This window comes from Anaerotignum lactatifermentans DSM 14214, from assembly GCF_900142265.1.
GTDB classification, from domain to species: Bacteria; Bacillota; Clostridia; order Lachnospirales; family Anaerotignaceae; genus Anaerotignum; species Anaerotignum lactatifermentans.
In genome coordinates, this window is sequence record NZ_FRAH01000003.1 from 115344 (window position 1) to 170959 (window position 55616).

The 55616-nt window shown below is 47.4% G+C and carries 61 protein-coding genes and 3 tRNA genes (2 of these 64 cut by a window edge); 12 read left to right on the forward strand and 52 right to left on the reverse strand.

From position 1 onward, the window contains the following. The 10 genes from BUB35_RS00595 to BUB35_RS00640 all read right to left on the reverse strand — a co-directional run. Positions 1 to 245: the 5' portion of a DnaD domain protein gene (locus BUB35_RS00595; protein WP_072847998.1), read on the reverse strand. Its footprint begins 694 nt before the window's first position; the window shows 245 of its 939 coding nt (coding positions 1-245); its start codon is at positions 243 to 245; the stop codon falls past the left edge of the window. A 250-nt stretch (positions 246 to 495) separates the two neighbouring features. Continuing rightward, complete coding sequence (locus BUB35_RS00600; RefSeq protein WP_084730489.1) at positions 496 to 1536, reverse strand: MraY family glycosyltransferase; 1041 nt, start codon at positions 1534 to 1536, stop codon at positions 496 to 498. Between the two features lie 50 nt (positions 1537 to 1586). Further along, positions 1587 to 2213, reverse strand: coding sequence for a uracil phosphoribosyltransferase (gene upp, locus BUB35_RS00605; RefSeq protein ID WP_072847999.1), 627 nt, complete (start codon positions 2211 to 2213; stop codon positions 1587 to 1589). A 14-nt stretch (positions 2214 to 2227) separates the two neighbouring features. After that, a complete protein-coding gene (gene rpiB / locus BUB35_RS00610) occupies positions 2228 to 2656 on the reverse strand; it encodes a ribose 5-phosphate isomerase B (protein WP_022254205.1) in 429 nt (142 codons plus the stop codon). Further along, complete coding sequence (locus tag BUB35_RS00615) at positions 2653 to 3714, reverse strand: L-threonylcarbamoyladenylate synthase (RefSeq protein ID WP_072848000.1); 1062 nt, start codon at positions 3712 to 3714, stop codon at positions 2653 to 2655. The genes rpiB and BUB35_RS00615 overlap by 4 nt, the downstream gene beginning before the upstream one ends. Before the next feature lie 4 nt (positions 3715 to 3718). Next, positions 3719 to 4219 carry an SEC-C metal-binding domain-containing protein gene (locus BUB35_RS00620; RefSeq protein ID WP_072848001.1) on the reverse strand — a complete coding sequence of 167 codons (501 nt, stop codon included), beginning with the start codon at positions 4217 to 4219 and terminating at the stop codon, positions 3719 to 3721. Between the two features lie 286 nt (positions 4220 to 4505). Continuing rightward, positions 4506 to 4916 (reverse strand): adenine nucleotide alpha hydrolase family protein, encoded by a 411-nt coding sequence (locus BUB35_RS00625; protein ID WP_072848002.1) that lies wholly within the window; start codon positions 4914 to 4916, stop codon positions 4506 to 4508. Positions 4917 to 5406: 490 nt separating this feature from the next. Next, positions 5407 to 5898, reverse strand: coding sequence for a cellulose binding domain-containing protein (locus BUB35_RS00630; protein WP_072848003.1), 492 nt, complete (start codon positions 5896 to 5898; stop codon positions 5407 to 5409). A 27-nt stretch (positions 5899 to 5925) separates the two neighbouring features. Next, positions 5926 to 6708, reverse strand: a complete 783-nt coding sequence (locus BUB35_RS00635; protein ID WP_084730490.1) for a peptidylprolyl isomerase — start codon at positions 6706 to 6708, stop codon at positions 5926 to 5928. A gap of 94 nt (positions 6709 to 6802) precedes the next feature. Further along, a complete protein-coding gene (locus BUB35_RS00640) occupies positions 6803 to 7861 on the reverse strand; it encodes an undecaprenyldiphospho-muramoylpentapeptide beta-N-acetylglucosaminyltransferase (protein ID WP_072848004.1) in 1059 nt (352 codons plus the stop codon). Positions 7862 to 8030: 169 nt separating this feature from the next. On the opposite strand from BUB35_RS00640, the gene BUB35_RS00645 reads away from it, so the two are divergent. The 3 genes from BUB35_RS00645 (at position 8031) to BUB35_RS00655 (ending at position 9783) form a co-directional block, all read left to right on the forward strand. Further along, positions 8031 to 8540: a ferritin-like domain-containing protein gene (locus BUB35_RS00645; protein WP_072848005.1), complete on the forward strand. Its 510-nt coding sequence runs from the start codon at positions 8031 to 8033 to the stop codon at positions 8538 to 8540. A gap of 72 nt (positions 8541 to 8612) precedes the next feature. Further along, complete coding sequence (locus BUB35_RS00650; RefSeq protein WP_072848006.1) at positions 8613 to 9023, forward strand: HIT family protein; 411 nt, start codon at positions 8613 to 8615, stop codon at positions 9021 to 9023. 244 nt (positions 9024 to 9267) lie between these two features. After that, positions 9268 to 9783 carry a CarD family transcriptional regulator gene (locus BUB35_RS00655; RefSeq protein ID WP_072848007.1) on the forward strand — a complete coding sequence of 172 codons (516 nt, stop codon included), beginning with the start codon at positions 9268 to 9270 and terminating at the stop codon, positions 9781 to 9783. Between the two features lie 38 nt (positions 9784 to 9821). Here the strand turns inward: BUB35_RS00655 and BUB35_RS00660 are convergent. The 14 genes from BUB35_RS00660 to BUB35_RS00725 all read right to left on the reverse strand — a co-directional run bounded on the left by BUB35_RS00660 (position 9822) and on the right by BUB35_RS00725 (position 18886). After that, positions 9822 to 9906 (reverse strand) — tRNA-Leu (locus tag BUB35_RS00660). 63 nt (positions 9907 to 9969) lie between these two features. Further along, complete coding sequence (locus BUB35_RS00665) at positions 9970 to 10623, reverse strand: DUF3267 domain-containing protein (RefSeq protein WP_072848008.1); 654 nt, start codon at positions 10621 to 10623, stop codon at positions 9970 to 9972. Then, positions 10584 to 11018 carry a hypothetical protein gene (locus tag BUB35_RS00670; protein ID WP_072848009.1) on the reverse strand — a complete coding sequence of 145 codons (435 nt, stop codon included), beginning with the start codon at positions 11016 to 11018 and terminating at the stop codon, positions 10584 to 10586. The genes BUB35_RS00665 and BUB35_RS00670 overlap by 40 nt, the downstream gene beginning before the upstream one ends. Next, positions 10993 to 11292 carry a hypothetical protein gene (locus BUB35_RS00675; protein WP_072848010.1) on the reverse strand — a complete coding sequence of 100 codons (300 nt, stop codon included), beginning with the start codon at positions 11290 to 11292 and terminating at the stop codon, positions 10993 to 10995. The genes BUB35_RS00670 and BUB35_RS00675 overlap by 26 nt, the downstream gene beginning before the upstream one ends. 103 nt (positions 11293 to 11395) lie before the next feature. Beyond that, a complete protein-coding gene (locus tag BUB35_RS00680; protein WP_072848011.1) occupies positions 11396 to 11674 on the reverse strand; it encodes a hypothetical protein in 279 nt (92 codons plus the stop codon). 77 nt (positions 11675 to 11751) lie between these two features. Further along, positions 11752 to 11836: transfer RNA gene (locus BUB35_RS00685), tRNA-Leu, on the reverse strand. Positions 11837 to 12039: 203 nt separating this feature from the next. Further along, positions 12040 to 12124, reverse strand: a tRNA-Leu gene (locus tag BUB35_RS00690). Positions 12125 to 12211: 87 nt separating this feature from the next. Then, entirely contained in the window at positions 12212 to 12796 is a 585-nt protein-coding gene (locus BUB35_RS00695; RefSeq protein ID WP_072848012.1) for a LysO family transporter, read from the reverse strand. After that, a complete protein-coding gene (locus BUB35_RS00700; protein ID WP_072848013.1) occupies positions 12793 to 13074 on the reverse strand; it encodes a LysO family transporter in 282 nt (93 codons plus the stop codon). The genes BUB35_RS00695 and BUB35_RS00700 overlap by 4 nt, the downstream gene beginning before the upstream one ends. A gap of 5 nt (positions 13075 to 13079) precedes the next feature. Continuing rightward, complete coding sequence (gene ltaE / locus BUB35_RS00705; RefSeq protein WP_072848014.1) at positions 13080 to 14111, reverse strand: low-specificity L-threonine aldolase; 1032 nt, start codon at positions 14109 to 14111, stop codon at positions 13080 to 13082. A 5-nt stretch (positions 14112 to 14116) separates the two neighbouring features. Next, positions 14117 to 15745, reverse strand: a complete 1629-nt coding sequence (locus tag BUB35_RS00710) for an ABC-F family ATP-binding cassette domain-containing protein (RefSeq protein WP_072848015.1) — start codon at positions 15743 to 15745, stop codon at positions 14117 to 14119. A gap of 175 nt (positions 15746 to 15920) precedes the next feature. After that, positions 15921 to 16802: a BAR domain-containing protein gene (locus tag BUB35_RS00715; RefSeq protein ID WP_072848016.1), complete on the reverse strand. Its 882-nt coding sequence runs from the start codon at positions 16800 to 16802 to the stop codon at positions 15921 to 15923. A 259-nt stretch (positions 16803 to 17061) separates the two neighbouring features. Continuing rightward, the gene (locus tag BUB35_RS00720) at positions 17062 to 17922 is read right to left on the reverse strand and encodes a DUF58 domain-containing protein (RefSeq protein ID WP_072848017.1); all 861 of its coding nucleotides are present in this window, start codon (positions 17920 to 17922) and stop codon (positions 17062 to 17064) included. Between the two features lies 1 nt (position 17923). Further along, the gene (locus tag BUB35_RS00725; RefSeq protein ID WP_072848018.1) at positions 17924 to 18886 is read right to left on the reverse strand and encodes an AAA family ATPase; all 963 of its coding nucleotides are present in this window, start codon (positions 18884 to 18886) and stop codon (positions 17924 to 17926) included. 318 nt (positions 18887 to 19204) lie between these two features. Between BUB35_RS00725 and BUB35_RS00730 the strand changes: the two genes are divergently transcribed. Both BUB35_RS00730 and BUB35_RS00735 read left to right on the forward strand, forming a co-directional pair. Next, positions 19205 to 20467: an AI-2E family transporter gene (locus tag BUB35_RS00730; RefSeq protein ID WP_072848019.1), complete on the forward strand. Its 1263-nt coding sequence runs from the start codon at positions 19205 to 19207 to the stop codon at positions 20465 to 20467. Positions 20468 to 20563: 96 nt separating this feature from the next. Further along, positions 20564 to 21448 carry a CPBP family intramembrane glutamic endopeptidase gene (locus BUB35_RS00735; RefSeq protein WP_072848020.1) on the forward strand — a complete coding sequence of 295 codons (885 nt, stop codon included), beginning with the start codon at positions 20564 to 20566 and terminating at the stop codon, positions 21446 to 21448. A 211-nt stretch (positions 21449 to 21659) separates the two neighbouring features. Here the strand turns inward: BUB35_RS00735 and BUB35_RS00740 are convergent, their stop codons facing one another. Both BUB35_RS00740 and BUB35_RS00745 read right to left on the reverse strand, forming a co-directional pair. Beyond that, on the reverse strand, positions 21660 to 23243 hold the full coding sequence (locus BUB35_RS00740) for a permease prefix domain 1-containing protein (RefSeq protein WP_072848021.1): 1584 nt from the start codon (positions 23241 to 23243) through the stop codon (positions 21660 to 21662). After that, positions 23230 to 23568, reverse strand: coding sequence for a PadR family transcriptional regulator (locus BUB35_RS00745; protein WP_072848022.1), 339 nt, complete (start codon positions 23566 to 23568; stop codon positions 23230 to 23232). Before BUB35_RS00745 ends, BUB35_RS00740 begins: the two co-directional genes overlap by 14 nt. A gap of 135 nt (positions 23569 to 23703) precedes the next feature. Here BUB35_RS00745 and BUB35_RS00750 point away from each other — a divergent pair, with 135 nt between their 5' ends. Together BUB35_RS00750 and BUB35_RS00755 are read left to right on the forward strand one after the other, a co-directional pair. Further along, positions 23704 to 24057 (forward strand): TIGR04076 family protein, encoded by a 354-nt coding sequence (locus tag BUB35_RS00750; RefSeq protein ID WP_072848023.1) that lies wholly within the window; start codon positions 23704 to 23706, stop codon positions 24055 to 24057. 18 nt (positions 24058 to 24075) lie between these two features. Beyond that, positions 24076 to 24312 (forward strand): putative signal transducing protein, encoded by a 237-nt coding sequence (locus BUB35_RS00755; protein WP_072848024.1) that lies wholly within the window; start codon positions 24076 to 24078, stop codon positions 24310 to 24312. Between the two features lie 220 nt (positions 24313 to 24532). On the opposite strand, the gene trmB is transcribed toward BUB35_RS00755, so the two are convergent. The 3 genes from trmB to BUB35_RS00770 form a co-directional block, all read right to left on the reverse strand. Continuing rightward, positions 24533 to 25189, reverse strand: coding sequence for a tRNA (guanosine(46)-N7)-methyltransferase TrmB (gene trmB / locus BUB35_RS00760; protein WP_072848025.1), 657 nt, complete (start codon positions 25187 to 25189; stop codon positions 24533 to 24535). Positions 25190 to 25271: 82 nt separating this feature from the next. Next, positions 25272 to 26510, reverse strand: a complete 1239-nt coding sequence (locus BUB35_RS00765; protein ID WP_072848026.1) for a hypothetical protein — start codon at positions 26508 to 26510, stop codon at positions 25272 to 25274. A gap of 150 nt (positions 26511 to 26660) precedes the next feature. Then, positions 26661 to 27125, reverse strand: coding sequence for a CYTH domain-containing protein (locus BUB35_RS00770; protein WP_072848027.1), 465 nt, complete (start codon positions 27123 to 27125; stop codon positions 26661 to 26663). Positions 27126 to 27298: 173 nt separating this feature from the next. Between BUB35_RS00770 and BUB35_RS00775 the strand changes: the two genes are divergently transcribed. Beyond that, on the forward strand, positions 27299 to 27847 hold the full coding sequence (locus BUB35_RS00775; protein ID WP_072848028.1) for a DJ-1 family glyoxalase III: 549 nt from the start codon (positions 27299 to 27301) through the stop codon (positions 27845 to 27847). On the opposite strand, the gene BUB35_RS00780 is transcribed toward BUB35_RS00775, so the two are convergent. Continuing rightward, positions 27822 to 28241, reverse strand: coding sequence for a hypothetical protein (locus BUB35_RS00780; RefSeq protein WP_072848029.1), 420 nt, complete (start codon positions 28239 to 28241; stop codon positions 27822 to 27824). The genes BUB35_RS00775 and BUB35_RS00780 overlap by 26 nt on opposite strands. A gap of 81 nt (positions 28242 to 28322) precedes the next feature. Here BUB35_RS00780 and BUB35_RS00785 point away from each other — a divergent pair, with 81 nt between their 5' ends. Then, on the forward strand, positions 28323 to 28844 hold the full coding sequence (locus BUB35_RS00785; protein WP_084730494.1) for a DUF6648 family protein: 522 nt from the start codon (positions 28323 to 28325) through the stop codon (positions 28842 to 28844). A 410-nt stretch (positions 28845 to 29254) separates the two neighbouring features. Here BUB35_RS00785 and spo0A read toward each other — a convergent pair whose 3' ends face one another. After that, positions 29255 to 30043, reverse strand: coding sequence for a sporulation transcription factor Spo0A (spo0A, locus tag BUB35_RS00790; RefSeq protein ID WP_330391024.1), 789 nt, complete (start codon positions 30041 to 30043; stop codon positions 29255 to 29257). A gap of 94 nt (positions 30044 to 30137) precedes the next feature. On the opposite strand from spo0A, the gene BUB35_RS19355 reads away from it, so the two are divergent. Continuing rightward, positions 30138 to 30527 (forward strand): hypothetical protein, encoded by a 390-nt coding sequence (locus tag BUB35_RS19355; RefSeq protein WP_143158913.1) that lies wholly within the window; start codon positions 30138 to 30140, stop codon positions 30525 to 30527. Positions 30528 to 30676: 149 nt separating this feature from the next. Here the strand turns inward: BUB35_RS19355 and BUB35_RS00795 are convergent, their stop codons facing one another. The 4 genes from BUB35_RS00795 to BUB35_RS00810 all read right to left on the reverse strand — a co-directional run bounded on the left by BUB35_RS00795 (position 30677) and on the right by BUB35_RS00810 (position 33449). Then, positions 30677 to 31558: a DMT family transporter gene (locus BUB35_RS00795; protein WP_072848031.1), complete on the reverse strand. Its 882-nt coding sequence runs from the start codon at positions 31556 to 31558 to the stop codon at positions 30677 to 30679. 10 nt (positions 31559 to 31568) lie between these two features. Continuing rightward, complete coding sequence (locus BUB35_RS00800) at positions 31569 to 31835, reverse strand: metal-sensing transcriptional repressor (RefSeq protein WP_054328990.1); 267 nt, start codon at positions 31833 to 31835, stop codon at positions 31569 to 31571. 219 nt (positions 31836 to 32054) lie between these two features. Next, entirely contained in the window at positions 32055 to 32933 is an 879-nt protein-coding gene (rsmA, locus tag BUB35_RS00805) for a 16S rRNA (adenine(1518)-N(6)/adenine(1519)-N(6))-dimethyltransferase RsmA (RefSeq protein WP_072848032.1), read from the reverse strand. Between the two features lie 15 nt (positions 32934 to 32948). Continuing rightward, positions 32949 to 33449, reverse strand: a complete 501-nt coding sequence (locus tag BUB35_RS00810) for a COG2426 family protein (RefSeq protein WP_072848033.1) — start codon at positions 33447 to 33449, stop codon at positions 32949 to 32951. A gap of 204 nt (positions 33450 to 33653) precedes the next feature. Between BUB35_RS00810 and BUB35_RS00815 the strand changes: the two genes are divergently transcribed. Further along, positions 33654 to 34517 (forward strand): MurR/RpiR family transcriptional regulator, encoded by an 864-nt coding sequence (locus tag BUB35_RS00815; RefSeq protein ID WP_072848034.1) that lies wholly within the window; start codon positions 33654 to 33656, stop codon positions 34515 to 34517. Between the two features lie 110 nt (positions 34518 to 34627). Here the strand turns inward: BUB35_RS00815 and BUB35_RS00820 are convergent, their stop codons facing one another. The 8 genes from BUB35_RS00820 to yycF all read right to left on the reverse strand — a co-directional run bounded on the left by BUB35_RS00820 (position 34628) and on the right by yycF (position 42825). After that, the gene (locus tag BUB35_RS00820; RefSeq protein ID WP_022254184.1) at positions 34628 to 34912 is read right to left on the reverse strand and encodes a Nif11-like leader peptide family natural product precursor; all 285 of its coding nucleotides are present in this window, start codon (positions 34910 to 34912) and stop codon (positions 34628 to 34630) included. 63 nt (positions 34913 to 34975) lie between these two features. Continuing rightward, positions 34976 to 37003 carry a ferrous iron transport protein B gene (feoB, locus tag BUB35_RS00825; RefSeq protein ID WP_242949168.1) on the reverse strand — a complete coding sequence of 676 codons (2028 nt, stop codon included), beginning with the start codon at positions 37001 to 37003 and terminating at the stop codon, positions 34976 to 34978. A gap of 2 nt (positions 37004 to 37005) precedes the next feature. Continuing rightward, positions 37006 to 37230, reverse strand: a complete 225-nt coding sequence (locus BUB35_RS00830) for a FeoA family protein (protein WP_022254186.1) — start codon at positions 37228 to 37230, stop codon at positions 37006 to 37008. Positions 37231 to 37342: 112 nt separating this feature from the next. Beyond that, complete coding sequence (gene yycI / locus BUB35_RS00835; protein WP_072848037.1) at positions 37343 to 38203, reverse strand: two-component system regulatory protein YycI; 861 nt, start codon at positions 38201 to 38203, stop codon at positions 37343 to 37345. Positions 38204 to 38229: 26 nt separating this feature from the next. After that, positions 38230 to 39684, reverse strand: coding sequence for a hypothetical protein (locus tag BUB35_RS00840; protein WP_072848038.1), 1455 nt, complete (start codon positions 39682 to 39684; stop codon positions 38230 to 38232). A gap of 42 nt (positions 39685 to 39726) precedes the next feature. Continuing rightward, positions 39727 to 40158, reverse strand: coding sequence for a hypothetical protein (locus BUB35_RS00845; protein WP_072848039.1), 432 nt, complete (start codon positions 40156 to 40158; stop codon positions 39727 to 39729). A gap of 144 nt (positions 40159 to 40302) precedes the next feature. Next, positions 40303 to 42105: an ATP-binding protein gene (locus BUB35_RS00850; RefSeq protein ID WP_143158914.1), complete on the reverse strand. Its 1803-nt coding sequence runs from the start codon at positions 42103 to 42105 to the stop codon at positions 40303 to 40305. A 15-nt stretch (positions 42106 to 42120) separates the two neighbouring features. Then, positions 42121 to 42825 carry a response regulator YycF gene (yycF, locus tag BUB35_RS00855; protein WP_022365475.1) on the reverse strand — a complete coding sequence of 235 codons (705 nt, stop codon included), beginning with the start codon at positions 42823 to 42825 and terminating at the stop codon, positions 42121 to 42123. A 206-nt stretch (positions 42826 to 43031) separates the two neighbouring features. Here yycF and BUB35_RS00860 point away from each other — a divergent pair, with 206 nt between their 5' ends. Continuing rightward, entirely contained in the window at positions 43032 to 44018 is a 987-nt protein-coding gene (locus BUB35_RS00860) for a membrane lipoprotein lipid attachment site-containing protein (RefSeq protein ID WP_072848041.1), read from the forward strand. Between the two features lie 88 nt (positions 44019 to 44106). On the opposite strand, the gene BUB35_RS00865 is transcribed toward BUB35_RS00860, so the two are convergent. From BUB35_RS00865 to BUB35_RS00915, 9 genes are all read right to left on the reverse strand, one after another. Beyond that, on the reverse strand, positions 44107 to 45444 hold the full coding sequence (locus BUB35_RS00865; RefSeq protein ID WP_072848042.1) for a glucose-6-phosphate isomerase: 1338 nt from the start codon (positions 45442 to 45444) through the stop codon (positions 44107 to 44109). 48 nt (positions 45445 to 45492) lie between these two features. Beyond that, on the reverse strand, positions 45493 to 46602 hold the full coding sequence (locus tag BUB35_RS00870) for a G5 domain-containing protein (protein WP_072848043.1): 1110 nt from the start codon (positions 46600 to 46602) through the stop codon (positions 45493 to 45495). A 187-nt stretch (positions 46603 to 46789) separates the two neighbouring features. Then, a complete protein-coding gene (locus BUB35_RS00875) occupies positions 46790 to 51067 on the reverse strand; it encodes an acyl-CoA dehydratase activase-related protein (protein ID WP_072848085.1) in 4278 nt (1425 codons plus the stop codon). 16 nt (positions 51068 to 51083) lie between these two features. Further along, on the reverse strand, positions 51084 to 51746 hold the full coding sequence (locus BUB35_RS00880) for a TetR/AcrR family transcriptional regulator (RefSeq protein WP_072848044.1): 663 nt from the start codon (positions 51744 to 51746) through the stop codon (positions 51084 to 51086). Positions 51747 to 52020: 274 nt separating this feature from the next. Then, positions 52021 to 52776 (reverse strand): TraX family protein, encoded by a 756-nt coding sequence (locus BUB35_RS00890; protein WP_072848046.1) that lies wholly within the window; start codon positions 52774 to 52776, stop codon positions 52021 to 52023. A gap of 233 nt (positions 52777 to 53009) precedes the next feature. Then, a complete protein-coding gene (locus tag BUB35_RS00900) occupies positions 53010 to 53381 on the reverse strand; it encodes a hypothetical protein (protein ID WP_072848048.1) in 372 nt (123 codons plus the stop codon). A gap of 21 nt (positions 53382 to 53402) precedes the next feature. Beyond that, complete coding sequence (gene rsmI, locus BUB35_RS00905; RefSeq protein ID WP_072848049.1) at positions 53403 to 54248, reverse strand: 16S rRNA (cytidine(1402)-2'-O)-methyltransferase; 846 nt, start codon at positions 54246 to 54248, stop codon at positions 53403 to 53405. A 2-nt stretch (positions 54249 to 54250) separates the two neighbouring features. Then, positions 54251 to 55006: a tRNA1(Val) (adenine(37)-N6)-methyltransferase gene (locus tag BUB35_RS00910; protein WP_072848050.1), complete on the reverse strand. Its 756-nt coding sequence runs from the start codon at positions 55004 to 55006 to the stop codon at positions 54251 to 54253. Beyond that, positions 54996 to 55616, reverse strand: the 3' portion of a protein-coding gene (locus tag BUB35_RS00915) for a PSP1 domain-containing protein (protein ID WP_072848051.1). The gene runs 252 nt beyond the window's last position; 621 of the gene's 873 nt are visible here — the last part of the coding sequence; the start codon falls outside the window, past its right edge — the gene reads right to left on this strand; the stop codon is at positions 54996 to 54998. The genes BUB35_RS00910 and BUB35_RS00915 overlap by 11 nt, the downstream gene beginning before the upstream one ends.

The following is a 55616-nucleotide window of genomic DNA, read 5'->3' on the forward strand; positions in this document are numbered from 1 at the left end:
TCCGAGGGGATGGCTTTTGGCTGGGACATCTGCGCCGCTTCTTTTGCGAAACAGTCCCGTTCTTCCCAATACCGCCATGCTTTCAGCACATCGCTTTCCAGTATTTCCAGTTTTTCCGCGATTTCTGCTGCCGAAGTCTTGCCTTCTGCCGCTTTTGTCATCAAAAAGACGGACACATACAGCGGGGGCGCTTTTGGCACTTCTTTTTCGATAAAATCTTTCAAAATACGGATTTCCTCCGCCATATCTCTCCCTCCTTTTCTCTGTGCATACAGGGTTATTATACTACAAAACACGCCCCTTCACAATAAAAGAGGAACCTGCTCAGCAAGTTCCCACAGAAAACATTATCTTTCTTTTTCCGATTTCTGAATGGGAACTGCGATGGCTTTCTTCAGAAGAAAACATATCCCATCAAATCTCATCACAACAAGAAAGCTGAAATCCTCTGATTTCAGCTTTCTTTGTTTTCTTATGAAGAAGCCCCAAAGGGCATCACTGATTTTTATTTTTGATGTGGGCATTGAAATAGTAAATGATGAAACTCAGTACCACCACTGTCAGCAAAGCCACCACGAAGATACGGGAGTCTTTGACGGCAATGAAGATGGCAAGCAGTCCCAGAAAAATACTGATGGCGTACATGATGAGTACCGCCTTTTTCTGACTGAAACCATGGTCGATGAGTTTATGGTGCAGATGCCCCCTGTCTGCCTGCATGATGGGCTGATGTTTCGCCATACGACGAAGCATGGCAAAAATGGTATCGAAAATAGGCAGACCAATACAGAAAATACTTACTACCAGCGCCAGCAGGGCATAGCCTTTGAACACGCCCAGAATACTGGTTACTGCCAATACAAAGCCCAAAAATGTGGAGCCTGTATCCCCCATGAAGATTTCCGCGGGGTTAAAGTTACGGGGCAAGAAGCCCAGACACGCCCCAGCCAAAGCCGCAGTCAGCACCACCGCTGTGGTGGAACCTGTCATGATGCACAGCACCATGAGGCTCAGGGCCGCAATGCCCGTTACCCCTGCCGCCAGACCGTCCAGACCGTCAATAAGGTTTACGGCGTTGGTAACCCCAACGATCCACACCAGCGTAATGGGAATACTTAATTTCTGCAATGTTGCCGTTACAGGCCACAGTACAATCTGAATCTGTGTGCCGGAAAAAATGACGATCAGCGCCGCTACAATCTGCACGCAGAATTTCAGTTTTGCCGGCAGGTCTTTCATATCGTCGATCATGCCCAGCACCGCAATGATGCCAGCGCCTACGATAAAGCCCACAAACTGTTTGGGGCTCATGCTGCGGTCAAAGAAATAGACCATGAGCACGGTAACGAGAAAGCCCAGCACAATGGCAACGCCGCCCATACGAGGCATGGGTTTTTTATGTACCCCTCTGTCTTTGGGATAGTCAATGGCGCCCACTTTTGCGGAAAGCCATTTTGCGAAAGGTGTTGTCACCAGCGTAATGGCAAAAGCGCAGGCAAAAGCCGCAATATATAACAACCAGTTATGCTCTACCAAAAAAATTCACTCCTAACCCTTTCGGCAAACGCCGAAAACAGGAACCCAGTTTATTTCGTACCGAAAATACGGTCACCGGCGTCCCCCAGACCCGGCACAATATAGCCATGGTCATTGAGACATTTATCATAAGCCGCTGCGTAGATATCTACATCAGGATGGGCTTCCTGTATCTTTTTCACGCCTTCGGGCGCAGCCAGAATACACAGGAAGATGATTTTCTTTACGCCTTTATCCTTCAAAAATCCGATGGCAGCTTCCGCTGTACCGCCTGTTGCCAGCATGGGATCTGTCAGAAAAACGGTTCTTTCTTCCACATCGGCAGGCAGTTTGCAGTAATATTCCACAGGCAGCAGTGTATTGGGGTCACGATACAGACCAATATGACCGATCTTTGCTGTGGGCATAAGCCGCAGCAGACCTTCTGTCATGCCGATACCTGCACGGAGAATAGGCACAATGGCAAGTTTTGTGTCGATGGTGCGGCACTGTGCCACATCCACTGGTGTCTGCACCTGAACTTCTTTCAAAGGCAAATCTCTGGTAGCTTCGTAGGAAAGGAGCATGGCTACTTCGCCGATGATCTCACGAAATTCCTTTGCGCCAGTTTCTGCGTCACGCAGCATTGCCATTTTGCTCTGGATCAGCGGATGTTCCGATACGAATAATTTACTCATGGATTTCCCCTTTCTCAATCTTCGATCTGTTTGATTCTTCTGATATGGCGTTCATCGTTGGAAAAAGGTGTTTCCAAGAATGCTTTTACGATCTCCAGTGCCAGACCGGGGCCTGTCACACGAGCGCCCATTGCCAGAATGTTGGCATCGTTATGTTCTCTGGTTGCTTTTGCGGAGAACACATCGCCGCACAGTGCTGCACGGATGCCTTTGACTTTGTTTGCCACAATGGAGATACCGATGCCTGTGCCGCAGATGAGGATGCCTTTTTCACATTCGCCATCTGCTACCGCATGGGCAACCAGTTTGCCATATACGGGATAATCCACGGATTCTTCGGAGAATGTCCCATAATTCTTATAAGGAATGTTGTTTGCGTCTAAATAAGCGATGACTTCCTTCATCAGAGGGAAACCGCCGTGGTCACAACCAAGTGCTATCATTTTTCTTCTCCTTTCGCTTCAATGAAACGGTATCCGGCAGACTTCTGGAGCCGGTTCATGATTGCCAGCCCTTCCCCTTCCAGCGGGAATACTTCCGCGTATACCGTATCTGCTTCCAAGAAATCGAATTTGCGCAATACTTTAAACAGGTTGGCGCCCACTTCCTCCAGATTTTCCCGACTGCCCACAGACAGGACAATGTCCGCTGTATAGCCGTCTTTGGATTCCTCTGTGGCAAGCACGCCGACTTTTTTCCCCGCTGCTTTTTCCTGTGCCGTCAGGGCATTGATCTTCGCCTGAACCCCTTCTCCACGCACCAGATACACTTCCGCTCTGGGGGAATAATGGGTGTACTTCATGCCGGGGGCTTTGGGACGCAGTCCTTCCTGGGGTTTCTGCAAAATGGCAGGGTCTACAGTCACTTCGCCCACAAAAGGCTCCATCATTTCCTTTGTGATGGCACCGGGACGCAGAATCATCGGAGGGGTCACGGAAACATCCACAATGGTGGACTCCAGTCCCCACTCTGCCGCGCCGCCATCGAGAATCATGTCAATCTTCCCATCCAGATCGAAAGCCACATGGGACGCCCTTGTGGGGCTTGGCTTGCCGGATGCGTTGGCACTGGGCGCCGCAATGGGCAGACCTGCCGCGCGGATCAGCGCCATGGCAACAGGATGTGAGGGAAAGCGCACCGCTACCGTATCCAGTCCGCCAGTGACGGAATCAGGCACAATATCCGTTTTTGGGAATATCATGGTCAATGGACCCGGCCAGAAAGCATCCATGAGTTTCTGCGCCGCCGCAGGAATCTCCCGCACAATGGGACGCAATTCACTGATTTGGGAGATATGCAGGATCAAAGGATTGTCGGAAGGACGACCTTTTGCCAGATAAATGCCTTTGCAGGCTTCACCGTCCAGACCGTTGCCTCCCAAACCATAAACCGTTTCCGTAGGAAAAGCAACCAGACCGCCTCTTTTGAGGATTTCAGCGCCTTCGGCGATGATGTCTGCATCGGGCTGCAGGGGGTCAACCTTGCGCAAAATGGTTTTCATATGCTTACAGGTTCGCTCCGCAGCATTTTTTGTATTTTTTGCCGCTGCCGCAAGGGCAAGGGTCATTGCGTCCGATTTTTTCGCCTTTGACGATGGTTCTGGAGCGTTTCTGTTCCAGTGTCAGACGTTTTCTTGTGTCTGCGTCAAAGATGCCGTCCCACTGGGGCAGCTGATACAGGTGTTCTGCATGGTATTCTACCATTTTCTTGAACAGACGTTCAAAGTCGATATCCAGCACGATAGCTGTATCTTCTTCCAGTGTTGTCATTTCGTAAGGTGTAGGCAGTACATCGTTGATGCCATCCACGAAAGCCACGATTTCTTCTGTGGTCATGGAGAAACGTTCTGCCAGTTCTTTCACAGTACCTTCCAGCTTTGTCAGCTTATTTGCCAGAATATATTCATAGATGTGCTGTTCCTTGGGCAGGTATTCATCCCAAATCGCATCCACACTTCTGCCTTCTTTGGAAAATGCTTTTTCCATCCAGCTTTCATACAAACTCATATCATTTCTCTCCTTTAACTTTATCATCCATTCTTTCGCAAAAAACTTGCTCTTTGCAATCATAATATAATTTTGCCCGATTTGCAACAAAAAATAGCAATTCCGCCTCTGTGGCTCCTAAAAATCCGCAAAAAAACACAGGTACACTGTAAGGGGCATCTTCAGAAGAAAACAAAAAAAGCTGAAATTCTTATCATAACAGAGGATTTCAGCTTTCTTATTTTATGAAGATATTGAATATGTTTTCTTAAGGAGAATTTGCTTAAGCATCCTGTGTTTTTTTCTGTCATACTGCCGCGGCAGCCAGTTCTCTCTCGGAAAGCAAGCAGGTGCCCGGCGGTAAAAGTGCCGCAATCCGCTCCAGCAGTTCTTTCCAGATAGATTTTTTCTCTTTTTTCACCGGCGGCTCCAGCAGCACGCCTGTGATGTCTTTTTCTCTGGCAAAGCGGCTGATGTACGCTGCCACGTCCTGTTCACAGCACAGGCAGACCTGCCCGCCCAGCCGGCACCCATAATTCGCCAGCCGCTGCATTTCGTACATTTCTCCACTTTCCAGTATATTTTCGCCCTGCGCTACATGCAAGATGTATAAATCCCCGTTGCCTGCCTTTGCGGCATCTTTGGCCAGTTCCATGAATCTTTTGGATTCTTTCCCCGCCGTTACCAGCACCAGTATGTTTTCTTTTTTTGTTTTCATGAAGGTTGCCTCCTTACATCATTCGCCAGTTTCCCTGTATGGCGAAAATTTTGTTTTTCAAAAGCTACCATACACTCCATACTTATCATAACCCATAAATCTTAGAAAACACCGATGGTTTCTCTTAATTCTTTCTTACAAAACAAAAGAGAGGACTGGCTTTTGCCAAATCCTCTCTCAGGGTGTCGTCAAAGGCTCATTTCATGGGGGCCTTTGACGAGTAGACAGAAGTATAAAGCCGAAGTTCCATCAGCTAAATGCCTTGAAACTCCGGCTTTTCCTCGTCAGAAGTGAATTCCGACTGCGGATTCCATTTGGGGAACCCCACACCGCAAGAGATGCGGACAGCCATTTATGGCTGGCATTTGCGAAGCAAATGTGTTGACCCTTTTGTTCCCCAACCCCTTCCGCGTTCTTGAAAAAGTGTAAAACTTAGTTTTTCTTCAGTCTGAGATAGAATCGGCTTTTGCCATATCCTCTCTGTTTTTTCTTATTCTTCTGTCAGGGTATCATCCTGCAAAGATTCGTCATCCAACTGGTTCTGTACATCGCTGTCATCCAGCACATCTTCTGTGTCACTTGTCATGTCTTCCGCGGGCATGTGTGTCACAGAGGGAGTACCATTTTCCAGTGTAAATGTAATGGTGTCGCCGTCTTCCAGCACAACATTGTCCCAGATCTGCTCTGTACCGTCTGTGAATGTCATCTGCACCTGCCAGCCGTTTTCCACCACAGGCACCATACCGTTGAGGGTAACAGGGACGGAAAAACCGTTTTTCCATTCGGATTCCTTCAGCATGTTATCTGTCCAATCGTCTTCTTCTGTGGGACGAATTTTCAGGGCAGATGCGCCTTTCCCTGTTTCATTGATGAAAGTCATGTTGTAGGAAACTTCCTGCTGAGGCACTTCTTCTTTCCCACAGCCGGCAAAAGCCGCAACAGCACACATCAATGTCAATACCAAAACCAGTTTTTTTCTCATATTCCAAATCCTCATTTCTATCTTTCTTTATTCTGCTGTGTAGGGTTCAAATGTGATGCTGTTGATGATCACATCTTCCAGTGGTTTGGAATTTTCATCCACATCCACAGCAGCAATGGCATCCACTACATCCATTCCTTCAATGACCTGACCGAAAATGGTATAAGGGTTGCCGTAAACATATTCCAAATGCACTGCGCCGCCATGTTCCCGATAATAATCCATGACGCTTTCGGGATAGAGCTGGCTGAGTGTATAAAATTCATCGCCAATGGTAACGCCCATTTCTTCTTCGTTGTTGTCACGAGCATCTTCCAGGGCTTTCAGATAATCCTCTGTGACAGTCTTTGCCTGCACAATGAAGAACTGGCTGCCGTTGGTGTTGGGTCCTCTGTTTGCCATGGCAACAGCGCCGTTATAAAAATGCAGGTTCGGGGAAACTTCATCCTCGAAGTCCTCTCCCCAGCAGCTTTCACCGCCAGTGCCTGTGCCTGTAGGGTCACCAGTCTGAATCATAAAGTCCTCAATGACACGATGGAATGTGAGTCCGTCATAGTAGCCGTCCTTTGCCAGTGTTTTGAAGTTTTCCACTGCCTTCGGTGCTTCTTCGGGGAAGAAACGCATTTTTACCACGCCTTTGGAAGTGTCGATCACAGCGATTTCTTCGCCTTCTTCGGGCATCTGCGCCTGCAGATTCACATATTCTCCTGTAGATTCTGTATCGGTTTCTGCATTTGTTTCACTGCCGCATCCTGCTGCTGTGAACATCAAAAGTCCTGCCAGAATCAAACTGATATATTTTTTCATCATTGTTTTCCTCCTGCCTGCTTTTTTCATCTCATACATGAGAAATATTGTATTACACGCAAAAAGTCTGTGTCAATTTGTTTTTCTTAAATGTTTATTAAAATTGGCGAATCAGGGACATGACTGCTTCCACGCCGTTATTCTGGGTACTCTTTTCCATAGCTGCAATATAGGTTTCCCTGTTTGCATAAAGTTCACGCACTTTTTCTTCCATGGTTGCAGCTGTCAGTTCTTCTTCCGGCAGCACCATGGCAAAGCCCTGTTTTTCGTAGGACGCAGCGTTCAAAATCTGGTCGCCGCGGCTTGCCTTTGCAGAAAGCGGAATCAGCAGATGGGGCTTTTTCAGCGCCAAAAACTCGGAAATGGAGTTGCTGCCCGCACGAGCAATGATGACATCTGTCGCCGCGAACAGGTCTGCCAGTTCATCGGTGACATACTCAAACTGACGGTATCCCTTTGTGCCTTCCAGACTTTCTTCCTTATGACCTTTGCCGCAAAGGTGGATGATGTCAAAATCCTTCAGCAAAGAAGGCAGACTTTCCCGCAAAGCGTCGTTGAGTTTCACTGCCCCCAGAGAGCCGCCCATCTGCAGCAGAACAGGCTTTGTGCCGTCAAAACCGCAGATTTCCAGACCTTTCTGTCTGTCGCCTTTGAACAGTTCCGCACGGATAGGTGTGCCTGTGTGGATGCCTTTTTCCTTGGGAACATATTTCAGTGTTTCCGGGAATGTGGTGCAGACTGTTTTCGCAAAAGGCATCGCGATTTTGTTTGCCAGACCCGGTGTGATATCAGATTCGTGGATGATCACAGGAATCTTGTTTTTCTTTGCCCCCAGCACTACAGGCACTGCCACAAAGCCCCCTTTGGAGAATACCAAATCGGGTTTCAGCTTTTTCAGCAGTTTGGTGGCTTCGCTGACGCCTTTTACCACACGGAACATATCGGTGATGTTCTGTCTGGACAGATAACGGCGCAGTTTTCCCGTAGGGATGCTGTAATAAGGCACGCCTTCCGCCTCAATGAGTTTCTTTTCAATGCCGTTTTCGGAGCCGATATACAAAACTTCCCAGCCTTCCTGCCGCAGCAAAGGCAGGATTGCCAGATTGGGCGTCACATGGCCCGCTGTGCCGCCGCCTGTCAATACGATTCGTTTCATAGAGATTCACCCCTGTAATATACTATTTTTCACCGTTTCCTATCATAACAGAAAAAATGGGCAACTGCCAGAAGATTTCTGTTTTTTCTGAAAAAAAGGCGATTTTATGCAAGTCCCACCTTTCTTGTGCATAGATATGATAGAAAAAAAGCAAAGGAGACTGACGAACATGTACCCATATAATCGCAATACCCATTATTTTCAGCGGCAGAGCCTGACGGCACGAGAAGCCAAAGACCCTGCCATTGCAGAACTGGCAGAGGACGATCGTCTGCTGGCGCTGCTGAAAGTTGCCGCAGAGGAAACAGCCCAGCTTGCGAACCGCTACCGCCGGTTGCTGACGGAAGCCCCTGTCCTCTCCCCCTCTGCCGATATGCTCAAATCCATGTATCTGGACGAGAAAAAGCATCTGAAAAACCTGCGGGAAGCCCTGTTCCTCATTACAGGCGAAACACCGGAAACCCCTGACGAGAGCCAGACACCATCCACACTGGAAGTCATCGACCCCAAAACCTATCTGGAGGAAACTCTCATGCAGGAACTGGATGCGGCAGATTTCTACCGGAATTTCTTTCTGGCAGTGCCCGACGGTGCCCTTCGTGACCTGTTTTTCGAGATTCTCACAGATAAGCAGAGCCATGCCAACGCATTGACCTATCTGTTCAGCAAATATTTTTGAACAAAAATCTGTGCAATCTCCTTCCTTTCGTGCTATACTGATAGCAAATCACATACGAAAGGATGAATACTTATGAGCGACTGTATTTTCTGTAAAATCGTGTCGGGGGAATTTGGCTCCGCCACTATATATGAAAACGATGAATTTAAAGTAATTCTGGACCGTTTTCCTGCCAACGAAGGTCATGTGCTGATTCTGGTGAAGGAACACGTTGCCAATATCTTTGAAATCGACCCGGACAAAGCCGGCAGACTGTTCCGTCTGGCAGCTATCATCGCCAGAGAAATGAAAGCAAGACTGGGCTTTGACCACATGAACGTGATGCAGAACAACGGCACCGTTGCCGGTCAGACTGTATTCCATTTCCATCTGCACCTGATTCCTCGTTATGAAAACGACGGCATCACCATTGCATACAAACCCATGGATCTGACAGACGAACAGATCGAAGACATGCGCAAAAAACTGGAAATGAGCCTGTAAACAGACACGAAAACCCCTTTCTTTTGAAAGGGGTTTTTTTATGCCTTTTTTGCGAAAAATTCACCAACAACCCCTAGAACTTCTGCACAAAACCTGCTTTTCGCCCCCTGCGCATCCTTCACAAAAATGCGTTTTTGCCCCATTTCTCCTTTGATTTTGGGCAAAAAACAGTGATACACTGAATACGAAGGGTTTTTCTGGGATATCCTAAAAACAGCATAGGAAAAGCGAAAGGAGTGTTTTCATGTATCGAAAAGATCAGTTGGTTTTTTATGGCAATACAGGCGTATGCCGCGTAGCAGACGTTGCGCCCCTTCCCCAGCAAAAAGATGGCCGCCTATACTACACCCTGATTCCGCTTTTCTCCCCTTTTTCTGAAACCATCCACGTTTCCGTTTCCACCCGGGCATTCATGCGTCCCGTCATTTCTGCTGCTGAGGCAAAAAGCTATCTGGACAACATCAGCCACATCTCCGCGGAGCCTTTCCGCAGCCGGGACCACAAAGAAACAGCCAATCACTACAGCGAAATGCTGAACACCCACGACTGTATGCAGTATTTGCAGTTAATGAAATCCCTTTATCAGAAAATCGAAGAAAACGCCCGTGTGGGAAAACACATTTCGCAAACAGAACAGCGGTATCTGAAACAGGCGGAATGCCTTCTTTATGGGGAACTGGCGGCAGCTCTTGGCAAAGAGCCGGGAGAAATCCGCACAGAAGTACAGCAGCGTTTTGCAGAAGAAAAGCAACTGGCGTAAAAAAAGACCATCGTTTCTACGATGGTCTTTTTTCTGGATGCGGATGACAGGACTTGAACCTGCACGGACGTAATGTCCACTAGAACCTGAATCTAGCGCGTCTGCCAATTCCGCCACATCCGCATATGCTTTTTTGAACTTGCTTGACTATCATACTATAAAACAGGTTCTTTGTCAACAACTTTTTTAAACTTTTGAAAAAGTTCTTTCAAAAATTACCAAACCCGCCTCATAAGGGTGATCCAGAAACCGCACCTCTCCTTTAGAACCGCGAAAACGAAATAACTTCCAAAGAATGGTCAAATCGCCGCCAGCCGCTAGAATCATCAGGGCACTCAGCCAAAACAAAGGCAAGTTTCCCCCAAAAATAGCCGCAATTGCCGGCAGAATCCCCAGCAGCACACAAGGCATGATCCCGCCAATGGCATACTGTCCCTTTGTCAATTCCTCCTGACAGGTGCAGTACGGTGTCAAAGAGTTCCACATGATGCCAAAGGAAATGGATTTCCATTTATTTTTTGCGAAAAAAGACCAGAACAGACCATGGATGGCTTCATGAACCACAAGGAGCAGGAAAAACAACACCAGCACCCCCAGCAGCATGGGGCTGGAAATGGAACCATGCCCATTTTTCCAGACAAAAACTGCCCAAAGCACCAACACAATGGGCAAAGCCAGCACCAACGCCATAGCATTGGCATAAACCGCAGAAATAGTCAGGTCATGGGCTTCAAAGCCTTCTGCTTCCAATGCGGCTTTTTTCTCTAGGAACATTTCCTTCCGCTTCTGTTCTGCCGCTGTCAGTTTTCTTTCTTTTTTCTGTTGTTTTCTTCGATCCATGCTATCCGTGCCTCCTGATGGCTTTTCCCCATGCGTTCCACTTCTTCGAGCTGTTGCTGAAAACATTTTGCCAGCTTTTCACTGCCCAATTTTTTGCATAAGTCCCGACCATAAGCCAGCATTTCCTTTTCCTGTTCGTATGTCTTTTCGTCGGCATTGTGGATAATCCAAGTATGCCCTTCCTCTCCGTAAATGAAAAGAAAGCCCATGAGCACATCTTTTTCATATACCAGTACAAACTGAGGGAATCCCGTTTCTTTGGAACGAGAAAGTGCTTCCAGCAGCTCCTGCTGTTCTTCTTTTGTATGCACGGCACAGCCGATTTTCTTACCTTCCCGCAAAAAAACATTAATTTCGTCTTTTGTCATTTCACGCATATTCCGAAAAGTCAGCATTTCTTCTCCTCCTCATCCTCCACAGGTGTACCGCAGAACTTGCAGTGCCCCCATGGAACAGGACATAAGGGTCCAGCAAATTATAGCAGACCCTGCATCTGCCATAACGGAGCATCATGTAAATCACCATAACTAAGCAAAAGAATGTTGCCCCCATACAAACCTCAACCCATCCGTCAATCTGTAATCCCATCATAACGAACATCAAAACCATAAATACAAATGCCAACGTCAGCCACATCTTATATTTTTTCCGCAGTTTCTTCCATGTCATGGCAATCCCCCCTTTTTGTCATCATAGCATAAGTATGGAAGAAAAGCCATCTTCTAAACAAAAAACGGACATTTCCAGTCATGGAAACATCCGTTTCTTATCCTTATCTTTTGGGTGTAGAGGAAGAATTCATATGGAGATCCCCCCGGCAGTAGGGGCAGAATTTCCCCTGATAAATGTCATGGATAGGCAGACGTCTGCCACAGTGACAGCAAACCCCATGGCGAAAATAAATAAACGCCGCTGCCGCAATGAAGGCAATGCCAATCCACATCAGCGGGCTTTTTCCAGAATAATCCCCTGTAAAAATCGTATAGATGACGCAGAACAAACCAATCAAACAACAAAAACGCATCCATCTTCTGGTTCTGTCCAAACTCATTTTCTTTCCTCCTAATCTGTCCTTTGAAAGCCTGAGATAAAAAAAGAGACCACTGCTTCTGCAATGGCCTTTTCAGATGCGGATGACAGGACTTGAACCTGCACGGACGTAATGTCCACTAGAACCTGAATCTAGCGCGTCTGCCAATTCCGCCACATCCGCATATTGTACTTTTTTCTGTACATGTTTTTCTTTGCTTAGTTAGAATACTATAAATTTATCTTCTTGTCAACACTTTTTGCTAAAAAATTTTCAAGTATTTTGTATATCATGCAAAACCGGGACAAAAACGTCTATTGCAGGTTGTTTCTCGTCCCACCGAAAACAAAAAAATGACTTGCATTTGCAAGTCATTTTTTCTTGGATGCGGATGACAGGACTTGAACCTGCACGGGCGTAATGCCCACTAGAACCTGAATCTAGCGCGTCTGCCAATTCCGCCACATCCGCATATCTGGTTTTGTGTCTTGCTGTTTTCAGCTGACTTGGATATCATAATACAAAACCAGAACTTTGTCAACACTTTTTTCAATTTTTTTAACAAAACAGCGGAACCAGCACTGGCATAGCCAATGTGCAGATGACACCGCTGACGAAAGCCAGTATGGCTGTCTTACTGTCTGTATACTTACTCAACAGGGGCAATGTGGTATCCATAGCCGTTGCGCCTGCAGGAGCAATGGCTGTATAGACGTTTCTGCCAGCCAGTACAGGCACCAGCAGAAAGGTCAGCACTTCCCGGAACACATTGGACAGGAAGGAAATGGTACCGCCAATGGGATTGCCTGCCTCTGTCATGAGGATACCGGACAGGCTGTACCACCCCAAACCGGAAGTGATGGCAAGACCTTCCTTTACATCCATACGCAGAATCATAGCGCAAACTGCGCCCCCTGCCAGAGAGCCCAGAACGACCCCCAGAGGAATCACCAGTATCCGCAGACCCATCCGGCGAATCTGCCCGAATACTTCCCGATTTACGCCCATATCAATGCCCACGGAAAAAAGCAGGATCAGCAGCATATAAGAAGATGCCGTATCCAGAAAGCCGCTGACGCCCTCCGGCATGACAACACCTGCGCCGATGCCCAGCACAAGGGCAATGAGAATCGCTTTGCTCATTCATTTGCCCCCTTCCGCAAAAACACCTTTGTCAGCAGATACACCACCACAATGGAGCCAATCACCGCCAAAACCGCATACAACAAAGCCTTGCCGCCTAAAGACGGCAAAGCCTGTATGATGTCACCATTTCTGCCGATGCTGACTCCCATACAGAATATGAGCAGCATCAGCCAAACAGTTTGCAGTTTGGCGTTGATCTTCAGTCCTTTTTCTTTGAGGATGCCACGGAAGCCCACCACAAACCCCAAAGCCAGTACAATAAATATCTTCGCCATAAGTCTTATACCTGTTTCATCAGATCGACCACTTTGTCGATTTCTTCTCTTGTAACATATTTATGAGTTGCAAAACGCATGATGCCGTTATCTTCACCGTTGATGATAACATCATGTTTTGCCATATAGTCCACCAATTCCGCGGAGGACAGAGGATAATCTTTCAAACGGAAAAATACCATATTAATCTGCTGTCTTTCTTTATAAACTTCCAGACCTTTCACACCGCAAAGGGCTTCTGCCATGTATTTTGCATTGTCATGGTCTTCCTGCAGGCGTTTAGACATGACATTCAGGGCAATTTTGCCTGCTGCCGCAAGGATACCTACCTGACGCATACCGCCGCCGATGATTTTACGTTTTCTTCTGGCAACGGCAATAAATTCCTTGCTGCCCACCAGTACAGAGCCTACAGGCGCGCACAGACCTTTAGACAGGCAAACGGAAACGCTGTCCGCATACTGCGCGATTTCTTTTGCTTCTACACCCAAAACGGTAGCTGCGTTAAAAATACGTGCGCCGTCCAGATGGATCGGCAGGTGGTATTTGTCAGCCAGTTCTCTTACGTTCTTCATGTATTCCAGACTTCTTACCTGACCGTCGGAATCGGCATTTTCATAGGTAATCAGTGCTGTTTTGGGCTGATGGATGTCGTCAGGGTCTTTGCGGATATATTTTTCGATAATATCCAGAGGCATTTCCCCACCCACATTCTGTACCGTACGCAGCTGTGCACCTGCGATGATAGCAGCCGCCCCTGCTTCATGGGCTACGATATGGCAGTTATCAGGCAGAATCACTTCTTCCCCACGGTTCACATGGGTAAACAGTGCCAGCTGATTGCTCATCACGCCGCTGGGTACAAACAGACCAGCTTCCTTGCCCATGATTTCCGCTGCCAGCGCTTCCAGTTCGTTTACAGTCTGGTCATCGCCATAAACGTCGTCGCCCACAACAGCTTCATACATGGCTTTCCGCATTTCCTCGGTGGGCACCGTTACGGTGTCGCTTCTCAAGTCGATTTTTCCGTTAATCATTCTGATTACACCTCCCCGGTCATTTTTTCTCTGATTGCGTCGATTTCTTCACTTTCAATGTATTCGTCAAAGGTCATCTGTCTGTCGATGATGCCGCCAGGCAGAATCTCGATGATTCTGTTTGCAATGGTCTGTGTGAACTGATGGTCATGGGAATCGAACAGCAGTGTGCCTTTGTATTCCATAAGACCTTCGTTCAGTGCGGTGATGGATTCCAGATCCAGATGGTTAGTGGGTTCATCCAGAATCATAACGTTTGCGCCGCTCATCATCATTTTACACAGCATACAGCGTACTCTTTCCCCACCGGAAAGAACGTTTGCTTCTTTCAGGGCTTCTTCGCCGCTGAAGAGCATTCTGCCCAGCCAGCCACGGATATCCGCGTCATACTGTTCCCCTTCTTTTGCGAAAGGACGCAGCCATTCAATCAAAGAATCATGGCAGCCGTCGAAGTATTCCGCATTGTCTTTGGGGAAGTAAGCTGTCTTTGTGGTAATACCCCATTTGAAAGTACCTTCATCGGGTTCCAGCTCACCCATGAGGATACGGAACAGTGTAGTTCTTGCAATTTCGTCTTTGCCTACGAAAGCAACTTTGTCATTAGGACGAATCATAAAGCTTACGTTATCCAGCACTTTTTTGCCATCAATGGTCTTGGACAGACCTTCTACCAGCAGTACGTCATTGCCCACTTCTCTATCCTGTTTGAAGCTGCAGAAAGGATATCTTCTGGAAGAAGGTTTGATGGTATCCATCTGCAAGTTATCCAGCAGTTTTTTACGGCTGGTTGCCTGTTTTGCTTTGGAAGCGTTGGCGCTGAAACGCTGGATAAATTCCTGCAGTTCTTTGATTTTCTGTTCCACGCGCTTGTTCTGGTCTTTCAGCTGACGCTGTGTCATCTGTGTATAGCTGTACCAGAAATCGTAGTTACCAACGAACATGGTGATTTTGCCATAGTCGATGTCGGCGATGTTGGTACAGATTTTATTCAGGAAATGTCTGTCATGGGATACGACAATCACGGTATTTTCAAAGTCCATCAGGAAGTTTTCCAGCCATTTGATGGCGTGCAGATCCAGATGGTTGGTAGGTTCGTCCAGCAGCAGAATGTCAGGATTGCCGAAGAGCGCCTGTGCCAGCAGGACTTTCACCTTCTGGGTACCAGTCAGTTCTTTCATTTTTACATAATGGAATTCGTTGGTAACACCCAGACCATTCAGCAGGATTTCTGCGTTGGATTCGGCAGACCAGCCGTCCAGCTCCGCAAATTCCCCTTCCAGTTCGGAAACCTTGATCCCATCTTCATCGGAAAAGTCCTCTTTTGCATAAAGGGCTTCTTTTTCCTTCATAATGTCATAAAGACGTTTGTGACCATACAGAACAGTTTCCACAACCTCAAATTCGTCGAACATGAAGTGGTCCTGTTTCAGTACTGCCATACGTTCGCCGGGGGTGATGAATACAGAACCTTTGTTGGGTTCCAGTTCCCCTGCCAGTATTTTCAAAAATGTGGACTTGCCGGCACCGTTGGCACCAATGAGTCCGTAGCAGTTGCCTTTGGTAAAGTTGATGTTCACATCATTGAACAGTACGCGTCCGCCGTACTGTAAGCTTACACCTTGTGCTGCGATCATGTTTGTTTTTCTCCTTTTCTCTGTTCTTTTTGACTCAAATCTTTCCTATTATAGCGCATCTGCCCCGCAAAATATAGCCCAAATCCATGATTTTTGCATTTTTGCGGGATTTTTGCCCCAAAAAAAGACGGTCATGTATGTTTTTTCATACACAACCGTTGAAAATCTTTTTTTCTTACGCCGCATCACTTTCGTTCATGCTGGTGATTTCCTGTTCATAATTGATGGCGCCCTGAGCTTCTGTGGGAATTTCAATGGACTGCACGCCATTGAGATCAGAAATATCCATGGTTACACCGTATTCCTGTACGGTAATGCCTGCGCTGTCTGCCTGCAGTTCTTTCAGTACATTGTTTGTCACTGTCTGCAATGCATTGCCCAGGTCCATATGACAGGATACTGCTTCGCCTGTATCTTCTTTGAATACGAAGGTCACAGGAACATCTGCCACACCTTCATAATAATTTTCCGCAATGCCGCTCATCCCAGCCAGCTGCAGCAGTTTTCCGCCTTCCACAACGGCATATACATCCGCTGCCGGCAATGTGCCCTGCAGTGTCACCTGTTTGTTTTCTCTTGCTGTTTCCTGCCAGCCAGATGTATGCTGCAGGAGTGTGATCATATTTTCCCGCACATCATAAATCTGCACGGAATCCAATGCCGCATCTTTTTCCAAAGACATTTCTGTCCACTGGTTGTTATAATTCATAAACAGATTCACATTGGTATCTTCCGCTTCCAGATACCGCTGTGTGGAATAACTCTGTCCGCCTGCAGCGTTCAGGGTCTCTGTGATCTGCATACAGAAAGGTTCCTTGATCTGGAAAACCGTTACTTCTGTGCTGTCATTGCTGCCCTGCATATTGGAAACCACATTGACCGCGCCTTTATAACTGCTCGCTTCTTCCAAGCTCTGGAGCGCTGCTGTTGCATATTCTGCGGGAGTCATTCCCGTCTGCGTTGTATTCTCCGCATTTTCGGGTGTTCCGCAAGCTGCCAGACAAACAACCGCAGTGGCAGCCAAACAGATTTTTGCTGCTCTGAAAAAGTTCTTCATTTCCTAACCCCCTATCCTACGCAATTTCTGCATGGGTATCCTTTCTGTTTTTATTGTAGCGAAAAACAGTTTTCATTGCAAGGGGAATGCCAATGTTTCAGAAAAATATAAGAATTTCGCTTCTTTCTTGTAAGATTTCCTCCACTGACCCTCTGTTCTTCCCCTGAGAACTACCCCTTTGCTCCACTTTTTCCTTTTCCAAAATTTCAAAAAAAGACTGCCCAATCCCCCCGGAAAGACAGTCTTTTTTTATTCCGTTCTATCTCATCATCTCGTATAACACCCTTAACAGGTCTTCATCCTCACAAACGTGAGCGAAAACAGCATCCCTGCGGCTGCAAAATTCCCGGAGGGCTGCCCGTTGTTTCATGAGGGCTTTTTTGTACGCAGCTGCCATGGCTTCGTTCAGCTCCAGATCTCTGGTTTCTCCCGTTTCCGCATCCACCAGACGAACAGCGCCGCCAACTTTCGGTTCTTCCTCCTCCTTAGAAAGAACCTGTACCAGCAAAACCTCCTGTTTTTTCTGCTGGAGCAGCTTCACCGTATCTTCGATGCCATTGTCTGTCATAAAATCGGAAATCACAACGGCAATGCCCCGCCGCAAAGGACCGCATCCCATGGCTGCGGACAAAGGCGCAGTCCCCCCGACTGCTTCCAGTTTGTCCAGAAAATCCACGGTTTCCAAGAAACGTCCCTTTTGTGCCAGATTCCGCTTCTGTGCCCGGAGAGTATCCCCAAAGGCAAACAGATGCACCTGATCGCCGCCGCAAAGACCTACATAGGCAAAAGATGCCGCCAGTTTCTTTGCCGCTAAGAATTTTCCATCCTGTTCCATGGAACGGCTGCAATCCAGAAATACATGGACAGAAGCCTGTTTTTCCTCCAAAAACAGCTTCAGATACAGTTTGCCGAAACGGGCAAAACCATTCCAGTCTACCCGCCGCAAATCGTCTCCGGCAGCATATTCCCGGTAATCAGAAAATTCCAGAGAGCTGCCCTTTGCCATGGAACGTCTGGCGCCGCTGTAACCGTCTGTGGAAAGGCGGTGTTTCAAGCGGATTGCCATTTCTTCCAGCCGTTTCAAATATTCTTTTGTCAGTGCTTCCCTGAGTGTTTCCATTTCAATACAACGCCTCTATAATTTCGTCGGGAGTTTTTCCCTCTGCCATGCCTTCAAAGTTCAGGAAAATACGATGTCTGAGGGCAGGTTTTGCCGCCTGCTTGATGTCCTCATAAGCCACATGATAGCGTCCTGCCAGCAGGGCAAAAATTCTTGCCGCCTGCAAAACTGCCTGGGCACCACGAGGGCTTGCCCCATAACGCACATACTGCCGCACCACTTCCGGCGCTTCGGGATTTTCTGGATGGGTTTTCAAAATCAAATCCATCAGATATTCCGCCACAGGTTCTGCCACGGGCACCTGCTGAGCAATTTCCCGCATCTGAAGGAGTCTTTTGCCGTCCATAACCTTGGATGCCCGATGAACTTTGCCGTCGGTAGTGGAAAGGACAATCTTCATCAATTCCTCTTTATTTGGGAAAGCTACATCCAGCTTGAACAGGAAACGGTCCATCTGGGCTTCCGGCAGCGGATATGTGCCTTCTGTTTCCAGTGGGTTCTGGGTTGCCAGCACAAAAAACGGTTCTTCCAGACGGTATGTCTGACTGCCGCCAGTGACCGTATGTTCCTGCATGGCTTCCAGCAGCGCTGACTGGGTCTTTGGTGTGGCGCGGTTGATTTCGTCTGCCAGCACCAGATTGGCAAAGATAGGACCTTTGCGGAATACAAAGGACATATTGCCGTTTTCTTCCCGGTTCATGACCGTTGTGCCTGTTACATCGGCAGGCATCAAGTCCGGCGTGAACTGGATTCTGGAAAAATGCAGGTCAACAGCGTCCCCCACGGCTTTGACCAGCTGTGTTTTCCCCAGACCCGGCATGCCTTCCAGCAGCACGTTGCCCCCCGCAACCATTGCTGTCAGCACATTCCTGACCAGTTCTTTCTGTCCGATGATCACGCTGCCAATCTCTTCTTCCACCCGAAAAAAATCTGACGCAAATTGCTGAATCTTTTCTTCTTCCATGGTTTTTCCGCCTTTCTGACCGATTTTTCTTTATTATAAACAGCAAAAAAATCCCCGTCAACGCGCTGGGAAAAACGTAATCTTTTCGGCGGAAAAAATTATGTTTTTCTTAAACTTCTGCCCTTGTTCCCGCTTTGGTTTCCATATATAATCGTTAGCATGTGGAAAAAAGATGGAGAAAATCCCATTTTTCTCTCACATTCCCCCACCATCGCAGACGCTTCCGAAAATTTTTACAAAAACCATATGGCACATTCCATAAAATCATAGTATAGTAGGATAGAATGGAATCACGAAATATAAAGGAGCGCAACGACATTGAAAAAATGGGATTGGAAAAAAACAGATCAACCTTATTTTAAAATTGCTGTATATGTGTTCGCGGTACTGGCAGCCACAGTGCTTTTTGAAAAAGTTGCAGGCAACCTGCCCAGCATCAGCAATACCATACATACATTTCTTACAGTGACACAGGGTCTGTGTCTGCCGTTTCTCATGGGCTTTATGATTGCCTATGTCATGAATCCCTTCATCAATTTCTTTGAACGGCATACCATGAAGAATAACTCTTTTTTCCAGCGGCATCCGCGGGTGACCCGTGCGGTTGCCATTACGCTGATCTACACACTGGTCATTGGCGGCATCATCTGGATCGCCATTTATCTGGTGCCGGAGATCAAAACATCTGTCGTCAGCTTCGCAAAACAGCTTCCTGTTTATACGGCAACACTGAACCAGAAGATCGAAGATTTGTTCATGCAGGTGGATTTCATCGACGGGGAAGATGTAAACAACATCATCAACCGACTGCTGACACCGGTTCTGGGCGTTTCCGAAAATCTGCAGGCAGGCAGCGGCGAATTGGCATTCCTTCAGGATTCCGACGGAATTTCCAAAATGCTGACCACATTCATCGGCAATGTCTTTACCATGGGACGTTTCGTATTCAATCTGATCATGGCCATCTTCATTGCCTTTTACATGCTCTTTGACAAAGAAAACTTTCTGCGCCAGCTGCGGAAAGTCATCTACGCTCTGACTTCCGAAAAAACAGCAAATCGTATTTTCTATAACGGCAGCCGTATCCACAATATCTTCCAGAGCTTCATCGTTGGCAAAGCCCTGGACTCCCTGATCATCGGCATTCTGGCGTTCATTGGTCTGACCCTCATCAAAGCTCCTCTGGTTTTGGTGCTGAGTCTGATCATCGGCGTGACCAACATGATCCCTTATTTCGGACCATTTCTGGGGGGCATTCCCGCAGTCATCATCACACTGCTCATCAGCCCCATCCATGGGGTATGGGTCGGTCTGTTCATTCTTGCTTTGCAGCAGTTTGACGGCAACTTCCTGGGACCCAAGATTCTGGGGAACTCTCTGGACATCAGCCCCCTGTGGATCATCCTTGCCGTTGTGGTAGGCGGTGCTGTCATGGGACCTTTAGGCATGTTTATCGGGGTACCCATTTTTGCTACTATCAAAATGTTCTGTACGGATTATATCAACCGCAAATATGACAAAAAATATAAGACTGCGGCAGCCATCGGTACATCTGATGCAGAGCAGGAATCGGAAAGCTGAGCTTTGCAGACAACACAAATGGAACATGGAACTTTCGGGCGGGGAAAGGGCCTTCTTTTCCCTGCGCCGGAAGTTTTTTATTTAAGGAGGAATTTTATGGCACGACGCACAAACCAATACTTTTTGTTCGTATTTCTCTTCTTCATGCTTGGCTCTACCATACTGGGGCTTTTGCTGATAAACTTTCTGGCTCTGCCTTCAGACTTGGCAAACATCATCCTACAGTTTTTGGTATTCATTCCCATGCTGGTCATCTATGTAAAGACAGAGAAGGTTTCGGTGAAGGAATGTTTTTCCCTCAGACCGCTGAACTGGAAAAATGCACTGCTCTGCCTTGGCATCGCTTATTGCGCACTGCCTTTCATTTCCATGATTGTGGTGCTCACATCTCCCCTCCAACCTAATCTGGTAGAGCAAGCCATGGGAGAACTCAACGACAGTTCACTCTTTTCTATGCTGTTCGTCATTGCCGTACAGCCCGCTGTTTTTGAAGAATTGCTCTTCCGCGGCGCTGCCCTTCACGGCTATCGAAGCTTAGGAGCGAAAAAAGCGCTGCTGATGAGTGCACTGATGTTTGCTATGCTGCACATGAATCTCCAGCAGGCATTATACGCCTTTCTGCTGGGTGCCATCTTCGCGTTTATGGTACAGCGTACCGGCTCCATCTTTGCCTCTATGCTGCCCCATTTTCTCATCAACGCATTAAACTGTGTTGCTGCCACCGCCCAGACACCCCAGCAAGGTGTTGTGGAGGAACTTTCTTTCACCCAGGAATTGTTGAGCACAGGTCTGCAATGTTTGATCTTCCTGCCTTTCCTGGCACTGCTCATGTATCTGTTCCTGCGGCGCAACCCTGCACCGACGCCTGCTTTACCAGCAGATACAGATGCGCCCAAAGAAAAGATATTCACAGCTTCCTTCTGGATCATTGTGGCAATCTTCATTTTCTTCGGTGTTCTGCCAAATCTTTATTGGAACTAAAAAAAGAGAGAATGCTTTAGTGGCATCTTCATAAGAAAACAAAGCAAGCTGAAATCCTTATGATATAGAGGATTCCAGCTTGCTTATTTTTTATGATTTTATTTGATATGTTTTCTTCTGAAGATAGCCGTCGCAATTTCCCTTAAGAAATCGAGGAAAAGGAAAACCAATGTTTTCTTAAGAGGAATTTGCTTTAACATTCTTTCTTTTTTTATGCCGCTGCCAAATCTTTATCCCGTACGCCTTCACCCCGACGGAATACGGAACAGAGCAACCCTATAAGCAAAGCGTTAATACACAGCACTGTATTGCCATAGCTCACCAAAGGCAGAGCATAAGGTGCCACCAACATAAATCCCAGATTATAAGCCGTAAAGAATACGGTCTGCATAAGCAGCACCAACCAGATGGAAAGGGCTGTCATTTGCCCAAAAGCACTGCGCTGCTTCCGAATCTGCTGAAAAGACAGCAGGAAAAACAGTGCAAATACCGCCAATACCAGTGCCACCGCCAGTTTTCCATAGGCAAAACCCAGTCTGGACAGCAAAATGTCATTGCTGAACAAATCCTGTCTTTGAGAAAGCACAAGCCGTACGCTCATTGCCATTTCGTTCTGAGGAAGGGTTCCTCTGCCCAGCCAACGACAGTTTTCCCAGATATTTTCCACCAGATATCTAAAATAACCGCCTTCAAACTCCCCGCCTGCCATCCGCGCAACAGCAAAACTCAGACGAAATCGCATGGCAGGTATTCCAAACATTGCCAGTGTTCCTACTCCAATGCCAGCCCCCGTTGTCAAAGCCAGTAATCGTTTTCCCTTCTGTTTTCCCATGGAAAACCAATCTGCACCCACTGCCACAACAAATGCACCATAGGCAGAGATAGAAAAAATCAACACCATAGAAATTTTTCCGAAAGAAAACAGCAGCGCTGCCAATACTGCCATTGCCAGCCAGCAAAGCCAGTATCCTCTTTCTTTTCTCCCTCTCATGAAAAACAGTACAGAAAGAAAAGGCAAAGGCGCCAGCAAAGCAATCCCGGTCAAGGCATAAGCGTAATCAAAAAAGAAAAATACGCTCTCTCCGCCGCTTTTCTCTACAAAAGGAACCAACAAAATCAGCATTGCCAGAAATAACAGAATCACCCATTTTGCTTTTCTTGCCAGCAGGGTAAAATCCAGAAAATAGGCTGCTCCAAACAACGCCGCAGCCAAAAGCACCGGCACTGCCATATCCACACCAAAAGATACCTCATCAATGGTCAATCGGCAGAACAGTCCCATGGATAACAACACAGCAGCCACCAATACCATCTGCCATTGGGGCTTTGGACGATGGGTTCTGTCCAGCGCCATACCTACCGCAATGCCGTCACCCATTTCCTCCACAGTGCGTTTTTCCGCTGCTTCCTCCGACAATCCTTCCGCCAGAAAGGCTTCCTTCTGCAAAAGCAAATGGTCTGTGAGTTCCTCTGCCACTGCTTTTCTGGTCTGTTTCCAGCGAATCTGGTCACAGACCGTATCTACATAGTTCTGCATTTCAGAAGAAGAAAGCAGTTGTGTTTCTTCCGCCTTTTCTTCGCTCTCCATTTTTTCCAGAATCAAAGAAATTTCTGTTTCCTCTGCCTCTTTTTGTTCTGCCACTGTCATGCCAGCTGCCTTCCATGCTTTCCGGCATTCTGCCAGATAGCTACTAAATCTGTCTGCCATTTCCTCCCGCATAAGATCTTTTTCCGACAGTGTCTCCGCAGACAGCCATGCTTTCCATCTGCTCCATATCTTTTTAAATCCCTGCACAACAAGCACCCCCATTCAATACCTTGTGCACTGCCGCCGCATAGGCGTTCCACCGTTCCGTCTGTTTTGCCAGTTCCCCCTTGCCTGCTTCTGTCAGACGATAATACTTTCTGGTGCGCCCTTCTGCCGCTTTCTCATAGGATGTGACAAAACCTTCTTTTTCCAGCCCATGGAGTATGGGATAAAGGGTTCCTGCCTTCAATCGGAAGGTGTCGTCAGAGCGAGCCGCCAGCGTTTCAATCATTTCGTAGCCATACATGTCCTTTTCTTCCAGCAATTTCAAAATCAAGACAGATGTATTGCCTACGCCTTTTTCCTGTGCCATCTTTTCACCTCCATATATAGATTATCTATATAATATATCGACAATCTATATATGTCAATATACGGAAATTGAAAAAGCATCAAAAGATATGGTATAATCAGAAAAACATCTGCAAACCTCAAAAGGAGGGATTTTATGAATCAAGTCAAAATCACTGTTCTGAAAACCACGTTGGATCAAGAGCTTGCTGCTCAATACGGCGCATCGGGACTTACCGCCTGTCCCATGATGGAGGCAGGACAGGTTTTCTACGCTGATTATGCCAAACCCGAAGGCTTTTGTGACGAAGCATGGAAAGCCATTTACCAATATGTTTTCGCTCTTGCCCATGGTGCTGGAAAAGATGTATTCTATTTCGGCGACTGGATTCGTCAGCCCGGCGTTGCCATCTGTTCCTGCAACGATGGTCTGCGTCCTGTAATTTTCAAACTGGAGGCTACAGACCTGCCTGCCAAACTCTCTTATGATCCCATACCCCGAAAAGCCTAAAGCAAAAGGAGGAACACTATGGTTCGAATGACAAAATGCATCACCGTATCCACCGCGGCGGAAAAAGAACGTATCCTCAATCTTCTGGTAGAAAACAATATCCCTTACCGCGTCAAAATGGACAACGTCAACCAAAGCATGACCTTCAGCGGCTTTGGCGGCGTCAATTCCGTAAAAATCTCTTATACCTTTTATGTGAAAAAAGATCAGGTGGATGAAGCCCTTTTTCTGATCCGAGGGGGCACACTTTCCTAATAGAAAAAGCACGAAATCTCTTAGGGGCATCTTCATAAGAAAACAGAGAAAGCCAAAACCCTTATGATACAAAGGATTTTGGCTTTCTTATTTTTTATTAACATTTTTGTTATGTTTTCTTATGAAGACAGCCGTCGCAATTCCCCTTAAGAAATCAATGAAAAGAAAAATCAATGTTTTCTTAAGGGGAATTTGCTTTAGATTTCGTGCTTTTTTAATCTCAGTCTTTTTTCTGTTCTTCTTCCATACCGTAACGAGCTTCCAGACGATAAATGGGCATACCCTGAGAAGAGAATTTTTCTTCATATTCTGTCATGATATTGCCTTCGTAGTCACTGTTGTGCAGGTCTAAGGAAATGTTGGACAGTTTCCAGTTATCGGCGCAGAATTCATTGAGGGAGAACTCAAAGAGATTCCGGTTATCGGTTTTGAAGAAGATTTCCCCTTTGTCACCGAAGGCTTCCCGATAGCTCTGCAAATAGCCTCTGTAAGTCAGGCGGCGTTTATACTGCCGTTTTTTTGGCCATGGGTCGCTGAAATTCAGATACAGACGCTGGAATTCTCCTACTTCAAAGAAGTCGGACAGTTTTTTCGCATCATCCCACACCAGTGCCAGATTAGGCAGTTCTTCTGTTGTGCGTCTTGCCGCCACTGCCACAACACTCAGATTCCGTTCAATGCCCACAAAATTGATATGGGGATATGCTTCGGCATTTTTGCGGATGAAGCCGCCTTTGCCGCAGCCGATTTCCACATAAATGGGATTGTCATTGCCAAAATATTCCCGCCATTTGCCTTTCAGGGCTTCGGCGTTTTTCATCACATGGTCGTTCTGGGCAAGTTCTTCCTCTGCCCAAGGTTTTTTCCGTATTCTCATGATGTTGCTCCTTTTTTTCAGATTCGCATTGTATTTATCATACTATCGAAACGAAAATTCCGCAACGGTTTTTTGGAAGTTCCTAGCGGGAAAGCAGCCCAATCCAGTAACCCATGTCCTTTTGTCCCGGCAAAGGACGAAATTCTGTAAAGCCCAGCCCTTCTGCCCGGCGGCGGGCACTGCTGTCATAGCTGTCCGGCAGACCTATCTCCATGCCGTCTTTTCCTTCATGGAGGATGAGATGCCCATAGCGATGATAACACAGCAGGAAAAAGAAATCCCGCTGGCGCTGAGAAGGAATTTCCCCAAAATAAAGAAGTTCTTTCAGAGAAATGCAAATCCACGGCGTTCCATCACCAAAAGGCGTCATGCGGCGGTTATTCGCAAAGAAATCCCATGCCACCTCTGTTTTGGGCTCCTGTTCTTCTGTTTTCTCACATTCCTCTGCCTTTTGGGTTTCTGTATGTAAGGTTTCTTCCTGTTTTTCATCCGGTGCCGGTTCATCCGCTTCCACCCAGGAAACCCGCTCCTGCTCTTTGGGCAGTTCTTCCTTCTTGATAATCTCTATGGGAACCTCTCGATAGTCCTCTCCGTTCTTTGCGGCTTCCACAGACTTTTTCCCCAATATCCTTGCGCTTTCTTCCGCCGTCAGGATGCCCATTTCCTCCAGTTCCGCCATTTCCTGACGGAATTTTTTCAACAATCCACGGAAATTTCCATGGTAGGAAAAATCCGGCTGTTCCTTTGCAGGTGCTGCCTGCTGGGTGATGTCCGGTTTTTCTTCTTTTCTTTCCACTTTCAGTTCTGGCTCTTTCTTGGGTAATTCAATCACTTTGGTTTTTTCTTCCAAAACGGGGCGTTCCAGCACAGCTGTTTCCGCCGCCTGCAACACAGGTTCCTCCTCCAAAGGAGAAAACAGAGCCTGCCACTGCCGTTTTTCCCCTACATAAGCAGTCAAGGGCGCAGACAGGGTGTTTCCCGTTTCCGTTGTCACGGTAACGCCAAATAAATCCTCAACAGTATAACCGCTGCCCAATGCATCCGGGTCAAAATCCCATGCCATTTCTCCGTGCCCCTGTTTGTTCACAGCCAACTCACCGCAGGAAATCCCTTTACATTCCCCATCCTTTGCCAAAAGCCCATAGACCTGATACTGTCCATGGATAAGGGGGCGCAGTCCTTCCACCGCCACCGTCAGTTTTCCCTGTCCGTTTTTGATTTCCAGAATACAGCTGCCCCAAGGTCCCCGACTGCCCATGCCATAGCCTGCCGTTTCCTGCCGCAGCATCAGATACACTTTATCATATCGCCGTTGATACACGTTTCTTCTCCCCTTTGCTTGTCTTTCCGATACAGTCTATGCTGGGGGAAAAGAAAAAAGAACGCAAAAAAAAGCAGCCTCCCCTTAAGAAAACATTGTTGTCTTGATTTCTTAAGGGAAACTGCTCAGGCTGCATAAACAGCCGTTTTTTCATTCCCGTTCTTCCGGTATGCCATGCAAAGACAGACTGGTGTTTTTATACCGATGGTCAAAGGAAACGTCTTTCCCAAACCAGTAGGGCGGTTCATAAGCTTCCGCTTCTTCCAGCGTAGGAAATTCCACTTCCGTGGTCATAAGCCCTGTCAGCTTTCCTTCGTACACATCCACTTCCGCTGTCAAACCATCCTCCAACGGCACCAGATACCGCACTTTTTCCACCGCGGGGCTTTCTGCCTTTGTCAGCAGATGGTCATACTCCTCTTTGGTGATTTCTAACTCAAACTCCTCTTTCGCCAGCAGTCCTTTTCCCTTTACGGTCAGGATATAACGGTCATCCCACTGCCGCAGACGGATGGTGGGGGACATGCTGATATAGCACTGGGATATTTTCCGCGCGGGAAAATCCGCCAGAGAAAAAGGCACTTCCTTGGTCAAAAACTTCCGTTCGATTTCCATAACACGCCTCCTTTTCCCTTAGGATACCCGCTTCAAAACCTGCTGTCAATCCATTTGAGATGCCCTTCTTTTTGTTCCATTGAAAAAAAACAAAAAAACGCATATAATAAAATCAGTAAACAATCATCACAACATTTGGCTATGCCAAAAACAGTAACGGAGGTGTTTTTCACATGAAAAAAGCATTGGTTTTTCTGGCAGACGGCTTCGAAGAAATGGAAGCTGTGACACCCTTGGACTTTATGCGCAGAGCAGGCTTGGACGCAAAATTTGTTTCTCTTGCGGGCACACTGTCTGTAACAGGTTCTCACGGGGTTACTTATCGTGCGGACATGCTCTTTGACGAAAAAGTGGCATCTGAAGCAGATATGCTGATTCTGCCCGGCGGACTGCCCGGCGCACAGAATCTGCAGGACAACGAAGCATTGGGCAAACTCCTGCTGAAATTCCATGAAGAAGGCAAATTTGTCTGCGCTATTTGTGCCGCTCCCATGGTACTGGGACATCTGGGCATTTTGCAGGGCAAAAAAGCCACCATTTATCCCGGCATGGAAGACCGCCTCATCGGTGCAACACCCGTTGCTGACAAAGTATGCCGCGACGGCAATGTCATCACTGGCAAAGGTCCCGGCGCAGCCATGACTTTCGCCATCACATTGGTAGAAGCACTGGCTGGCAAAGAAGTAGCTGACAAACTTAGAACCAGTACTGTGTACGACTAAGATCAATGGCAGAAAACAGACGGGACAGGCTTTTCCCCTGACAGGGATTGAGTCCCGTCTGTTCCGCTGCCTGTTCCACCTGCTCCAAGTCTAAGTCATAGATGTAGGAAATCTGCGCCGGTGTATAGGCAGCAGGCAAGCCGCAGCTGAGTTCCCGCTGAAACATCCGGCAAATGACGCTGTCACCCTTTTGGAGCAGCGAAAGGAACTGGCTCCGTGTGATGCCCCTGACAAGGGCTGTTTCCAGCAGACCTTCCGCCTGTTCTTTTGATAATTGCAGGCAGGAAAGCATCTGCGTCAGATCATAAGGCTCCTGTCCGGTTTTCAGTATCAGGTCTGCCATGGTCAGGCGGGACATGATTTCCCGCTCATAATACTCCAAAAATGTTGCCATAAAACCCTCCCCTTTTTTGTCCATTGTAACAGGACAGGAAGGGTCACACCATAGGGAATGGCTGGGAAAGAGGTTGGATTCATGAATGCCATACAAAAATATTTCAAATACCGCCAAAGTTTGATCGACCAATATGCCAAGGGCGATATGACCAAACGGGAATATTTGCAGCGCAATTACGAAGCCGTCATCTATGGCGACATCGGCCCCTTTCGCAACATGGATACTTTGGAAAAAGCGTTGTTCAACTATCAGTATTACAACGCGCTGGCAAAGGAAATGAAAACCGTCAGCACTACCCGTGACATGGATTATGAACTGAAACGGGATTATATGGAAAAGAGCAATTACTATTACAGCAAAAAAGACAAAGCCACCCTGACTGCCCTGCGGATGCTGGACTATAAAGGGGTAGTGGCTTATTTCATCAAGATTCGCAGCAAATTTCTCAAAGGAAAGCTCTTTGAGATCGTCATTGAGGAAGAAGGCATCATCCTTCACTCCACCAGCACACTCATCTTAAAGTGTCTGCGGGAAGAAGGGGTGTTTCAGGAAGAAAGCCGAAAATCGGTCATTGACGATTATGTCAATCGGAGATATTAAGCAGAAAAAAGCCCTTGCAAATTCTCTGCAAAGGCTGTAAGATAATCTTAGAAAAGGGTTACCGCTTGTGGAAGGGCGGTCAGTCCCGTTTAGTTTGGTAGACCGTCTAACTTCGCAGGTCAATGGCTGCTTCATCAGAAAACGAAGAATGCTGAAATTCTTATAACACGAAGGATTTCAGCTTTTTTATTTACCCAGATTCTATACAATACGTTTTCTGCTGAAGTCAGCTACCGAGGTCATTTTTTATTTCTTCTTGTTTTGAAACAAGGAAATCACTCCAATGATTCCCAAACAAAATCAGGGTGGATTCTTCCCGAATCCACCCTGATTTTTGTATGGAGGCATTATGTGGAACAAGCTCTGCTGCCCCAAGGGAATAAGGCAGCAGACAAGGCATTTCCCCTTGTTCAGCCGGCTTTCTGCTCCAGGCGCAGTCTGTCGGCAATGAGGGCAATAAACTCACTGTTGGTGGGTTTGCCCTTATGGTTGTTTACGGTATAACCGAATAATTCATGGATGACTTCCACTTTTCCCCGATTCCAAGCCACTTCAATGGCATGGCGGATGGCACGTTCCACCCGGCTGGGCGTGGTGTTGCACTTTTTGGCAATGGAAGGATACAGTTCCTTGGTGATGTAGTTGAGAACATCCATATCGTTGACACTCATCATGATGGCTTCCCGCATGTAATGGTACCCGCGGATATGGGCAGGCACACCGATTTCATGGAGAATGTTGGTAACTCTCGTTTCCAGATCCACTGTTCCCTGTGCCGCCGGTGCCGCTGCCGCAAATACACTGCCCGCCGGTTTTACTGCTGGCTGTTCCTGCATGAGCTGACGGATGCGCTGGCTCAGGGCTTCCAGGTCAAAGGGCTTCATCATGTAATACCCTACCCCTAATTCCATGGCACGCTGCACCACTTTATCCTGACTTAAGGCAGACAAAATGATAGTAATGGGCTGGTGCATATCTGGATTTTTCTGGAGTCTTTCCAGCACCCCAATGCCATCCAGTCTGGGCATGATGCCGTCAATGACTGCCACATCGGGACGGTATTCCCGAATCTTGTTCATGGCGTCGATGCCGTCCATGGCAACGGCTACCACCTGCATATCTTCCTGTTTCTGCAAATAATTCACGACAATATCACAAAAATCCTTATTATCATCGGCTAACAGCACTTTTATTTTCATTTGGCTCAAAATCAATCCCTCCGCTTTGTAGTTTGCTGCATGAATATGACAAACATTCTTGCTTTTGGGTTGATTATAGTACAGTATACATGCCGTGACAATACGGTTTCGGCAGACAAATCCCGACGGAAAAACCGCCATTTTTTCGGCTTTTTCCTCGATTTTTGCGACAAAACACATTTCCTGTCAGCCTATGGAGGACACTGTCGGATTTCATGGTGAATTTTGGGAAAGACCGCAGGATTTTGGCTTGCCGAAAGGGCTTTCTTTTTGTCGGGTACTGTTGGATTTGTTGAAAAATCAAAGATATGGTAGAAATTTTCTTTCACCTCCACCATATATAGAAAGGACAAAATCAACTTCTTTTTCACACAAAAAAGGAGAGAAAAAGCAACTTCCCCTTAAGAAAACATTGATTTTCCTTTTCATTGATTTTTTAAGGGGAATTGCGATGGCTGTCTTCATAAGAAAACATAACAACTAAAATCTTCATAAAATAAGAAAGCCAAAATCCTTTGTAATCATAAGGATTTTGGCTTTCTTTGTTTTCTTATGAAGATGCCCCTAAATTCTCTCCCCTTCTTTTCCACATGCAGCCTTTGTCATTTTATTGCGATTCCGACAAAATTCCTTTTATTTCTCCGCGGCGTTGTCCGTAGAGGCAAAATATGTCCCCACAGCCATAATCAGCAGGGCGATAAAAAAGGATATTGACGGTTTTTCCCGAAAAATCACCAGAGAAAGGGCCGTTGCCATGAAAGGCGCCAGTGCGTAATAGGCGCTGGTTTTGGCTGCTCCCAGATACCGCTGGGCATAGATATAAAAGAAAATACTCAAGCCATAGGCAACAAATCCCAGCAATAATGTACACACCCCATACACCAATGGCAATGCGCTTTCCCCAAGGCAAAATGCCAGCACCAACGACCCCAGACCGGAGCCAAAGCCTTTGATGACAACAATCTCCAGCGGGTCTTTATGAGAAATCATGCGGGTGCAGTTGTTTTCCAGCCCCCAGCACACACAAGCCAGCAATACGAATATGGAGCCATAGGAAAATGTAAAGCTGGTCACATCCTCCACAGAAAGGATGGCGCTGGAGATGGTCACCAGAACGATTGCCAGCCAAAGCCGTCTGGAAATGGCTTCCCGAAAAATAAAAAGGGCAATGACTGCCGTAGCAACGATTTCGAAATTATTGAGTAAAGAAGCGTTTGCTGCCGTGGTCATGGTCAAGCCAACCATGAGAAAAATGGGCGCAGCAATATCCAGCACCACCATGCCCACGGTGTAAGGCATGTCTTTTTTTGTCAAAGGGGCTTCTTTCTTCCCTTTTCCTGTCATACGCTGGACAAGGCGCACCACTGCCAATCCCATGCCTGCCCCCAGATACAGCAGGGCTGCCATCATGGTAGGCGGTACTTCTTCCAACAGCAATTTAGACACAGGAGCATTAAGAGCATAAAGCCCCGCCGCCAGAATTGCCCAGAAAATAGCTGTTTTTTGCGATGTCATAGAAATCCCCTCATTTCATGAACTGGTCGATGGCTGCCGACAAATCCTCCAGCGCTTTTTTATCCCCGGTTTCCACAGCCTCCACAATACAATGATTGATATGGTCTTTCAGAATGATTTTTCCTGTATTGTTGAGAGCGGACTTCACAGCTGCCAGCTGTATCAGCACCTGACTGCAATCCTGTCCTTCCTCCACCATTTTTTTCACCGCTTCCAGATGTCCAATGGCTCTGGAAAGACGGTTCAGCACTTGTTTGGTATCGTGATGATGTGCCATACTCTCCCTCCTTCATATCCCCCCAGGGGGGATATTTTCAGTATAGCACGTTCCTGTAAAAATACAATACGATTTCCATTTTCGGACAAAAAAATATGCCCCGACTTTAGGGGCATAAAACAAAGCAAGCTGAAATCTTTATGATATAGAAGATTTCAGCTTGCTTATTTTTTGTTATGTTTTCTTAATAAGAAGTTGCTTTCATCAGAGCATATCCAATTACTGATTCTGTTTTGCGTCAAAAACCGCGTCTGTCAGTTTGGCAAAATCCTCAATGGACAATGCTTCCCCTCTGACACGAGGGTCCCAGCCCAAAGAAGTGAGAATTTCTGTCCATTCTTCCTTGGAAAAGCCCAGATTTCCCTGATTGAACAGACAGTTCAGCAGTGTTTTCCGACGCTGTCCAAAGGCGCATTTCACCAGATGGAAGAACAGTTCCTCGTCTTTTGCGGCAATTTTCCGCTCCGGCAGCACTTTCAGTGTGATGACTGCGGAAGCTACCTTGGGACGAGGCATAAAGCAGGAAGGCTGCACGATCATGTCCAGATGGGCGTCACAGTAATACTGTACCGCAATGGACAGAGCGCCATATTCCTTATCCCCAGGACCTGCCTGCATCCGTTCCGCTACTTCTTTCTGTACCATAACGGTGATGGTATCCACTTTCCGTTCATTTTCCAGCAAATCCATAATAATGGGTGTGGTGATGTAATAAGGCAGGTTTGCCACCACTTTGATGGGGCGGTCGTTATTCTTCTCCCGAATGATGGCGTCAATATCTGTTTTCAGGATATCCTGATTGCGAACTTCGATGTTGTCATAATCTGCCAGTGTTTTAAACAGAATGGGAATCAGGTTGCTGTCGATTTCAATGGCAACCACTTCTCTGGCGTGTTCTGCCAATACCTGTGTCAGACTGCCGATACCAGGGCCAATTTCCAGCACACAGTCCTCTTTTGTGACACCGGCGCATTCTGCGATATTATCCAGAATGTTGCTGTCAATGAGGAAGTTCTGACCGAAATTCTTTTTGAAGTAAAAGCCGTTTTCCTCAATGATCTGTTTGGTTCTGGAAGGTGTTGAAATACGTTCTGCCATGTTCTCTCCCCCTTCTTACAGTCCCAGACTGCCCAGCAGACCGAAGGACAGTACGGATACGATGATGCCAGCTGTCAAAACCCCTGCCATGATAACGGGGAATGTCTTTTTGGGGTCCATGCCCAACAACGCGCTGATGAGAGCACCCATCCATGCACCAGTACCGGGCAACGGCACTGCTACAAAGAGGAATACACCCCAATAAGCGTATTTACGAATCTGCTCACTTTTCTGATCCGCTCTGCGTTCACACCATTCCACTACTTTGCGCATGGGCGTCTTTTTCAGTACCTTGAAAATATACCGGATGAACAGCAGGATAAAAGGAATGGGCAAGATATTGCCGATATATGCGATGATGAATGTGGGCAGCCATTCCATATTCATAGCAAAGCCCGCAATGATGCCGCCGCGCAGCTCCAGAATGGGCAGCATGGAAACCAGAAATACAATCCATTCCCGCGCCAGCGTACCTTCAAATGTTGTTACAAACCAATTTGCAATTGTTTCTGCCAAATAATCTCCTCCTAAAGAAAATTTTTCAATACATACATTGCCTTATTATATACGAAAACCTGCCGCCTTACAACATTTTGGACAAAGGCGAATGTATATTTTTTGAAAATTTACGGCTTTTTTACTTTTTCTATTGAAAAGGGCTGGGGAGTGTGAGAAAATGGGGCTACATAGTATATGCAAGAAATGGAAAAGAGGGAGACTATGACAGAAGAACTACGGGCGCAGCTTATGGGCGTAAAGCTGACAAAAAAAGAAAAACTCATTGCTGAGTTTATTCTGGATAATTTTGCAGAAGCATGTTTCATCACATCGACGGAAATCGCAAGACGCCTGCAGGTCAGCGACTCCTCTGTCATTCGCTTCACCCGCACTTTAGGGTATACAGGCTTTATGGATTTCCAGCGGAGCATCCGCAAAACCTATACAGAACGCATCAACAGCGTTTCCGACAACATCACCATTCCGTCTGAAAGACTGAAACTGAGTATCGGCAAGCTGGACCAGAGCGACATTATGGAAAGCTATTTTTCCAATGTGCTGCAAAACCTGAAATCCTGCGTAAACCAGAACGATTCCCTGTCCTTTGAACGGGCTGCGGGACTGATCACAGGCAGCAAACGGAAATTCATCGTCACATCCCGTGCAAATTCCTGCGTAGGGGATATGCTGCTTCTGCTGCTGAAGCATCTGCTGCCGGATGTTTACGAAACATCCCACCCTGCCCTCAACGTTATCGACCATCTTTGCGACATTACGGAAAATGACTGTATCGTTGCCGTCAGCTTCCCCCGTTATTCGGAAATGGACTTGCTGGCAGCCCAGATGTCTTATGAAGCCGGCGCGAAAATTGTCCTCATTACAGACAAAGCAAGCTCCCCTCTGGCGAAATATGCCACACAGCTGCTCACCGTCAGCGTAGACAGTAATACCTTCTTCAACTCCTACGTTGCGGTGCTGTTCACCATTGAACTGCTGTGCTCCTTCATCAGTAAGAAAATGGGGTATTCCACAGAAGCAAAATTGCAGCTCATCGACAAGTATCTGTCTAAGGTTGGGCTGTTCTAATGACCTTTCACAAGGAAACATCAGAAATAGAAAGCCGGCGTTTCATGGACTAAATGTCTTGAAACGCCGGCATTTTCATTTGCATTGTCTTCTTCTCTGAGAGCAATTTGTTATGCGTTTTTCAGTGCATCCAAAGACGCGAAAAACAAATCATAGGCATCTTCCCAGCCATCTAAGGGGTAACTTGCGCCGCCGTTGCAGCTTTTGAGCAGATTGGAGGTATACTCCTCCCCTTCTCCGAACAATTCCCCTACGGTAATGGGAAAGCCTTTTTCCGTTGCCAATGTGCAGAGCGCCAGTGCCGGGTCTGCTTCCTTTCTGGTTGCTTCCAGAGCAGCCAGCAAAGCAGGGTCCGCTTTTGCCATCTCCAGTAATTTCCATAAATTTTCGTTCATTTCTGCCACCGCCTTCTTTTGTTCCTTTTCAAGTACTCAGTATAGCACATTTTTTCCAAAAAATTAAGTCAAACCAAAGAAACAGAACAAACCGTGAACAGCGGCACACAGACAAATCCCAATGATCGTTGGCAGCAGGAAAGAAATCGCCGTCCATTTCCAGCTGCCCGTTTCCTTGCGGATAGTCAGCAGCGTAGTAGCGCAGGGGAAATGGTTCAGGGAAAACAAAATGGCACAGACAGCCGTCGTCCAAGTCCAGCCGTTTGCCGCCAGCATTGCCCCTGTTTGACTGCCCCCTTCCACTAACATACCGCTTTGACTGTAAAACATCAGCAGGATGGGCAGCACAATCTCATTGGCAGGCAGTCCCAGCAGAAACGCCAGCAAAATAGGACCGGAAAGCCCCATAAGCCCTCCCAGCGGTTCCAGAAACAGGGCAATCTGTGTCAGCAACGTACCATCTCCCACTGGAATACGTTGGAGCGTCCAAATAACTGCCCCTGCCGGTGCTGCCGCTGTGATGGCACGCCCCAGCACAAAAATGGTTCTGTCCAGCAAACTTCTCACAAGCACCTGCCCAATCTGCGGACGGCGAAAAGGCGGCAATTCCAGTACAAAAGCAGAAGGCATCCCTTTCAGCACCGTCCGGCTCAAAAAGAAGGAAACCAACAGCGTCATGCCCACAGAAAGCCCAATGACCAGAAAAAGAACAAGCCCAGACATCCACGGCTTTCCCACTGATAAGAACACAGCTATCAACAGCAAAATCGTTGGAAACCGCCCATTACAAGGCACAAAGTTATTGGTCAGTATGGCTATGAGCCGTTCTCTGGGGGAATCAATGATGCGGCACGCCGTGACCCCTGCGGCATTGCAGCCAAAGCCCATACAAAGTGTCAACGCCTGTTTGCCATGAGCCCCTGCTCGACGGAACAGCCCATCCAGCTGAAACGCAATCCGCGGCAGCAGACCACAATCCTCCAGCAGGGTAAACATAGGAAAAAAGATAGCCATAGGCGGCAGCATCACAGAAACCACCCAGCTGACCGTCAAGAACACCCCATCCATGAGCAGGCTTTCCAGCCAAACAGGGCTTGACTCCAGCGCACTGCGGCAAGTTGCCCCCAGCTTGGTAAAAACGGACATGAGCATTTGAGAAGGCACATTGGCTCCTACCGCCGTAATCCAGAACACCAACGCCAGCAAAAGCAGCATCAACGGCACTCCAGTCCGTTTCCGCAAAAACAGTTTATCCATCTGTGCCGTTGTATCCCCTTTTCCTTCGTTCTTCTTGCAGACAGCAGCCGTCAGGGTTTCTGCCCGTTTCTGGAAACAAAGAGAACGCTCTTTTCGATAAACAGCAAGGGCTTCTTCCTCCCCTGCAAAATACCCATTGCATTTAGTTCTCCATTGGCGCAGTTCTTCGCCAACTTCTTCTGACAAAACATCCTCCTCTTTTTGCCAAAGAAAATCCAGTAGGAGCGGTCTGTTTTTGCTTTCCGGCAGGAGATTCTCTCCTTCTGCCAGCAGTTCCGCAAAATCCTCTGGCAGAGTCTTATGAAAAGGCGTATGGCGCACATGTGGTTCCTGCTCCATGACTTTTTCCAAAGCTGCTGTCAAATCTGACAACCCTCTTCCCGTTCTGGCAGCGGTTTTCACCACGGGAACACCTGTCAAAGCTGACAGCTTTTTGTCATCAATAGAAATCCCCTTTTTCTCCGCTTCGTCTGCCAGATTCAAACACAGCACACAGCGGGGCATCAATTCCATGACCTGCAAAGCCAAAGGCAGGTGACGTTCCAAAGCGGAGGCATCCACCACCACAGCCACAGCGTCCGCATCACCGAAAGCCAGAAAATCCCGGGCGCAAGCTTCTTCCGCACCGGCGGAAAAGAGGGAATAAATCCCCGGCAGGTCTACAAGAACCACCTCTTTCTCTCCCAACCAAAACCGTCCCTCTGCCCTGCCTACGGTCTTTCCAGACCAGTTGCCTGTATGCTGTTTCAGTCCCGTCAAGGCATTGAACAGGGTACTTTTTCCTGTGTTAGGATTGCCTGCCAGAACGATACAGGGTCTTTTTTCCTCACCCATCCTCATTCCACCGCCTTCACCTGAATTTGTGCCGCATCGCTGTCCCGCAGGGCAATGCGGGTCTGTTTTACATGATACAGGCGTGTGCCGCCCCAAGGGCATGTATACAAAGGCACCACCTGACTTTCTTCACAAAATCCCAAGTCCAGCAGACGCAGCAGACGGCTTTCCACCACCTGACAGCTCTGCCCCAGAGGGACTTCTGACAAAAGCATGCTTCCCTCCATGTTCCCACCTCCCGGAAAAATCCTGTTATGCACAATATATGCCCAGCATAAGGGGGTGTGCCTGTACAAAAAAAACAGACCTGCGTTTTCTTATATCGCAAGTCTGTCTGTTTTATTCTTCATTGATAAGTTTGCAAGTATAGGCGTTGATGATGTATGGTTCCGCCTGCTCCATAAGATAAATGCGGTAACAAGGCACCGCGTAAAGCATACCTTCCTTGGTCTGGCTTTCTTTATCCGACAGGTCGTAGCCAAGCTCCATACGGTTCACTGTCACAGCCCCTTCCGGCTGGTTTTTCCGCAGTTCCCGCATGAATGTGAGCAACGCTTCATCGGCATAGAAAATATCCTTTTTCTCGCCGTTATAACCCACCACAGGGCAATAAACAAACTGCACCTGATAAATGCCTGCCTGAGATACAAACACCCGGAAGTAATTGGAAAATACGATGGTATCGTCATACTTCTCATAGAACACCACACAGTAGCCTTCCTCTGTTTCCAAAAGGTCATAGGAAACAAATTCCCCAAAGATTTTCTCTTTGCCGTCCATGTATTCCTCTGCCTTTTTCAGAGCGTCTCCCCGGCTCAGTTCTCCCTTTTCTTTTGCCACTTGTGGAAATGTGAGAGTGCCGCGGGCGCCTTCCACCGTCAACTCTGACGAAGAAGTACGATATACGGTCGTGGTCTGACTGGGGACAACGGTGGTCTTTTCTCCGTCAAAAAATGCACGTTCCAAATCTTCCTTGGTATATGTGGGCACCATACATTCCAGACGGCTCATGGGTTCCGTTTCCGTGATGAGGTCTGTATACATGGTAATGCCGTTTTTGGAAAGCACTTCAAAAATCGCCTTTTCCTGAGAAGCAGTCATGGCGCTCTCCCGGTTCTGCTGATAGTTAAGCACCGCCAGACAGGCGTTCAATATCACCAGCAGCACAACAACAAACTTTTTCGCTTTTTGCCACTCCATAGACTGCCTCCTTTCTTTTCAGATTTTCAGGAATTGGTGGATGCATTAACCACAGTTTCCGGTTCTGTTTCTGTCACTGCCGTCTGCTCCGGCAAAGTACTGTCTGTTTCAATGAGGAATATCCGGTCGTAAAGATTTACAAACCACTGCAAACGGATACCTTCTGTCCGGTCTGCAAAATATCCCAGCGCAATATTCTTCACATCCGCAATTTCCCGCTGTTCCACCGTTTCCTGATACAGACGGTTAGCCGCGTCCAGCGCATCGATGAACTGCACATCCAGACTGGCGTCTTTTGCACCGGATGCCTCATAATTCACTGCATAGCGGCGGTATTTCTTAACGGAATTGTTGCTGACCGTCACTTCAATGGCATGCTTCATGCCGATTTCCTGCTGCACGCTTTCCGACAGATATACAGGCAATCCATTTACGGCGTAATCGAAGTAATAAACTGTTTCATTGCCGCTTCCGCCAATATCTGCCAAATATACATCCGTCTGCAATGAAGCGTCATTGGTCATAAAATTGCAGCTGATCTGATAGCCATCCAAAAGGGCTGTTTTCGGACCATCACTGCCGTAATTTTCATAGTTATAGTATTCCAGCATCCGGCTGCCCGGGTTATAGCGGAGCACCACAGAGCTGTCACTGAATACAAAATTTCCGTTTTCATCCCGCTGGCTCCAGTCCACGGAGAAATTACGGAAAAATCGTTCTGCCGTATTTTCCAGCAGCATACGGCTCACAGCCCCCTCCTGCTCAAAGGCAGGCACCTGCCGCAAGGTATCATACTGATAGGGCAATTCCGCCCACTGGGGCAGGAACAGATTCCGCCTAAGGACAGCAGAGCTGGTTTTCTGTCCGGTGGAAATATAAACCATTTCCCCTTCCGGTTCTGCCTGCAATGCCTCAAAAAGTATGGGAGCAGATTTGCTTTTCATGGCACGGTAAACCACGCAGTCGTTGGTCTGGGAATTGACAAAATACGCCTTGCTTTCCTCCCCTGTACGCCTTGCGGGCACAATGGTGATATAGTCAAAGCTATCCAAATCCTGACCATTTTTCAGACTGCGCATGCCCTCCAGATAATCATCCATATTAATCATAAAATCATACTGCATGACAATACATTTGTTCTGCAGCATTTCTTTCCAGTCGGCTTTTTCCAATTCCGTGCTCTCGCCGATGTTTTCCGCCAATATTTCCTGCAAAACGTCGTTGGCTTTTTCCAGCATGTCACTGCTGCCAACTTTGTCAGGATAGTATACGGAAAAATTGGATGCCCCATCCCCTACGGCATATCTGGTTGCCAGCAGCGCATCGCTTTCTGACGCCTCATCCGTAGCAGAAATGGATTCTTTTACTGCACGAAAAAAGTTATGACCTGCTGTTCCTTCAAGCCATAACTCTCCTGTCTGATACACAGCGGCTATGACCAGAACAACAATGATAACATTTGTAATCCTGTTTCTTTTCATTCGATCTCACCGCTTCTTTATGAATTTATATTTTTGCGCTCCTTAGTACAGACCGGGCAGCGCGATCATGTTTTGCAGATCTTTTTTCAGCTGATTGGGCAGGCGCTTGATCACAACTGTGTAAGACGCTTCATCATACCCAGCTTTATCCGCCGTCAGTGTCACATAGTTATAACCCATTTCCAGTCCAACGGTAGCTGCGAAGATTCCCATGGAACCTACAGTCACTTCCTGTGCGCTTACAACGCTCATATCCCCGTTGGCGTCTTTACAGTTGACAGACACAGAAACCTTTGTATTGGGTTTCGCTTCGCCGTAGATGGTGCGGCTGCTGTCAAATGTAGATTCTGTTTCTTCCTGGTACAGGTCGATACCGCTGCTGACAGTGATGGGAGTTACCTCTGCGGCAAATGCACTGACGGGAGAAAAGCACAGAAGTCCTGCCAAAACTAAGCCAAACAATCTTTTTTTCATCTCCGTCACCTCCTTACCGTCTACTCGTATTTTTCACTGCCATTATTATACAGCAAGAATATTACAGTTCTGTTACAGTGCCCTTACAGTTTTTTAACACCTGATTTTTCCAGTTACTGCGGTGTCGTTTCGGGAAAAATCCTGTCATTCTGTAGGACCGCCTGTTTTGAATTCGTGTTCGTATTCCAGTTCTGGACGTTCTTTGGGGAACCACATGGTCATAGTCGTGCCTTTGCCGTATTCACTTTCTGCCGTCAGGCGACCCTTATGGCTTTCCATGATTTCCTTGGCAATGGCAAGCCCCAGACCAGTGCCGCCCATAGCACGGCTTCTGGCTTTGTCCACACGATAGAAACGCTCGAAAATACGGGGCAGGTCTTCTCTGGTGATGCCCATACCTGTATCTTTGACGGAAATCTTGTAATATTTCTCGTCCTCGGTGATAAAGATACGGATTTTCGCCTGCTCCAGACTGTATTTGATAGCGTTTGTCACAATGTTATTGACGACCTGACCCACACGATCTCTGTCGCCGTAAATGATGACAGGATGGTCGCAAGGCTCAAAGGTCAGTTCCTGATGTTTCGCTTCCGCATGAATCTTGCTCTGGCGAACGGTAGTCATGAGGAATTCGTTCATTTCGATTTCCGTAATATTCAGGCGCACCTGCTTATTGTCAAAACGGGAAAGCTGCAACAGATCCCGTACCAGGAACGCCATACGGTCGGATTCGCTGTCGATGATGGACAAGAACTCCATGGCTGTTTCCCTGTCGTCCAGTGCCCCTTCCATAAGGGTTTCCGTATAACTCTTGACCGTAGTCAAAGGCGTACGCAGTTCGTGGGAAACGTTTGCCACAAATTCTTTCCGCATGTCGTCCAGTTTTTTCTGTTCTGTAACATCCTGCAATACCACCACAACGCCTTCCATTTCTTTTTTGGGGTTGTAGTGAGGAGAGAATGTGGCGTGAATAAACTGCTTATCCACAGGGAATGTGACTGCCTTGGAAAGCTCATCCCCCATATCCAAATATACGCCGGTGCTGATGTCAAAGGCACGGATAAAATGGGAAAAATCCATATCCATCTTATCCACCTTCAGCATTTCCTCCGCTGCCGTATTGGCAAGCATCAGCTCGCCATCCTTGGCAAAGGAGATAACACCGTCACTCATGTTATGCAAAATGATTTCCATACGGTTTTTCTCTTTGGAGATTTCCGACATGGTCTTTCTCAGTTCCGCTGCCATGTAGTTGAAACTGCTGGTAAGCTGCCCGATTTCGTCATTGCTGCGGACTTTCAGACTCTGATTCAGCTTCCCTTCTGCCATGTTTTTTGCCCCTCTGGTCAGTGCCAGAATAGGTCCTGTCAAGGTCTGGGCAAAGACATAACCCATGATAGCCGCCAGAAACAGGGCGATGGATACTGCCACAATGATGATCTTCGTGGTTTCATTCAGGCTGCTCTGCATATCGCTGGCATCCAAACGGGTATACACGATATATTCCACATTGCCGTTTTCATCTGTCACAGGCAGGGCATAGCTCATCCATTCCTTCAGCAGACCAAAGGAGTCCGTACTTTTCTTGCCAGAGGAGAATGTGGCTGTGCCATTCATGCCGGCAATGACTGCCTGATCTGTATACTGGGTAAAAGGTGCTTTGGGCGATGTGGTAGACGCAATGGTCTCCCCTTCCGCATTCAGCACGTTCCCCTGGATACCCATGGCATTTGTTACTGTTGCCTGCAAGTCTTCCTGAAAGCTGTCCGCATCCCCTGCATCAATGACCTGCTCCACAATCTTTTCCGCGTAGATCTCCAGCTGCTGTCTTGATTTATTTATTTCGATATTCCTGAGGCTCAGCAGGATATACGTCCCGCTGACGATCATCACAATGAGCACCAGCCCCAGATACATCGCGATCAATTTCCATTTTATGCTGCGCAATGATCCCACTCCGTTTTAATCACAATCAAAATAATAACCAACACCCCGTTTGGTGAGGATATAGGCAGGTTTGCCGGGATCGTCCTCGATTTTTTCCCGCAGACGGCGCACAGTCACGTCAACGGTACGAACATCCCCGAAATACTCATAACCCCATACCTTCTCCAGCAGGGTTTCTCTGGAAAATACCTGTCCTTTCTGCTGTGCCAGAAACTTCAAAAGCTCAAATTCACGCAGTGTCAGGTCGATGGTCTTACCATCTTTTTTCACTTCGTAGCGGTCAAGGTTCAAAGACAGCTTTCCGTAAGGAGATGCTTTCTCGTCGGATGCTGCCATGCCTGCTGCTTCCTGAAGGGCAGCCACTTTCCGCAGGTTCGCTTTCACCCTCGCCATGAGCTCCCGCACACCAAAAGGCTTTGTTACATAGTCGTCCGCGCCCATTTCCAGCCCCAGAACCTTGTCCACTTCTTCGGCTCTGGCTGTGAGCATAATGATAGGCGTATGTTTTTTCTCTCTGATTTTACGGCAAGCCTCATACCCGTCCATTTTGGGCATCATAATGTCCAACAGAATCAGATCGGGATTTTCCTCAAAGGTCTTTCTGACCCCTTCTTCCCCGTCCGATGCCGTAATGACCTGATACCCCTCTTTTTTCAGGTTAAAGGCAATGATATCTACAATATTTTTTTCATCGTCAACAATCAAAACTTTTCTGTCCATAGCTTCGATTCCCCCTTCAGAATCAAAATTTTCCCTTTCAAAAAATTATACTAAATTTTGAAGAAAATGTAAACCAATCCTCTTTTTTGAACGAAAGATACGGCAGTTTTGTTCCAGATTGCCCCGTTATCAGACAAGTATACATAGCTTTCTGTAGTTTCCTATGATAGACTGGAAAAAAGGGCATATTTAAAGGGGGAATGGATATGAAAAGATTGATTGTATTACTGCTGTTTGTGCTGGCACTTTCCGGCTGCGGGCGGGAAATGTGGCTCAAAGGCGAGGTCATCGGGCGGGAAACCGATGAAAATGGAAACCTGACAGCCATTGTCACAGAAACCGAATCCCATGGAACTGTTCGCTTTTTCCTCACGGAAGACACCGTCGTGGATCAGCTCAATGGAGAAATCACCGTGGAGGATTTTCTCACAAACGATGCTGTATATCCTGTTGTTTCCGTCTACGCCGATGCCAATACCAAAACATTCGGTTCTTATGAAGGGGAGGAAATCCCTGGCTATACCGCCCTTCTCATCCATCTGGAAGGCGGTTATAAATCAAATACCAAAGTCCTTGCTGACGGCACCACATTGCACATTGTGGAAAAAGAAGGAGAAAACCAGTATGAACTGGAAGATGGCACACTGCTCCTTACCGAATCTCAGTCCACAGCTTCCGTTCTGCAAAAACTGAAACTAGAGCCTTTGTATGACCTTTCCGAACTGTTGGAACAGGCTTATGCCGCATACAAAGAAACAGAAAATCCCAGTGATTTTTATCCATATGCTGTTTCGCAGACAACTTCTCTGACAGCTTCCAATGAGAAACTCTATTATCTTGAAACAGAAGTCAGACTTTCTACGGATATAAACAACACAACTTCCAACTCTTTAGGACTGGCAGTGGACAGAGAAACAGAAATCCCTATTCCCACTGCGGAACTGTTCACCTGTCCGGAAAATGAAATCGGCACAAATCTTCTGGCACTGGCAGACCTGTCTGACGCAGACAGAGCCGCCATGGAATCCGCTTTCCGGCTGGAATATGTGATATTCGTGGGTGATTCCATCCGCATCAAATTCCCGGAAAACAGCCTTTCCACCCAGTCGGAAGGTTATGTGGTTTATTTAGAAGACACGGAAGGCGTCCACGCACTGCTTCGGGATTGGGCAATTTCAAAGGACATCGGATAACATAAAAAAGCTGAAATCTTTTCTCAAAGATTTCAGCTTTTTTTATTTTCCTTATGAAGAAGCCGTGCTTTCCTTACCGAAAAACGTATCAGCCGTTCAGACGTTTTTCCAGTTCTTCTTTCATATCTTCGTAACCGGGTTTGCCCAGCAGTGCGAACATATTCTTTTTGTATGCTTCTACACCGGGCTGGTTGAAGGGGTTTACATCCAGCATATAGCCGCTGATGCCCACTGCTTTTTCAAAGAAGTAAACCAGTGCGCCGAAGTGCCAAGCGTCCATACGATCCATTTCGATAACCATGTTAGGTACGCCGCCGTCCATGTGTGCCAGCATTGTGCCTGCAAAAGCTTTGCTGTTTACAAACTGCATTTCTTTGCCTTTCAGGAAGTTCAGACCATCCAGGTCTTCCGCATCGAAAGGTACCAGCACTGTGCTCTTAGGTTCTTTGCACCACATAACGGTTTCAAAGAAATAACGGCTGCCTTCCTGAATGAACTGACCGATGGAGTGCAGGTCTGTGGAGAAGTTTGCGGCTACAGGGAAGATGCCTTTGCCGTCTTTGCCTTCGCTTTCTGCGTAAAGCTGTTTATACCATTCGCCAAAAGAAACCATGTGAGGTTCATAGTTTGCCAGGATTTCCACTGTTTTGCCGTTGCGGTAGAAGAAGTTTCTTGCTGCCGCATACTGATAGCAGGGGTTTTCCATGATGTCAGGGTTGCTGTAAGCTTCTCTTGCCCACTGTGCGCCTTCCATAACTTTGTCGATGTCTACGCCTGCCACTGCCATAGCCAGCATGCCTACGGCTGTCAGAACAGTGAATCTGCCGCCGATGTCATCGGGGATGATGAATGTTTCATAGCCTTCTGTGTTGCACATGGTTTTCAGTGCGCCTCTGGCTCTGTCTGTTGTTGCGTAAATACGTTCTGCTGCGCCTTCTTTGCCATATTTGTTTTCCAGCAGCTGTTTGAAGATACGGAAAGCGATGGCAGGTTCTGTAGTAGTACCGGATTTGGAGATCACGTTTACAGAGAAATCTCTGTCACCCAGAATACCCAGAATGTCGCTCAGATAAGCGGAGCTGATGTTGTTGCCCACGAAATAGATGTCGGGGGTTGTTTTCTTTTTGTCTTCGTTGTAAAAAGGTGTTTTGATGAAGTCCAGAGCGGTTCTGGTGCCCAGATAAGAGCCGCCGATACCGATAACAATCAGTACTTCACTCTGTTTCTGGATTTTTTCCGCTGCTTTTTTGATGCGGGCAAATTCTTCTTTGTCGTAGTCTACGGGCCAATCTACCCAGCCTACGAAATCGTTGCCTTTGCCTGTTTTTTCATGGAGCGCTGTGTGACATGCTTTCACTTCTTCTGCCATTGCAGCAAAGTCCTGTTTTGTCACAGCATCGCCTTTGACTGAAAATGTAATGCTCATCTTTGGTTCCTCCTCTTTATTAATGTTGTCCCCATATTTTCATTTATATTACTGCGTCCCTTTCAAAATGATTTCGTTGACAGGTTCCTGAATGACTTCTTTGGAAACTTCTTTTTCCTCTGTCACAAAACCATTGACGCGTGTAATCTGAATGGTGCTTTTTTTCTGACCGTCTTTCCCCTGCTGGATTACCCGCTGATAGCTGGCAGGCTTGGTGTCGTCATACTGTGTTTCATACTGCTTGGGTTCCACACTGGTCAGCACCTGTGTTTCCACAGATTTGACGGAAACCATAGGCTTCTGTTCGGTAACATTCAATGTCTCACCGATAACAACCGCATCTTTTGCGCTGGGATTCATTTCATACAGTTCTTCCAATGTCATATCAAATTCTGCCGCAATACTGCCTGCCCGATCCCCTGTTTTTACGGTATAGGTCGTGGTAACAGGTGTGGTGCTGGTCAGTTTTGCCACTGCGTCATCCACAGACAGGATTTCCGCAGAATCCACGAACTGATTTTCCACGGTCACATTTTCCACAAAGGAAATTTCTGCATTGGAATTTTCGTCCTGAGGCAGATAAGGTTCTTTCAGCTTATCCTGTACCTGCTGGGCTTCCTCCGCCGTTGCCAGAGGCGCCACTGCGCCGCCGTCTACAAAGATCACAGACGCTTCCACTTTATAAGTGACTGCATTGCGCAGTTTTGGCATCAGATATTCCATGGTGCAGATATCTTTTTTCCGGTCACCAGACACATGAAGCTTTTCCGCCCGGATCTCCTCATTGACTTGTACATTGGTACCCACTGTAGTTGCCAACTGGGCTTCCAGATTGGTCTTGATTTCTTCGGCGGAAATGGATGTGGTACTCAAAATACCCATGCTTTCCTCGCCCACAAACACTTCCGTACCATTTTTATGAAAAAACGCAAAAAACAGGATCAAAACAACGATCACCGCAACGCCAATTCCGGCTTTTTTCGGTGTAAGCTGCATATTCTTACGGGCTTTATTGCCTTTCTGTCCGCCGGATTTTCGGCTGCGCTGTGTTTTTTGTCTGCCTTTTTTTCCTCGATTTCTTTCCACATCGGCACCGGCTTTTCCGCTGTAAGCAACGCGTTCCTCACGCTTTGGGAACAGCTCCGTTTTTTTCGCCATTGGGCTTTCGCCTCCCTTCGGTCTGCAAAAAAATATGTCGATACATCTTTTATTTTATGCCATTGGGAAACGGATTGCAAGAAAAAAACAGCAGAGTTCTTCACAAAGGGCAGTTTCTGTACGCAAAAAAGCCGGAAATTTCCACAAATCGGAATTTCCGGCTTTCTGTTTACACTTGATACAGCCCTTAGTCTTCTTTTACGGAGAAAGCTGCTTTTGTTACGGAGTGACGTTCTTTCAGAGCGTCTGTTCTGCCTGCTGCCAGATTCTTTTCTGCAGAAGACAGCATCAGTTTGATACGGTTGAGCTGGTTGACTTCACTTGCGCCCGGATCGTAGTCGATGGCTACGATATTGGAGATAGGATACTGTTTACGCAGTTCCTTGATAACGCCTTTGCCCACAACGTGGTTAGGCAGACAGCCGAAGGGCTGTGTGCAGACGATATTGGGTACGCCGCTGTGAATCAGTTCGATCATTTCCGCTGTCAGGAACCAGCCTTCACCAGTCTGGTTGCACAGGGAAACCACTTTCTTCGCATATTCGCCCAAAGTACGGATATCTTCGGGACGGTCGAAGCGTTTGCTCTTTTCCAGTGCTTTCATCAAAGGTTTCTGATACCATTCGATGACTTTTGCCAGTGCGTTGGCAATGATTCTGCCTTTTCTGGTGCCGCCCAGATATTTTTCTTTCTGGGTTGCGTTATAGCAGCAGTACAGACCGAATGTGAGCAGATCAGGCACAACAGCTTCTGCGCCTTCTCTTTCCAGCAGGTTTACCAGATCGTTGTTGGCTGTGGGATGGAATTTTACCAGAATTTCCCCTACGACGCCAACACGAGGTTTTTTCATATCTTCGTAGATTTCCAGATTTTCGAAGTCACGGATGATGCCTGCGATGTTGCTGCAGAATGTCTTTCTGTCTGCACGCAGGATATCTTTTTTGACTTTTTCATTCCATTTTTCATACAGTGCGTTTGCGGAGCCTTTTACCTTTTCATAAGGACGGGTGCGGTAGAGCACACGCATGAAGGTATCGCCGTAAACCAGTGCCTGCATCGCTCTGTGGAGCAGCGCGGGTTCATATTTGAAGCCGGGGTTCTTTTCCAGACCTGCAGGGTTGATGGAGATGACAGGGATGTTAGGCATACCTGCGTTTTCCAGTGCTTTACGGATGAAAGCGATGTAGTTTGTAGCACGGCAGCCGCCGCCAGTCTGAGAAATCAGCAGAGCGGTACGGTTCAGGTCGTAGTTACCGGACAGCAGACCGTTCATCAGCTGACCAATGGTGATCAGTGCAGGATAACATGCGTCATTGTTTACGTATTTCAGACCTGCGTCGATGGCATCTTTATCCATAGCTGCCATGACTTCCAGATTGTAGCCGCATTTACGGAAAGCGGGTTCCAGAATGTCAAAGTGGATAGGAGACATCTGAGGACACAGGATGGTGTAATCCTTCCGCATTTCTTTTGTAAAGAGTACACGTTTCAAAGAAGCGTCGCCTTTTCTCAGTTTTACGTTCTTTTCTTTTCTGTCTTCGATGGCAGCGATCAAAGAACGGATACGGATTCTGGCTGCACCCAGGTTGTTTACTTCGTCGATTTTCAGGGCTGTATAGATTTTGCCTGCTGCTGTCAAAATGGCTTTGACTTCGTCCGTTGTAACAGCATCCAGACCACAACCGAAGGAGTTCAGCTGAACATATTCGATGTTTTCCTGTTTCTTTACGAAAGCTGCAGCTTCGTACAGACGGGAGTGGTAAGTCCACTGGTCACGAACAACGGTAGGACGTTCCAGATGACCCATATGTGCCACACTGTCTTCTGTCAGAACAGCGATGTTGTAGCCTGCAATCAGTTCGGGAATACCGTGGTTGATTTCAGGGTCTACATGGTAAGGACGACCGCCCAGCACAATACCTGTCATGTTGTTGTCTTTCAGGTATTTCACGGTTTCTTCGCCTTTTTTGTGCATGTCATGACGGAAGTTTTCCCATTCTGCCCAGCCAGCTTCTACAGCGGCTTTGATTTCTTTTGCATCACAGCCCATGGGAACGAATTCGTCTGTCATACGTTTGATGATGGTTTCAATCTTATCCAAAGAGAGGAAAGGATTCATGAACTTGATATTCTTTTCTTTCAGATCCTCTACGTTGTTTTTGATGTTTTCGTTATAAGATGCCACGATAGGGCAGTTATAGTTGTTGTCAGCTGCGCTGCTGTCCCGTCTTTCGTAAACGATACCGGGATAGAAGATGAAGTCTACGCCCTGTTCGATGAGGTACATGATATGGCCGTGTACCAGTTTTGCGGGATAGCAAACGGATTCACTGGGGATGGATTCCATACCCTTTTCAAAGATTGCCTTTGTGGAATAAGGGGACAGTACCACACGATAGCCCAGTTTTGTGAAGAATGTGAACCAGAAAGGATAATCTTCCCACATATTCAGCACACGAGGGATACCAACGGTGCCTCTGGTTGCCTGTTCTGCTGTGAGGGGTTCATAGTCGAACAGTCTGTGGCGTTTGTATTCATACAGGTTAGGAGCGGGATTTTCATTCTTTTCTTTCCCCAGACCTCTTTCACAGCGGTTACCTGTGATGAATCTTCTGCCGCCGCTGAACTGGTTGATGGTCAGCAGACAGTGGTTTGTGCAGCCCTGGCATCTAGCCATGGTGGACTTGATTTCCAGCGCGTTCATTTCTTCACGGCTTACCAGTGTTGTCTGGTAACCTTCTGTATATTTATCTCTTGCGATGAGCCCTGCGCCGAAAGCACCCATGATGCCGGCGATGTCAGGACGAACGGCTTCTCTGCCGCTGATGAGCTCAAAGCTTTTCAGTACCGCGTCGTTATAGAATGTACCACCCTGTACAACCATGGATTTCCCCATAGCCTTAGGGTCAGCGATTTTGATAACTTTCAGCAGTGCGTTTTTGATAACGGAATATGCCAGACCTGCGGAAATATCTGCTACGTCTGCCCCTTCTTTCTGTGCCTGTTTTACACGGGAGTTCATGAAAACAGTACATCTGGAACCCAAATCGATGGGGGCTTTTGCGAAAAGGGCAATCTTCGCGAAGTCCGCAACGGTGTAGTTCAGGGATTTTGCAAAAGTTTCGATGAAGGAACCGCAGCCAGAGGAACAAGCTTCGTTCAGCAGTACGCTGTCGATGACGCCATCCTTGATACGGATACATTTCATATCCTGACCGCCGATATCCAGAATGAAGTCTACATCGGGTTTGAAGAACTGTGCTGCTTTATAGTGCGCAACGGTTTCGATGTAGCCCAAGTCCATCATCAATGCTTCTTTGATGAGACCTTCGCCGTAACCGGTTACGCAGGAATTGCGGATAGTCACGCCTTCAGGCATCAGGTCATACATTTCATTCAAACTCTGCATAACCACTTTCAGAGGGTTGCCTTCGTTGCCTGCGTAGAAGGAATAGAGCAGATCGCCCTGTTCGCTGACCAGAGCCACTTTTGTGGTGGTGGAACCAGCGTCGATACCCAGGAAAGCATTGCCTTTGTATGTAGAAAGAGGTACGCGTTTTACTTTATCTTTATCGTGGCGTTCTTTGAACACCGCGTAATCGTCTTCGTTTTTGAACAGAGGGTCCAGACGGCTGACTTCTGCGGACAGTTCTGCGCCTTTTTCCAGACGACCCAGCAGAGTATCAAAGTCCAGATTTGCTTCGCCTTTGTTGGAAACGGCTGTACCGTAAGCTGCAAAAAGGTGAGAGTTTTCAGGCAGCAGTGCAGTTTCGTCTGTCAGGTGCAGTGTTTCAATGAAACGCTGACGCAGTTCAGAGAGGAAATGCAGAGGGCCACCCAAAAATGCCACATGACCGCGGATAGGTTTGCCGCATGCCAGACCGGCAATGGTCTGGTTGACAACAGCCTGGAAAATGGAAGCTGCCAAGTCTTCTTTTCTTGCCCCGTCGTTGATGAGGGGCTGGATGTCTGTTTTTGCGAATACACCACAGCGGGAAGCGATGGGATAAATGACTTCATGACCTTTTGCGTATTCGTTCAGACCTGTTGCGTCTGTGTGCAGCAGGCTTGCCATCTGGTCGATGAAGGAACCGGTACCGCCGGCACATACGCCGTTCATACGCTGTTCCACATTACCGCCGGAGAAATAAATGATTTTCGCGTCTTCGCCGCCCAGTTCGATGGCAACATCTGTCTGAGGCACAACGGTTTCGATGGCGTTTGCTGTAGCAACCACTTCCTGGATGAAGTCTACGCCAACGGCTTTTGCCAGCGCAACGCCGCCGGAGCCGGTGATCATGGTTGCAAATTCACAATAACCCAATTCTTCCTTGGCTTCTGCCAGGATTTCTTTTACGGTTTTCTTGATTTCGGAAAAATGTCTGCGATAGCGACTAAATACAATTTCATTTGCAGAATCTGTCAGCACGACTTTGACTGTTGTGGAGCCGATATCGATCCCCATTTTGTATGTCTGTTCATTATGATACTGCACTGTTCACACCCCCATGTAAATACTTCAGATAAATGTCCTGCACGGCAATGTCCCGCCAGAGCTGTTCTTCCATATATCTGTACTTCTCTTCGTCGTCAATGGTTTCATCCAGCACCTTCAGTGCCAGGATGCCGTCCTGCATGGCAAGGGTCATCATCACGCAGCTTTCGATGTCCACATCTGCGGCAATTTCCTTGCGTTCCTTGCCCCGCTCCAGTATACGGCGCAGGATTCTTTTTCTTTCTTCGGTATTCTGTGCAAAATAGCTTTGCACTTCCTCATATTTTTTCATGCCTTCATAAAGCAGGAAGTAAAAATCCCGAAAGGCAATATCCATACCAATGTTTTCCTGGAATCTGCGGAAGCGCTGCGGCGCAAAAAAGGCATCCCACAACAGGGTTTTTGTGGAAACGTCCGGGTGTTTGTTTTCCCATGCCTGCCGCATTTCTTCCAGAGGCTGTAAGTAATAGGGGCGCAGGTACGTTTCGATGACCTTAACCACCAGATCTTCACGGCTTTTGAAGCAATAATAAAAGCCGCCTTTGGTGGTGCCTGCTTCCCGAATGATTTCGTTGGTGGAGATATCGGAAAACCCTTTGCCCAAAAACAGCCGAAATGCTGTCTGCAAAATATTCAGTTCCGTTTTCATGCGATCCCTCCTTTATGTATACATACAGACCGGTCGGTCTGATTTCTGTAACATTATATGCCCTTAGGTCGTTAAAATGCAATTAAGAAACCGCTAAGATGTCGTTAAGAATCGCGGTATATCAACATTTTCTCCAATTTTTCCGTGTCGATTCCGACATGGATGCGCATTTTTCCCAAAGAAAAAACAAATGTCTTTCGACAAAACCTACTGTTTTTGTATACAAAAAAACAGATTCCCCTTTTGCAGGGAAATCTGCTTTAAAGAAATCTTTTTACATCACCAAACAATAGGCTCCTGCCAGACACAGCAGATGGACAGGATAGAACAGATAAAAGGCATATTTGCCGCCTTTCTGCCCCATTTCCCCGTGATACTGCCGCAGCAATGCCCAAGTGCCCAAAGCCACTGCCAGATACATAGCGGACTCAAAAACAGCCGCGAACGTAATCCCCCAGGACAAAAGCGCCAGAGGAATCCAAAGACCGTAATAAAAGAGTATCATCCAGAACATGGCACGCCACCGCTGAGGGGAATGCCAGGTATACCAGAGCACAAAGACAAACACCACGCCAAAACCGCCGTAATCCGTCCCCATGACTTCTGCCAGCAGAGCAATGAGAAATACAGCAAATTTGCCCATGTCCCTTCTGTCCTTCTGCACAGAATAAGCATAGGCGACACAGGACAACACCCCAAAAAACAAGGTCATCATCACATTGGTAAGCCCAAAGGACAGGGAAATTCCTCCCGTTAAAATCAGGCTTTTCACCATCTGAAAAGGGATTTCCGCCAGCAGGGCAAAGCCAAAGAGCCGTTTCAGATAGGCTCTCACGTTGTGGGTGTGCCATACGCCTTCCGCCAGCTGGAAGGCAAAAATCAGAAACGCCATCCGCCCCAAAGACAGGACAGCCGTATACAAAGTCTGCCCCATGGCAGGCTCCAGCACATCCTCAAAAATCTTCATGGCATGATCCAGAAACATGGAACAGATGGCAAGTATCTTCAGTTGAAATCTCGTCAATGTCATATGGATTCCTTTCCCGTAAAAAAGCGGCTTTGCTCAGCAGTTGCCCTTAAGAAAACAGTATTTTCCCTTTTATTGGATTTCTTAAGGGGAACTGCAATGGCTGTCTTCAGAAGAAAATAATCCTCATAAAATGTTGATAAAAATGTGAAAGCTGAAATCCTTTCTTTCTTAAAGATTCCAGCTATCTTTGTTTTCTGATGAAGCAGCACCACTGTATGCACGCCGCCCTTTTCTCATATTCTTGTCATTTCCTGAATTTTATCCAGCTGATGGGCAATGATCTGGTTTTTGGTACGGATGCAGATCATCTGGATCTTGTTCATACCGATCAATTCCCCTTCAATGATGGTTTTCTGTGTGGTAGTGATGCGGATACGCATGCCCCGCTGGAACTCTGCCCCACGGAACAGAATGGTTTCAATGGGGAACAGCTCATGACACCGTTCCATGACCCGCGCCATATCCACCTCGCCAAAAGTCTTTTTCACCACTTTCACACTTCTGCGAACACTTCTGATAAATTCAATGATTGCCCAGATCACAAAGGCAATGATTGCCGCCAGAATAATCTGAGAGCCACTCAATGATTGAAATCGTTCCAACATATCCCATCACCCTCCTTTATTTCAGTCTTTATGCAGATAGCTGTAAATTTCCCGTTTGGATACGCCGCGATCCTTTGCCACCTGCTTCATGGCGTCTTTTTCACTGTAGTTTTGACGGAGATAATGCTCCATGTGTTCCTCGATGGAAACGCTTTCCCAGCTTTCCTGTGCCGCCTGCCGCTGCTGCTCCAAAGTATAACCAGCAAATACCAGCACAAATTCTCCTTTTGGCGGCTGGGCAGTAAAATGGGCTTGGATTTCCGCCACGGTACCACGGCGCACTTCCTCGAATTTCTTTGTCAGCTCCCGAATGGCTGCCATTTCCCTGTCGGAACCAAAAATCTTTTCCAGTTCCTCCAAAGTATCCAGCAAACGATGAGGTGCTTCATAAAAAATCATGGTGCGGTGTTCCTTTTCCAGTGTGGAAAGAACTGCCCGCCGTTCTTTTTTCTCCATGGGCAAAAAGCCCTCGAACACAAACCGTCTGGTATCCAGACCGGAAAGCACCAGTGCTACCACTGCCGCAGATGCGCCCGGCGCTACGGTTACAGGTACCCCTGCTTCATAGCACAGCTTCACCAAGTCCGCCCCGGGGTCAGAAATCCCCGGCATACCAGCATCTGTCACCAGTGCGATATTTTCTCCCGCCAGCAGCCGTTCCACCAGCTTCGGGCCTTTTTCCGCCTTATTATGCTCGTGGTAGCTGGTCATGGGGGTTTTGATTTCAAAATGATTCAGCAGTTTCAACGTATTGCGGGTATCTTCCGCCGCAATGATGTCTGCCGTTTCCAGCAGTTTCAGCACCCGCAGCGTCATATCATCCAGATTGCCGATGGGGGTGGCGCATAAATAAAGTGTTCCTGCCATACTCACGCCTGCCCTTCTCCGTAATAAATGTCATAGATTTCGTCGGTATATTCTCCCGGCGCTTTGTAAATCACAAGGGGAGGTTCCACCTTCACCATAGGCTTGCCGCCTCTGCCCGCTTCCACCAGTACCATAGAAGGCGCTTTATCCACAAAGGAATGGACGAACCGCAGCCGCTTGGGCTCCAGTCCATACTGCCGCAGGGTACAAATGATATCCGTCAGCCGATGGGGACGATGCACCATATAGAACCGTCCGCCGGGACGCAGCACCTTTGCGGCGCCTTTCACCACATCCTCCAATGTGCAGAGGACTTCATGGCGGGCAATGGCTTTGGGACCGGAAGGATTTTGCAGACCGCCGCCCTCATTCATATAAGGGGGATTGGAAGTGACCACATCGAATACGGAACCGCCAAAAATGGCTGCCGTTTCCTTGATGTCCCCTTCCACAATCTCCACTTTTTCCTCCAGTTCATTAAGTGCCACACTGCGCCTTGCCATTTCCACGCTTTCCGGCTGGATTTCCAGCCCTGTGAAATGGCTGCCCAGCGTTCTGCCTTCCAGCAGAATGGGCAAAATGCCAGTACCTGTACCCAAGTCCAGCACTTTTTCTCCTTTTTTCACCCGTGCGAAGCCGCTGAGGATGACGGCATCCACGCCAAAACAGAACCGTTTGGGGTCTTGGATGATGACATAACCCTTGCGGTGCAGGTCATCCACCCTTTCTCCCTCTTTGATCAACACATCAGTCCTCATACTGCTTCAATTCCTCCGATACAGGCTGCTGTTTCCGTTTCTTCTTGGATTTGATGACTTTGATCTCATCCACATGATAAAAAGCAATGGTAGGGGGATCGTTTTCCGTTTTCCGCACTGCCGCTTTCACCTGCTGCATCAATACGTTTGTGGAAAGGATTTCCCCGGTACCGTCAGGGGTAGAGATAATATCCCCCACAAAAGGCAGTTTCTTGTTCAGTTCTTCGTATACATCTTCTTCGTACTTCAGGCAGCACATGAGTCTGCCGCAGATACCGCTGATTTTCGTGGGGTTCAGCGCCAGATTCTGGTCTTTTGCCATTTTGATGGACACGGGCTGGAAATCCCCCAGGAATGTAGCGCAGCACAAAGCTCTGCCGCAAATGCCGATGCCGCTGAGCATTTTCGCTTCATCACGGACACCGATCTGCCGCAGTTCGATACGCATACGGAACACTGCCGCCAGTTCTTTTACCAGTTCACGGAAGTCTACACGACCGTCAGAGGTAAAGTAAAAGATCAGTTTGTTCTTATCGAATGTCATTTCCACATCCACCAGTTTCATGTCCAGTTCCAGACGGGCAATCTTCTGCAGGCAGATGCGGAAGGC

What these genes read in the sequence shown, in the direction of transcription:
- BUB35_RS00700 (WP_072848013.1), bottom strand. Translation starts at nt 13,074, where the DNA reads ATGGCGAAGATATTTATTGTACTGGCTTTGGGGTTTGTGGTGGGCTTC.
- BUB35_RS00770 (WP_072848027.1), bottom strand. Translation starts at nt 27,125, where the DNA reads ATGGAAATCGAACGGAAGTTTTTGACCAAGGAAGTGCCTTTTTCTCTG.
- BUB35_RS00725 (WP_072848018.1), bottom strand. Translation starts at nt 18,886, where the DNA reads ATGGAAGAAGAAAAGATTCAGCAATTTGCGTCAGATTTTTTTCGGGTG.
- BUB35_RS00745 (WP_072848022.1), bottom strand. Translation starts at nt 23,568, where the DNA reads ATGGCACAGGAAAAAGGCGTAGGCAATACATCTGTCTTGATTTTGAAA.
- BUB35_RS00865 (WP_072848042.1), bottom strand. Translation starts at nt 45,444, where the DNA reads ATGAGCATTACATTTTCAGTCAAAGGCGATGCTGTGACAAAACAGGAC.
- BUB35_RS00640 (WP_072848004.1), bottom strand. Translation starts at nt 7,861, where the DNA reads ATGAAACGAATCGTATTGACAGGCGGCGGCACAGCGGGCCATGTGACG.
- rpiB (WP_022254205.1), bottom strand. Translation starts at nt 2,656, where the DNA reads ATGATAGCACTTGGTTGTGACCACGGCGGTTTCCCTCTGATGAAGGAA.
- rsmI (WP_072848049.1), bottom strand. Translation starts at nt 54,248, where the DNA reads ATGGCAGGAACACTTTATTTATGCGCCACCCCCATCGGCAATCTGGAT.
- BUB35_RS00775 (WP_072848028.1), top strand. Translation starts at nt 27,299, where the DNA reads ATGAAAAAAGCATTGGTTTTTCTGGCAGACGGCTTCGAAGAAATGGAA.
- rsmA (WP_072848032.1), bottom strand. Translation starts at nt 32,933, where the DNA reads ATGGCAGAACGTATTTCAACACCTTCCAGAACCAAACAGATCATTGAG.
- BUB35_RS00695 (WP_072848012.1), bottom strand. Translation starts at nt 12,796, where the DNA reads ATGAGCAAAGCGATTCTCATTGCCCTTGTGCTGGGCATCGGCGCAGGT.
- BUB35_RS00665 (WP_072848008.1), bottom strand. Translation starts at nt 10,623, where the DNA reads ATGGATCGAAGAAAACAACAGAAAAAAGAAAGAAAACTGACAGCGGCA.
- BUB35_RS00615 (WP_072848000.1), bottom strand. Translation starts at nt 3,714, where the DNA reads ATGAAAACCATTTTGCGCAAGGTTGACCCCCTGCAGCCCGATGCAGAC.
- BUB35_RS00800 (WP_054328990.1), bottom strand. Translation starts at nt 31,835, where the DNA reads ATGGCACATCATCACGATACCAAACAAGTGCTGAACCGTCTTTCCAGA.
- BUB35_RS00645 (WP_072848005.1), top strand. Translation starts at nt 8,031, where the DNA reads ATGTACCCATATAATCGCAATACCCATTATTTTCAGCGGCAGAGCCTG.
- BUB35_RS00840 (WP_072848038.1), bottom strand. Translation starts at nt 39,684, where the DNA reads ATGAAAAGAAACAGGATTACAAATGTTATCATTGTTGTTCTGGTCATA.
- BUB35_RS00635 (WP_084730490.1), bottom strand. Translation starts at nt 6,708, where the DNA reads ATGATGAAAAAATATATCAGTTTGATTCTGGCAGGACTTTTGATGTTC.
- BUB35_RS00650 (WP_072848006.1), top strand. Translation starts at nt 8,613, where the DNA reads ATGAGCGACTGTATTTTCTGTAAAATCGTGTCGGGGGAATTTGGCTCC.
- BUB35_RS00875 (WP_072848085.1), bottom strand. Translation starts at nt 51,067, where the DNA reads ATGGGGATCGATATCGGCTCCACAACAGTCAAAGTCGTGCTGACAGAT.
- BUB35_RS00720 (WP_072848017.1), bottom strand. Translation starts at nt 17,922, where the DNA reads ATGGAAACACTCAGGGAAGCACTGACAAAAGAATATTTGAAACGGCTG.
- BUB35_RS00910 (WP_072848050.1), bottom strand. Translation starts at nt 55,006, where the DNA reads ATGAGGACTGATGTGTTGATCAAAGAGGGAGAAAGGGTGGATGACCTG.
- BUB35_RS00710 (WP_072848015.1), bottom strand. Translation starts at nt 15,745, where the DNA reads ATGATCGCAGCACAAGGTGTAAGCTTACAGTACGGCGGACGCGTACTG.
- BUB35_RS00820 (WP_022254184.1), bottom strand. Translation starts at nt 34,912, where the DNA reads ATGAACGAAAATTTATGGAAATTACTGGAGATGGCAAAAGCGGACCCT.
- BUB35_RS00795 (WP_072848031.1), bottom strand. Translation starts at nt 31,558, where the DNA reads ATGACATCGCAAAAAACAGCTATTTTCTGGGCAATTCTGGCGGCGGGG.
- ltaE (WP_072848014.1), bottom strand. Translation starts at nt 14,111, where the DNA reads ATGATTAACGGAAAAATCGACTTGAGAAGCGACACCGTAACGGTGCCC.
- BUB35_RS00860 (WP_072848041.1), top strand. Translation starts at nt 43,032, where the DNA reads ATGAAAAGATTGATTGTATTACTGCTGTTTGTGCTGGCACTTTCCGGC.
- yycF (WP_022365475.1), bottom strand. Translation starts at nt 42,825, where the DNA reads ATGGACAGAAAAGTTTTGATTGTTGACGATGAAAAAAATATTGTAGAT.
- BUB35_RS00785 (WP_084730494.1), top strand. Translation starts at nt 28,323, where the DNA reads ATGAATGCCATACAAAAATATTTCAAATACCGCCAAAGTTTGATCGAC.
- BUB35_RS00630 (WP_072848003.1), bottom strand. Translation starts at nt 5,898, where the DNA reads ATGAGAAAAAAACTGGTTTTGGTATTGACATTGATGTGTGCTGTTGCG.
- BUB35_RS00675 (WP_072848010.1), bottom strand. Translation starts at nt 11,292, where the DNA reads ATGACATGGAAGAAACTGCGGAAAAAATATAAGATGTGGCTGACGTTG.
- BUB35_RS00845 (WP_072848039.1), bottom strand. Translation starts at nt 40,158, where the DNA reads ATGAAAAAAAGATTGTTTGGCTTAGTTTTGGCAGGACTTCTGTGCTTT.
- BUB35_RS00870 (WP_072848043.1), bottom strand. Translation starts at nt 46,602, where the DNA reads ATGGCGAAAAAAACGGAGCTGTTCCCAAAGCGTGAGGAACGCGTTGCT.
- BUB35_RS00750 (WP_072848023.1), top strand. Translation starts at nt 23,704, where the DNA reads ATGAATCAAGTCAAAATCACTGTTCTGAAAACCACGTTGGATCAAGAG.
- BUB35_RS00655 (WP_072848007.1), top strand. Translation starts at nt 9,268, where the DNA reads ATGTATCGAAAAGATCAGTTGGTTTTTTATGGCAATACAGGCGTATGC.
- trmB (WP_072848025.1), bottom strand. Translation starts at nt 25,189, where the DNA reads ATGAGAATACGGAAAAAACCTTGGGCAGAGGAAGAACTTGCCCAGAAC.
- BUB35_RS00815 (WP_072848034.1), top strand. Translation starts at nt 33,654, where the DNA reads ATGACAGAAGAACTACGGGCGCAGCTTATGGGCGTAAAGCTGACAAAA.
- upp (WP_072847999.1), bottom strand. Translation starts at nt 2,213, where the DNA reads ATGAGTAAATTATTCGTATCGGAACATCCGCTGATCCAGAGCAAAATG.
- spo0A (WP_330391024.1), bottom strand. Translation starts at nt 30,043, where the DNA reads ATGAAAATAAAAGTGCTGTTAGCCGATGATAATAAGGATTTTTGTGAT.
- BUB35_RS00890 (WP_072848046.1), bottom strand. Translation starts at nt 52,776, where the DNA reads ATGACATTGACGAGATTTCAACTGAAGATACTTGCCATCTGTTCCATG.
- BUB35_RS00715 (WP_072848016.1), bottom strand. Translation starts at nt 16,802, where the DNA reads ATGAAGAACTTTTTCAGAGCAGCAAAAATCTGTTTGGCTGCCACTGCG.
- BUB35_RS00735 (WP_072848020.1), top strand. Translation starts at nt 20,564, where the DNA reads ATGGCACGACGCACAAACCAATACTTTTTGTTCGTATTTCTCTTCTTC.
- BUB35_RS00620 (WP_072848001.1), bottom strand. Translation starts at nt 4,219, where the DNA reads ATGAGTTTGTATGAAAGCTGGATGGAAAAAGCATTTTCCAAAGAAGGC.
- BUB35_RS00625 (WP_072848002.1), bottom strand. Translation starts at nt 4,916, where the DNA reads ATGAAAACAAAAAAAGAAAACATACTGGTGCTGGTAACGGCGGGGAAA.
- yycI (WP_072848037.1), bottom strand. Translation starts at nt 38,203, where the DNA reads ATGGAGTGGCAAAAAGCGAAAAAGTTTGTTGTTGTGCTGCTGGTGATA.
- BUB35_RS00900 (WP_072848048.1), bottom strand. Translation starts at nt 53,381, where the DNA reads ATGTTGGAACGATTTCAATCATTGAGTGGCTCTCAGATTATTCTGGCG.
- BUB35_RS00755 (WP_072848024.1), top strand. Translation starts at nt 24,076, where the DNA reads ATGGTTCGAATGACAAAATGCATCACCGTATCCACCGCGGCGGAAAAA.
- BUB35_RS00880 (WP_072848044.1), bottom strand. Translation starts at nt 51,746, where the DNA reads ATGAAAACGGAACTGAATATTTTGCAGACAGCATTTCGGCTGTTTTTG.
- BUB35_RS00670 (WP_072848009.1), bottom strand. Translation starts at nt 11,018, where the DNA reads ATGCTGACTTTTCGGAATATGCGTGAAATGACAAAAGACGAAATTAAT.
- BUB35_RS00780 (WP_072848029.1), bottom strand. Translation starts at nt 28,241, where the DNA reads ATGGCAACATTTTTGGAGTATTATGAGCGGGAAATCATGTCCCGCCTG.
- feoB (WP_242949168.1), bottom strand. Translation starts at nt 37,003, where the DNA reads ATGGGTGAGGAAAAAAGACCCTGTATCGTTCTGGCAGGCAATCCTAAC.
- BUB35_RS00680 (WP_072848011.1), bottom strand. Translation starts at nt 11,674, where the DNA reads ATGAGTTTGGACAGAACCAGAAGATGGATGCGTTTTTGTTGTTTGATT.
- BUB35_RS00830 (WP_022254186.1), bottom strand. Translation starts at nt 37,230, where the DNA reads ATGGAGGGAAGCATGCTTTTGTCAGAAGTCCCTCTGGGGCAGAGCTGT.